The organism is Nitrincola iocasae (assembly GCF_008727795.1).
GTDB lineage: Bacteria > Pseudomonadota > Gammaproteobacteria > Pseudomonadales > Balneatricaceae > Nitrincola > Nitrincola iocasae.
In genome coordinates this window covers 2,417,094-2,474,764 of the sequence record NZ_CP044222.1, presented here as the reverse complement: position 1 = coordinate 2,474,764, position 57,671 = coordinate 2,417,094, and the positions used below count along the sequence as shown (strand labels likewise).

Below are 57,671 nucleotides of genomic sequence, written 5' to 3'. Positions count from 1 at the left end.
TGCTTCGAGCACGCCAGGCTACGCGAGAGGATTTTGAACAGTTTGATTATGTATTGGCGATGGATGCGGATAATCTGACAGACTTACGGGTGCTGGAACCCGCCCACTATAAGGGCGTGCTTTCGTTGTTTCTGGAGTATGCCTTTCCGGGGGCGTCGCGTGGGGTACCTGACCCTTACTACTCACAGGGTGATGCGGGTTTTCATGAAGTGGTTGATCTGATAGAAGCTGCATCAGACGGACTGATTAAGGTATTAAAAGAACGCCTGTAGCCATTATAAACTCTCGAGTTTATCGAATTCAGCTAGAATTTAAATGATTTCGACAAACTGCAAATACGGAGTCCTGATGCTTTATCTGTTTGAGGTGCATATTAAACCTGGCTACACCGCCGAAGATTATGCTGATGCCTGGGTACGGGCCAGTGAGTTGATACAGCAGGCACCTGGAGCACGTGGTACGCGTCTGCATCGTAAGCTGGATGATCCTAAAGTACTGATTGCCATTGCTGAGTGGGACACTAAAGCTGATCGTGATGCCATGGAGCGTCAGCATAGTCCTGAGATTGCCGCGATTATTCGCAGTGCGGTACCCTTTTGCGAGATTCGTACAATTGGAGAATTCGACGAGGCCGAGTGGGTGGTTTTACCCCCCGGTGCCGAACAGTAATTATTTTCGATGTATTCAAAAAATCGCTTTCGGTCCTCTTGAAAGCGACTCCTCACGCCCTTATTCAAACTACTGAAAGGGCGAGACACCTGTCTGCCCTGATTCGTGTGAAACAGGAGGACTCAGATCATGGCTATTACCCGTTATGAACCCTGGAGCTTGCTTAGACAGTTGCAAAAAGAACTGGAGTTGAATCGCGATGATAATACCGAGGAAAGCTCCATAGCGACTGCCGAATGGGCACCCACCGTCGATATTAAAGAAGAGAGTGACAAGTTTGTCATTTTTGCCGATATTCCTGGCGTTATGCCGGAAGATATTGAGGTTAGCATGGAGGCAGGTGTGCTGACTGTTAAGGGACAAAAAGAGTCGGAAAGCAAAACCGAAAAAGATGGTTACAAGCGTGTTGAACGCAGTTTTGGTTCTTTCCATCGACGCTTTAGTTTGCCTGATTCGGCAGATGGTGATGCAATTCATGCCAAATGTAAACATGGCGTACTGGAGATCACTATTCCCAAGCGTGAAGCAGTGCAGCCAAAGCGCATTCAGGTTGCGTCAGAAGAGTAGTCATTCTATATTGAAAGAGTGAAGAAAAATGCTTAATAAACGGGTAGTTATTAAAATACTGCCCGTTTTTTTCCTGTCGATTCCGGTGGTGAAAATAGTTTCCGCAATGCAGCGCCCTGTTTTTTCCCGTATGATAACAAGCAGCACTATTGAGTAATATTGTCGACATATTCCACCATAGGTGAATGGTTTGTGTTGCTGGAGGCTTTATAATTCCAGCTTTCTTATTGGGTAAGGGTGAGGATAGAAATGACCGCAAGAACAGCCGATGTTTTGCTTGTCGGGGCAGGTGCAATGAGCTCCACCCTGGGTGTGATGCTTAAGCAGTTGGATCCGTCTATCAAAATAATAATGGTTGAGCGACTGGATCATGTTGCTCAGGAAAGCACCGATGGCTGGAATAATGCGGGCACTGGCCATGCCGCCTATTGCGAGTTGAACTACACACCGAAAAAGCCCGACGGCTCTATTGATGCCACCAAAGCATTCAATATCAATGCGGCGTTTGAACAAAGCCTGCAGTTCTGGTCCTATCTCGTTGAGCAGAAGGCCCTACCCGATCCAAGCCAATTTATCAATACGGCCCCCCATTGTAGCTTTGTTTGGGGTGAGGAAAACGTTGCCTTTTTACGCCAACGTCACCAGTTGCTTTCTGCCCATCCAATGTTTGAAGACATGAAGTACAGTGAAGATCCGGATGTGATTCGCAACTGGATGCCGCTGGTGATGCAGAATCGAAAGGATGGTGAGCCAGTGGCAGCGACTCGCGTTCCTTATGGTACAGACGTCAATTTTGGTGACCTGAGTCGCTTAATGGTTGATTATTTGGGGCATCAGCCGGATTTTGATCTGCTGGTTGCCCATAACGTCAACTCTCTGGTCAAGCAACCAGATGGGCGCTGGTTAGTACAGGCACAGAATAAAGCTGATGGGCATGTCACACCGATTACAGCTGATTTTGTATTTTTGGGTGCTGGCGGTGGAGCGCTGCCGCTATTACAGAAGACAGGGATTGACGAAGGCCATGGTTATGGTGGTTTCCCCGTGAGTGGCCAGTGGCTGGTCTGTACCAAGCCTGAAATTGTTGAGCAGCATCACGCCAAGGTGTATGGCAAAGCACCGTTGGGCGCACCACCCATGTCGGTTCCACACCTGGATACCCGGATCATGAATGGTAAAAAATCCCTGTTGTTCGGACCATTTGCTGGTTTTACTACCAAGTTCCTCAAATACGGCTCATATATGGACCTGATCAAGTCTATTAAGCCTAGCAATATCGGCCCGATCATGTCGGTCGGTATGAAAAATATGGATCTGACCCGTTATTTGATCAGTGAGTCGCTGCAGTCGCACGAATCACGCGTTGAAGCCTTAAAGAATTTCTTTCCCGATGTTAGTGCGGATGATTGGGAGTTATCGATTGCCGGGCAGCGGGTGCAGATAATCAAGAAGGACCCAGCCGGCGGTGGAAAGCTGGAATTTGGTACCGAAGTCATCGTATCAGCAGACGGCAGCATGACAGCTTTGCTGGGTGCGTCACCTGGGGCGTCTACTGCGGTTCAGGCGATGCTGACCATTTTGGAGCGCAGTTTCGGCGACAAGCTAAAAACGCCGGAGTGGCAGGCTAAGTTGAAAGAGATGATCCCGTCTTATGGTGAATCTTTGATCGATAATACCGAATTACTCAAAAGCGTGCGTCAGCGTACCTTGAGCATTTTACAGCTGAATCGTCAATCCTGACATTTTTGATTCATCCCAGAGGTTGCTGTCAGGCAACCTCTGTCACCTTGATTATATTAGAATTCCTGAATTCAACTATTAACTGCAACACCCGCTCATATTCTGTCGCAATTGCTCTTTAAAAATTACGTCTGGTTGAATGAATCCCAGTATTTTCCTGGGACGCAGATTTAGCCTTACTTGAACCTTTGCAATCAGGGCTTGGGTTACAGTCCGCAAATCCGTGCCCTTGGGTATGTATTGACGCAATAGTCCATTTGCATTTTCGTTTGCGCCACGCTGATAAGACGCATAGGGATCTGCAAAGTAAACATCAGTATCCAGTTCACGAGCAATGCGTTTATGATCAGCGAATTCTAAGCCGTTGTCGGCGGTAATGCTGTGAACCAAAGCTTTAAAAGGCTGTAGCATATCTATCGTTGCTGCAGCCACCGCATCAGCACGTTTACTAGTCACTTTCCTAACTAAATAAAAGCGGCTTTTTCGCTCTAAAATAGTCACGATAGCCCCCGTTCCTTGTTTGCCAATGACCGTGTCTATTTCCCAGTCACCATAGCGGCCTCGATCATCAATAATCCGAGGTCTATCGTGTATTGAGCGCCTACCCAGGATACGGCCCCGCTGCTTGTGAAGCCGCTTTTTATAACGTTTTAACCGATGTCTCAGATGGGTAAACAAAGCGCCACCCTCATTGAAATCAGCCAGTACATAGCTATAGATCCACTCGTGACTGACGGTGTAGCCAATCCTAATGCAAATAGCCGATATCTGTTCAGGACTCCAGTCAAGTTCGAGCATGAAATCAACGGCATTCTTTGTGTTCTCACATATTCGCTTAGCTTTTGGCTTTAAACGGCGAAATAATGAGTACTGTTGAGCTCTATCGGGGTCATATTGACCTGCTTCATCTCTGTTACGTCGCAACTCTCGATTAACGGTCGAAGGTGCAATGTTTAGTTTTCTTGCAATCTCTCGCTGTGAAAAATCTTGTGAGAGAAACGACGAAATCTGGTATCGTTGTCCCTCGGTCAGCTGCCGATAACTCATGTGTAGATCTCATTTTTTTTGGTCGAAAAATAAGGCTACCACATTTCGGTAGCTGGCCTCTCTCCGACCTGGCCCATTACATGAGTGTTGCGGTTATTATCTGAATTCAGGATTTATTAATATAATCTGAGAGTTGTATATTCTTTACTTTGTTCTAAATTAATAATAACACCATGCATCTAAGGGAGTTGTTTTAATTAATACCCCTTTGCAACGGAACACACACCATGAATACAAGTACTGCCAGTGGTGGGAAAGAGCGCACCTTTTCCGAAGATCAGCAACTCATCTCTTCTACTGACACCGAAAGCACCATCTGTGACTGTAATGACAACTTTGTTGCTATTAGTGGCTTCTCTCGAGATGAGCTGATTGGTCAGTCGCATAATATTGTACGCCATCCTGATATGCCTGCAGAGGCATTTAAAGGCTTGTGGGATTTTATTCGCCGTGGCAAGCCCTGGATGGGTGTGGTCAAGAACCGCTGCAAGAATGGGGATTACTACTGGGTAGATGCCTACATCACACCAATATTCAATCAGGGTAAAATTACCGGTTTTGAGTCTGTGCGTCGTAAGCCGTGCCGGGAAAATATAGCGCGTGCGGAAAAACTTTATACACGTCTCAAGGCAGGTAAAGGCGTGCCGAAGTACCGGCGTGTACGCAAGCGGGAAGTGAGTATCTTGCTGGCTTCCCTGGCGGGAGCTGTTTTGCTCGGAGCCGTATTACAAGCAGCCGGTCTGAATCAGCTTTGGTTAACGGCGGCTCTCGGCGCACTGCTTGGTTATGCCGGTATCTGGTTTAATAGCCGTCGGGATATGAAAAACCTGCTGTCATTAATGCCCCAAGCTTTTCGGGATGAGGCTGCAATGCTCAGTTACACCGATGACTCGGGTTTGTATGGCCAGCTTAAAATGTCCATTCTTAGCGATGCGGCTCACCTGAATACGGTGATTACACGCCTGGAACATGGAGCCCAGGATGTTGCAGTGCAAGCATCGGAAGCCCATGTTTTATCCACTCAGGCAACACAAGGGGTCAGGGATCAGCAAACGGAAACTGAACAGGTTGCAACGGCCATGCATGAAATGGCGGCGACCATTGCCGAGGTTTCCGGTCATGTTCAGGAAACGGCTACACAAGCTGATCATGTCGATCAGATGGCCAAACAGGGCCAACAAGTGGCTGAAGGTACGCAAGCCTCGGTCGTGCAATTACAGCAAAAAGTACATGAAATTGCAGGGGCCGTGACGGCCTTGTCTGAAGCATCGCAACAAATTGCCGGTACAACCGATCTGATTGAAAAAATTGCCGAGCAGACCAATCTATTGGCACTGAATGCGGCGATTGAGGCCGCTCGTGCAGGGGATCAAGGGCGTGGTTTTTCGGTGGTTGCAGATGAGGTGCGTCAATTGGCATTTCGTACACGTGAGTCTACCGGTCAGATTCAGTCTACTATCAATGAACTGCAGCAGAAGGCTAAAGCTGCTCAGGTGTTGGCCAGTGAAGGTGAACAGGACGCTGAATCAGCCGCCACAGAAATGGATCGGACGCAGGAAACCCTGACAGATATATCGGCCTCGGTGTCCTCTATCGCCGGCATGACGGTACAGATGGCCGCCGCCATTGAAGAGCAAGCCAGCGTGGCAGAGAGCATTAACCAGCAGGTGGTGAATATCAACGATCTGGCCGCGCATAGTATGGAAAAGGGCACGGCCGCCTCCGAGCGCAGCAAGTCGCTGGAAATTACGGCCGAGAAGCTTTATGAGCTGGTGGAGCGCTTTAAGCGCTGAGGTGTGAGAGACATCACCCGCAGGCGGTTGGCGTTGCTGACCACCGTGACGGATGACAAGGCCATAGCGGCGGCCGCGTAAGCCGGGTTCATCAGCCAGCCAGTAATGGGGAAGAGGATCCCGGCTGCCAGGGGAATGCCCAGACTGTTATAGACAAACGCACCGAACAGATTTTGATAGATATTTCGCAGTGTAGCCCGAGAGATGCTCATGGCATCGGCTACTCCTTCGAGTGAACCACGCATCAGGGTTATGTCAGCACTCTCAATGGCTACGTCTGTACCTGTACCTATGGCAAAGCCCACATTGGCTTGCGCCAGTGCTGGCGCATCATTAATACCATCACCCACCATGCCTACGCGCAAGCCTTCAGCCTGAAGCTCACGCACCTTGTCGGCTTTCTGATCCGGCATGACTTCAGCAATAACTTCATCTATGCCGACCTGTCTGGCGACAGCCTGGGCTGTACGTTCACTATCACCGGTCAGCATGATGACTCGAATACCCGCGTCCCGCAGGCGGCTGATAGCCCTGCTACTGTCTTCTTTGATCGGATCAGCAATGCCCAACAGGGCAGTTAACTGACCATCGATAGCCAGCATCACCAAGGTATTGCCCTGATCCGACAGGGTTTGAATGCGTTGATCTGCCGATGCACTGATGGTAACGCCTTCCGCTTGCATGAGCTTCAGGTTACCAATGGCCCAGCGTTGATTGTGCAGTTGCTCGGAGATCCCCTGTCCCGGATGTATGTCCGGTGAACCGCTATCAGGGAGTCGTATAGCACGAGCTTCAGCGGCGGCTACCAAAGCGTGCGCCAGAGGGTGTTCAGAGGCGCGTTCGATACCTGCTACCTGTTGAAGCAGATAGTCTTCTACTGACAGGGTCTGATCCGTGTTGTTAATCTGGCTGTTTTCCGCATCCATCAGCTCTATACAGGTCAGGGATGGTTTGCCTTCCGTTACGGTGCCGGTTTTATCGAGGACTACAGCATCCAGTTTTGATGCTTCTTGTAAGGCATCACCCTTGCGTATCAAAATACCTTTGCCAGCAGCGCGGCCTACGCCGACGGTAATCGACATGGGGGTTGCCAGGCCCAGCGCACAGGGGCAAGCGATCACCAGTACGGTCATGGCGGTAATAAAGGCGTAAGCACTGGAAGGTTCAGGTCCGAAGTGCCACCAGATAACGGCGGTGAGCAGGGCAACGAGAATTACCACAGGTACAAAAACGCCGCTGATTTTATCGGCGAGTCGTCCGATGGCCGGTTTGCTGTTCTGGGCCTGACGTACCTGGGTAATGATCTGCGCCAGTGCGGTGTCTTCACCTACTTTACGTACCCGCAGTTTGATGCTGCCAGATAGATTAACCGTTCCGGCTGAGAGCCAGTCTCCTTTGTGCTTGAGAATAGGCAGTGGCTCACCGGTCAGCATGGACTCATCGACTCGGGTTTCACCACCGGCTAGTTGTCCATCAACCGGGATGCGCTCGCCAGGCTTCACCCGTAACAGGTCACTAGGTTGAATCGAGGACAGGCGCATGGTTGTTTCTTCGCCGCCAGGCAGAATCAGGGTGGCGCTGTCGGGTTGCAGCTGCATCAGTGCTCGTATGGCTTGAGAGGCCTGACCGCGTGCACGTGTTTCCAATACATGGCCCAGGTTAACCAGGCCGATAATAAACGCAGCGGCTTCATAATAAACATGTCGTCCTTCAACGGGTAGTAAGTCTGGCCAGACGATGACCAGCGTTGAGTAGATCCAGGCGCTGCCGGTACCCATGGCAATCAGGGTATCCATGGTGGCGTGACGGTTTTTCAGGGCCTTCCAGGCACCACTGAAAAAATGACCGCCAGAGTAAACCATCATCGCCAGCGTCAGCAGGCCGATCACCGCCCAAATCAGCCTGCCTTCATCCGGCATCGGCAGGAGACCGGTCATCATGAACAGCATTTGCGGAGCACCCAGTAACAAGGCCACCCAGGTGCGGCGTTTAGCCTGTACCAGTTGTTGTGCCTCTTCAGCCTGACGTTCAGTCTCACCGTAATCAGCATTCATTGGTGTGGCATTGAATCCGGCCTGATCAACGGCCTTAAGCAGTTGTTCAACCTTGGCATGACCCTGGATATCAGCACTGCGATCAGCCAGATTGACGCTGACCGACTGCACCCCATCCACCTTATTGAGCGCGTCTTCAATACTACTGACACAAGCGGCGCAACGCATACCGCGCAGCGCGAGTCGGGTGCTATCGGTCATAATGTTTCCTATTCTAGGTATTACCTGTCTGAAAGTTTGGAACTATCAGGCTGCAGTCGCTTCAAATCCAGCATTTTCAATAGTTTCGATCAGCGTATCCAGATCTACTGAGCCATTGATAATGGCCGAGTCTTGTGTAACTTCGAAGGATTCGATACCGTCGAGCTGTTCCAGAGCTTGTTTAACGACTTTTACACAGCCACCACAAGTAAGACCATCGAGTTTCAGTTTATGTTCCACCATACTATCTCCTGTTTTAGGCAAACTGTTTTGTTAGGTACTTAGTGTACACTGTAGCGAGATTCTGGGTTATCTGTACAGGGTTATTGAGTAGGGTCTTATGCGTAAAAAAATTAAACGCTGGTTGCGAAAATTGCTGTTTTGGCTGTTGCTGCTGAGCGTTTTATTTCTGCTTATGCTGTGGCTCATGCGCTGGATAACACCTCCTACCACAGCCTTTATGTTGCAGCACAATGTTAGCGCATTATTTAGCGAAGAGCGCCACTTTGCCCGCAACCATTGGGTACCTCTGGAACAGATTCCAGCCGCAATGCAACTGGCTGTGATGGCATCGGAGGATCAAAAGTTTCCGCATCACTTTGGGATAGACATAGAAGCAACCTGGGCCGCTATCATGGCGTACCGCAGTGGTCAGCAAGCCGGCGGCGGCAGCACCATTACCCAGCAGGTGGCCAAAAATATGTTTCTCTGGGGAGGGCGCAGCCGGTTTCGTAAAGCTCTGGAATGGGGGCTGTCTGTGTTACTGGAACTTTTTTGGGGTAAGGAGCGTATTCTGGAGGTCTATTTAAACATTGCGCAGTTTGGCAAACAGGATTACGGCGTGGGTGCTGCCAGTCAATACTTGCTGCAGAAGCCGGTAGAAAATATCAGTTGGGAGGACGCGGCACTACTCGCCAGTGCCTTGCCGTCACCTGCTCGTTTTGATGTGACCCGGCCCAGTCAATACATGCGTGCACGTCAGGCTTTTATCCTCAGACAGATGCACAATCTGGGCGGGGAAGCCTACCTACAGAAAATATCGGCCAGATCCGAGATTACTAGTCCTCGTGATGCAGCTTTTTTAGTTGCTGTAATAGAGTTTTCGGAAGGTTGCGAATCCTCAGCACTTCCTGCTGAGGATCAAATTCCACTTCTTTCCCCAGGCTGGTGCTGGCAAAACTGATCGACAGGTCGTTGTTCTTACCCGTAAAGCGTAGATAATTGCGCAGCTGTTTACGATCTGGTATCAGCTCATCTTTGGGGGTCTCCTGATGCTTACGCACATAACGCTCCAGACCTGGATCGACCGTTTCTGAGAGTTCATTGAACACCACCGCTTCTCCGGCTTTGTCCTGATCCATGCAGTAGTCGATCACTTTTTCGCGCAAGGGCTGGCTTTCTTCTTCAGGCAGGTCGTTACAGTAGGTATCTACCAGGGCGAGAAAGTGTTCAGTCTCAGCACGTTTATCGACGGTGTCTATATAACTCAGCCATTCGCACACCACCGGCTTGATCCCACGGTCGCCCCGTCCGAAACTCAGGGTAAGGCATTTATCGGCCTGGTCTGCAAAGCTTTGCAGGTCGATACTGACACCGAAGCCTGTTTCACTAAACTCGATATAATCGGTTTCCAGTAATTCCAGGGATTGATTCAGCGTCAGGGCGGCGGTTTGGCGTAGATGAAAGATAAACAGCCGGTCTCCTCGTTCCAGAGTTTCGGCAAGAAAACACAGGTAACCCTGAAATAACTCTTCATGCGCATCAAGTTGCAGACCGAGTTGGCGGGTGACCTGTTGGGCAAAGCGGGCAAAGGGGATCTGACCTTCACGCCATTGCATCAATAAGGCTTTAAAACCTGGATGTTCAGGGCCGAAGGTGCCGTACTGACGCCCGGCGCGACTCCCCTGAATACGCTTGAATTCACTGATGATTGAATGGGCATATTGCTCAGTGGAAAACTCGGCGTCTTTTTGTGTGACTTCACTGGCTTGCTGAGTATCGGTTTTACTGATTTGTTGAATGGTAAAATGAGTAACAGGCATTTAGGTTAATCCCCGGTCGAGTTGGCTCTGCCAGCGTGCAAACATCATTGCACCGGTAAACAGGGTGCTCAGCAGCAGTGATTCTGCCAGACCTAGCCAGCGGGTGGGTGGCATGAGCGTGGCGAGTACAGCGCCAAGAAAATAAAACAACAATAGGAAACACAACCAGGCATGGCCGCGAGCATCGCCACGAATAATCACCCGGATAAAGGCAATCAGCGGCAGAAAATGCACCAGCCAGATCACCCAGGGGTTTTCACCCTTGGCAGGTGCTATGACCAGGTACCAGGCCGTCAGCAACAGCAGTAGCGCTGTGTAGCTGACCAGAGTGACAACACGGCTGTAGCGAGCTTTCTGAGCTAGGGTCATACAGGTCTCCGAAGAAGTTTCAGGGCGAGTTCACCAAGACGTTTTCCCTGGGCTTGGCAGAGGTTCAGTTCATCCGCATCGGGTGCGCGTTGGTTGTCGCTACCAGCGACATGCGTGGCGCCGTAGGGTGTACCACCGGTCTGCGTGGTCATTAAAGCCGACTCACTGTAAGGCAGTCCGGTGATGATCATGCCGTGATGCAGTAGTGGTAGCATCATGGTCAGCAGGGTTGTTTCCTGTCCGCCATGCAAGCTGGAAGTGGAACTGAACACCCCGGCGGGTTTGTTGATCAGTGCGCCGGATAACCACAAGCTACTGGTCGAGTCGATAAAATACTTCATCGGGGCCGCCATATTGCCAAAACGTGTGGGACTACCCAGTGCCAGGCCTGCACAGTGTTGCAGATCGTCATGGGTACAGTAAGGCGCGCCTGAATCAGGGACGGCAGGTGCCGTGGCTTCGCAGTCAGCGGAAACTGGAGGCACACTGCGCAGGCGTGCGGCAATGCCGGCCTGTTCCACGCCTCTGGCGATATGCCGGGCGAGCGTGGCTGTTGCGCCATGGCGGCTATAATAGAGTACCAACAGGTAGGGAGGCTGCATCAGAAAATCTCCAGCACCTGTTCTGGAGGACGGCCAATGCGGGCTTGACCCTGATGCACGACGATCGGACGTTCAATCAATTTAGGGTAACGAGCCATGGCTTCGATAATGGCTGCATCGCTGATCGTCTGATTCTCTAGGCCAGCTTCCTGATAGTCAGCTTCTGTGGTGCGTAACAAGGCGCGCGGAGCTATATTAAGCAGGCTCAAAAGCTGCTTGAGTTCGTCAGTCGAGAGCGGTTGCTTAAGGTATTCACGAACTTCCGGTTCAATACCTCGCTCCTGGAGTAATTGCAGGGTCTGGCGCGACTTTGAACAGCGTGGATTGTGGTAAATAAGGGTATCAGACATGGCTCTCTCCGTGGTTCCTGTTTGAGTTTACAGGCAGGGTATTGTATATCTCCGGGTAAGAGTTACCAACCAGCGAGAGCTATTCGTGAATATAAAATCAATTACCGGGTCGTCAATACTGCTGTTTATCCGTGACCTGATACGCCAGTTCTTCATTAATCAGGGTATTTTGAATGCATCGGCACTGACCTATACCACACTATTTGCCGTGGTGCCTTTGGTCACGGTCTCCTATTCTATGCTGGCCGCTATCCCGACTTTTCAGGGGGCGGGTGATATCATCCAACAATGGGTTTTCGAAAATTTTGTGCCAGCGACCGGGCAGGTTGTACATGAGTACCTGAGTGATTTCACCACGCAGGCTCGCCGGTTAACGGCGGTGGGTGTGGTGTTTTTGGTCATCACCTCCATCATGATGATGAAAAATATTGAGGCGGCGCTGAATCGTATCTGGCGGGTGAGTGAGCCGCGCAAAGGCGTTTCCAGTTTTCTGCTCTACTGGGCCGTACTGAGTCTGGGTCCGTTCCTGGTTGGGTTGGGGTTATTGGTTACCTCGTATATCACCGCGTTACCAGCTTTTAGCACGGCCTCCGAAGTGGTTGGACAGGGACGAATGCTGGCACTGGTGCCAGTGGTTTTTTCTGCAGTGGCATTTATGCTGTTATATGCGGCTGTACCTAACTGCCAGGTACCACTGAAAAATGCTTTTATTGGCGGGGTTGCAGCGGCGTTAAGCTTTGAAGCGGCAAAACGAGGATTTGCCTTTTTTGTCACGCAGTTTCCGTCCTATGAATTGATATACGGTGCCTTTGCTGCTGTCCCTATGTTCCTGGCCTGGGTATTTGTCTGCTGGGTCATCATTCTAATGGGTGCAGAATTAAGCCGGGCACTGACCATCTATCAGATTACCCAGCGTAATCGAAGCGAACCACATCTCTATACTGTGTTGGGTGTGTTGAACCGGCTTTGGTACGCACAACAACAGGGGCGGGCGCTGAGTGATACGGAGTTGTTGCAACAAACTCCTGGGTTGGATCAGGGGCGTTGGGACGGCTATGTGCAGTTGCTGCTGGAAGCTGATGTGATCCGACGCACCGATTCGGGCAGCTATCTGCTGGCACGGGATCTTAACCGCTTTTCCCTGGAGCAACTGCGAGCGCTGATGCCCTGGCCTATACCGGATGCAGTGGACAATCCCGAGGCCAGACCCTGGGAGTTGCAGTTGAGTGAACGTCTGGCTGAACTATCCCGCACCCGTACAGAGCTGCTGGAGATAGATCTGGCAACTTTGTTTTCGGTACAGGACACCAAGTCTTAGTCACTACTTCAACAGTGATCCCAACACACCGCGGATCAGTCGGCGCCCCAGGCCACTGCCAATACTGCGAGCGAGACTTTTTAGCATAGCTTCACTGGCTGATTCGCGGGTTCTGCTGGTGCGGCGGGTTGGGCTGTCAGCACGGGTTTTGGCCGCTTCAGTGGCCGCCTGTTCTTCGGCCAGCCGCTGTCGACTTTTTTGCAGTCGCGCCTCGATTTCTTCATGGGCTGAGTGGGGATCGTAAGCTTCTTTGTAGCGGCGTAGTAATGGGTCTGCGGTCAGTTGCGCTTGACGCGTTTCTTCATCCGCAGGTCCGATGCGCGATCTGGGTGGACAGATCAAGACCCGTTCAACCTGAGTAGGTACGCCCTTGTCACCGAGAACAGACACCAGTGCCTCACCCACACCCAGATTAGAAATCACCTCGACCGTGTCCAGCTCAGGGTTGCTGCGAAAAGACTGTGCAGCTACATTCACCGCTTTACGCTCTTTGGGGGTGTAAGCACGTAGCGCATGCTGAATACGGTTGCCCAACTGGGCCAGTACGGTGTCAGGCAGATCAGCCGGGCTTTGGGTGACAAAATAAACCCCGACACCTTTTGAACGAATCAGGCGTACCAGTTGTTCAATTTTGTTGACTAGTACGCGGGGTGCCGAGTTAAACAGCAGATGGGCTTCATCAAAGAAAAATACCAGTTCCGGTTGATCCGGGTCGCCGATTTCCGGCAGGGTTTCGAAAAGGTCTGACAATAGCCAAAGCAAAAAAGTGGCATAAACGCGCGGGGAGTGAATCAGTTTCTCCGCGCTGAGAATATTGATCATGCCGCGGCCGTTGCGGTCACAGCGAATAAAATCTTGCAGTGCCAGCGCCGGTTCACCGAAAAAATGCCGGCCACCTTCACGTTCAATCATCAGCATTCTGCGTAAAATCGCATTGACTGATGCCTTGGATACCGCCAGATGACTGCCGAGCTCACGGCCATGTTCTGCAACATAGTTAAGGGTGGTACGCAGGTCGTTAAAATCAACCAGCAGCATGCCTTCATCATCGGCATACTGAAAAATCAGGGTCAGTATACTTTCCTGGGTTTCATTCAACTCCATCAGGCTGGCAAGCAACTGCGGACCCATCTCGGACACGCTGGTTCTGACCGGTATGCCACGTTCACCGAACAGATCCCAGAAAGCGACCGGAAAAGAGTCTGGCTGGTAATCCGTCATGCCAATAGCCGCAATACGCTGATCAATTTTGGGATGGGGTGTGGCGGTACAGCAAAGCCCGGATAGATCACCTTTCACATCGGCCATAAACACCGGCACACCGATATTGGAGAAGGCTTCAGCCAGTACTTGTAGCGTCACGGTTTTACCTGTGCCTGTGGCACCGGCGATCAGTCCATGGCGATTGGCATAGCGGGGATTCAGGTGGATTTGCTGGGCGTTACCACCGATTAGAAGTCCTGGGTTCATCTATGCGTCCTGTGTGGCTGAGAGGCGATTTCTGCAGTGTAAGATATTTTTACTCTGTGGCGTAGATTTTATTTGGTGATGGCTATGGGGGGCTGGTTTGTGCTGGTGCCATGCTGGGGTGGTGGTATCGCTTTGGTGTGACGCGTTAGGTAGGTGCCTCGTTGGGGTGGTGGCATCACTTTGGTGTGACACGCTTTTCGTCATCCCTGACCGCTCCGCTGCCGCCGTCCGGGCGGCAGAGGGTCCCACCAAAGCGATACCACCACCCCGCCGAAACTCTGTGCCAAGTCAAATTGTAGACGGATTAGAATAAGACTGCAGGGACATCGTATATACCAATCTATGAAAGTGCATTTTCAGACATTATCTCTGCACCCAAGTTTGAGAGGGCTGATGGGGTCGGGTTTGGCTGACCATCTGCCGCCCGGATGGCGGCAGTTGAGCCCACAGGGATGTGTTTACGGCGTGTCAGACAAACTCGACCCCATTAGGCCTGAGCGCACTCGAGTTAACGAAATGTATTGATATTAGTAAATACTAATATATAATGCTGGTCATTGTGCAAAGCTCTACTCTGAGGTAAATGACTATGCTGCGCGACCGACTGGTATCGCTTTCCATCAATCACCCACGTTGGGTGTTTGTGACCTTTTTATTCCTGGCGGTGATCGCTGCGATACAGCTTCCCTCTATCCAGGTGGATACCGATCCGGAGAACATGCTGCCGCATGATCAGGTGGATCGTTTGTACCATGAAGAGGTCAAGCAGCGCTTTGGTATGCACGATATGATCGTGGTTGGGGTGGTGAATGATAGTCATCCTGCCGGGATCTACAATCCGGCTTCGCTGTCTGCCCTGCATAGTCTATCTGAATCGATTCTGACACTGGACGGGGTGATTCGTCAGGATCAGATGGCACTGAATCTGGTAGATGACATTTCTCAGGAAGGCGTGGGGTCTATCCGCTTTAACTGGATGATGCAGCAGCCGCCTGAAAGCCAGGCTGAAGCCGATGCCATACGCGATGCGGTAGAGCGTTTGCCGATGCTGCAAAATACGCTGGTATCTGGTGATAACCAGGCCGCAGGTATCTATGTGCCGATTACACATAAATCAGAAAGTTATCGGCTTTCAAATGAGATTCAGGCGATTATTGATACCCTCGACAGTGAGGATGAATTCTATATGGCTGGTCTGCCGATAGCGGAAGACACTTTCGGGGTGGAGATGTTCATCCAGATGGCGATCTCGGCGCCCTTGGCTGGCTTGATGATTTTTGTGTTGATGTGGGTATTTTTCCGCAGTTTCCTGTTAATTACTGCGCCGATGATTGTGGCTATGGGAGCGGTCATTATTACCATGGGGCTGCTGATCGGGCAGGGCTTCAGTGTGCATATCATGAGTTCCATGATCCCCATCTTTCTGATGCCAATTGCGGTGGTGGATTCGGTGCATATTCTGTCGGAATTTTCAGACCGATATAAACCGGGTGAAAATCCACGTGAGGCACTTAAAAATGTCATGGGGCATCTGTTTACACCGATGCTATTTACCTCGGTTACCTCGTCTATCGGCTTTGCCTCACTGGCTTTTACCCCGATACCACCTGTGCAGATTTTTGGTTTACATGTGGCGTTTGGCATCATGCTGGCATTTGTGCTGACAATTTTATTTGTACCGGCTTATATCATGAGCTTGTCAAATAAGCGCTTGGCACAGCTCAAAGACCACAATATTCAGCAAGATGACAACTCGTTACTGGGGCGGGTGTTGTCCTGGACCGGACGCTTTTCGGTCAAGGCTGCCAAACCCTTGCTGGCCGTGTTTATGGTGGTGATACTGATCAGTGCCTGGGGTGTGACTCAGATTCAAATCAACGATAATCCGGTGCGCTGGTTTAAATCAGATCATCAGTTGCGTATTGCTGATCGTGTGATGAATAACCATTTCTCTGGAACCTATGACGCCTTTTTGGTGCTGGAAAAAGCAGATGCCGTACCGCCACACCAGCAATTACAGCAGCAACTGGAAAGTGCGCTGGATCAGGCTAATATCGATCCAGCCTTGCGGGCGTCACTAGACGAAAAGCTCAGTGCCGCTGAAGATCAGGATTTTGACCGTTACACCAGTGAGTTGGGGGCTTTGCTGGATCGGGCCTCTTACCAGGACCGGGATAACGAAGACTTCTGGCTAGACCTGTTGGATCTGGTTGAAGCCGCCCAGATAGAGGCCAAATATTTCCTCAATCCGGATGTGCTCAAGTATATGGATCAGATGATGCTGACCCTGGAGCAGAGTGACGATATTGGCAAGATCAATGGATTGCCGACCCTGGTTAAAACGGTATTTCGTGAGCTGAACGGTGGCGATGAAGCGATGTATCGTCTGCCTGAGACGGCCCGGGGCACGGCGCAGACACTGCTCAGTTTCCAGTCTTCACATCGTCCGGATGATCTGTGGAAAATGGTTACGCCGGATTATCTGTCCAGCTTGCTGTGGTTTCAGCTCAGCAGTGGTGATAACCAGGATGTCAGTCGGGTGATGCAGCAGGTTGAGGACTACATCGCCGCCAACCCGCTACCTGAAGGTGTCAGCGCCAACTGGGCAGGCATGTCTTATATCAATGTTGTGTGGCAGGAAGAGATGGTTAATGGCATGCTCAATAGCCTGATGGGGGCCTTCGTCATGGTACTTATTATGATGGTAGTGCTGTTCCGCTCGGTGAAAATGGGTCTGCTGGCCATGCTGCCTTTGAGTATTACCATCCTGTTTATCTATGGGCTGATCGGCTGGGTGGGCAAGGATTACGATATGCCAATTGCTGTGTTGTCGGCACTCACTTTGGGCTTGTCAGTGGATTTTGCTATACACTTCCTTGAACGTGCTCGCGCCATATACCGTGAAACCGGAAGCTGGCCCGCGACGGTGGATGAGGTCTACAAAGGCCCCTCACGTGCGATAAGTCGCAACGCCATCGTAATCGCCATAGGTTTTACGCCGTTATTACTGGCGCCGCTGGTACCTTATATCACCGTCGGCTTTTTCCTGGCCACGATTATGGCGGTATCGGCTCTGGTCACGATCGTGGTGCTTCCAGCCGTTATTGAGCAGATTAAAAACAAAGACCGCCTGTTTGGCGGCAAACAGGAGGCATAAGATGAATAGCTTACTGCGCAAAATGGCCGCAACAACACTGAGTGCATTTTTCAGTTTGACAGCCTTGGCGGCTGATATGACGGATGTGGATGAGATTGTACGTCAGGCTAACCTTGCCAGCTACTATCAGGGGGATGATGGCCGCAGTGAAGTGCGTATGACGATCACGGATGGTCAGGGACGTGAACAGCAACGTCAGTTCACTATTTTACGGCTGAATGAAGAGCCGGGCGGACGTCAGCATTTTTACGTCGCCTTCAGCCGTCCGGCCGATGTGCGCGATACGGTGTTTATGGTGGCTAAAAATATAGATCGGGATGATGATCGTTGGCTGTATTTGCCCGGTCTTGATCTGGTACGACGTATTTCAGCCGGAGATAAACGCACCAGTTTTGTCGGTTCACATTTCTTCTATGAAGATATATCTGGACGGCAACCGACTGAAGACAATCATGTGCTGACCGACACCACCGCCGAGCACTATGTGGTCGATAGTACTCCAAAAGATGCCAGCACGGCCGATTTTGCCAGTTACCGTTTGTGGATTAACAAGACGCATTTGTTGCCGGAAAAAATTGAATATGCAGATGCGCAAGGAGAAGTCTATCGCCGAGTTGAAGTCCTTGCTGTGGAAGAGGTTCAGGGGTTTCCGACGGTTATGCACAGCCAGGTCAGCGACCTGCGCAGTGGCGGAAGTACGGTGATGGAGTTTGGTTTTGTGTCCTATAATATAGGCTTGCCCAAGGATCTGTTCAGTGAACGTTCTCTGCGACGTCAGCCGCGTGATTGGCTGCGGAGACCCCAGTGATGCGTGTCCGCCGACTGCCGGGGTTGGCAGTATTGCTTTTGCCACTGCTGTTGCTGCCTAGCCTTGTACAAGCGGAAGATTGGGATGATCCCTGGGCGGAAGAGGAGTCGACTCTGAGTCTACACGGGTTTTATGAACTGGGCGCTGGCGCACGCATCAACCGTGATCCGGTGTTAGGTCGGGATATGACGCTGGCTGAAGCGCGTGCCCGTTATGAACTGAGTGATTATCTCGGTGGACTGCACTGGAGTCTAAAAACAGATCTGTATGCCGATGGCGTTGAGGATAAACTGCGTATCGATCTGCGCGAAGCGATGGTCGATTTTAAGCTGGGAAATGATGTGGATATGCGCCTGGGACAGCAGGTGCTGACTTGGGGGACCGGCGATATGCTGTTCCTCAATGATCTGTTTGCTAAAGACTGGCAGTCTTATTTTTCCGGTCGTGATGATGAGTACCTGAAAGCCCCTTCGTTGAGTGCTAAGGCGAGTTACTTTACTTCAGTTGCCAATCTGGATCTGGTGTGGACGCCCGAATTTCAGTCAGACCAGTTTATCAACGGTGATAGATTCAGTTATTTTTCCGCCATGAGTGACTCGCAAATGGCCTCACCGGACGGGCGTATCCGACCACAGACACGTGATCGCTGGGGGCAGGAAAGCCAGTGGGCCGCGCGCCTATATGGCACAGCCGATGCCACCGAATGGGCATTATATGCGTATCGCGGCTACTGGACTCAGCCACTGGGAATGACATCGACCGGTGAGCCTTACTTTCCCCGTCTGGATGCCTATGGTGCCAGCGCGCGTGCTCCTCTCGCTGGCGGTATCGCCAATGCCGAGATTGCCTGGTATGAGGGCAGTGATACCCGAGGTGATAATGCCCGGATTCCTAACGACCAGCTACGGGTTTTGCTGGGGTATGATCGTGAGGTCATGACAAATTTTAATGCAGCTCTGCAGTATTATCTGGAGTGGACCCAGGACTATGCTGCATTGGAGCAAAGCTGGCCCCTGGCGGATGGGCGTTACCGCCCGGATGAGTACCGCCATTTGCTGACATTGCGTCTTACTCAGCGTTTACGTCAGGATAATTTAACCTTGTCGTTGTTTACCTATTGGTCACCCAGCGATAAAGACTACTTCGTGCGTCCAGCCGTGAATTATCGTTTTGATGATCATTGGCTACTCACTCTAGGCGGAAATCTGTTTGGTGGGCAAAAGCCGCATACCTTCTTTGGTCAGTTTGAGGATGCTTCCAGTCTGTATGCGCGGTTGCGTTACAGCTATTAGTTCATCATACGCTCATTGCACGGAAATAATTATTTTAAAAAACCTTTAAACATACATTCATGCATGTATAATAACCCGGTTGAATAATTAGGCCGCTCTGCCTCTGCTTGGCAGTGGTGATGGTTGGTTTAAATCGGGAGAATTAGTTAGTGATGCAATGGTTTAAGAGTGAGCGATTGTCTGCGAAGGGTTCTACCTTGCTTGGTATGGTACTACTCCTTGTCTTGGTGGGTTGTCAGGCAGACGATGATGTTGCTCAAGCGTCGAGTGCACCCTCTGCGGCACCCGTGCGTGTAGTGACAGTTAACCTGCGTGAAGTGACCCTGACAGAAGAGTATGCCGCACGTGTTCAAGGTTCACGCGAAATTGAAGTGCGGGCACGTGTTGCCGGTGTATTGGAAGAGCGCCTGTATGTTGAAGGTCAGGTTGTAGAGCAGGGCACGCCACTATTTCGCATTGATCCTGAAATCTATGAAATAGAGTTGCAGCGTGCCAGTGCAGAGCGAGCTAATGCGCGCGCTGAGCTGAATCAGACTAATCGTGAATGGCAGCGCATCAGTGCACTCTACCAACAAAATGCAGTCAGTCAGCGCGATCGGGATAATAGCATGTCGGCCAGAGAGCTTGCTGAGGCGCGTTTGGCACTAACTGAAGCGGGTGTAGCAGCGGCTGAACTTAACCTGAGTTACACGCAGGTAGAGGCACCTTTGTCGGGCATCACCGGCCTGGAAAGTTTGCCCGAAGGGAGTCTCATCGAACGGGGTACTCTGCTGACTCAGGTTACTCAGCAGGATCCAGTGCATGTGCGCTTCTCTCTGCCGGAACGCGATGCGGCGATTCAGCAAGCCGCACGCCGAGCTATGCGTGGCGAACCACTCAATGGAACACGTGAAGCCCGTTTGCAACTGCCTGATGGACAGATCTATGCACTGGTAGGCCGGATTGACTTTACCGATAGCAGTATTGACCCACGTACAGGTAGTGTCTCTGCCCGAGCCGTATTCCCTAATCCTGATGGTGAGTTAGTACCGGGGCAGTTTGTCCGTGTCCGTGTTGATATGCAAACACTGGGTTCGGCTTTTGTTATTCCGCCGGAATCAGTGGGTCAGGGACCACAGGGGCCGCAGGTGTTTGTTATTGAAAACGGCCAGGCACACTCACGCATTGTTGAACTGGGACCGGTGACAGCTGAGGGTCAGGTCATTCTTTCAGGCTTGCAAGCTGGAGATCTGTTGGTGATCAGTGGTCAGGTAATGTTAGGTGATGGTGCCCCTGTACGTGTGCTTGATGCTGATTCACGAGAGGGGGTGTAATGCTGAAATTTTTCATTGACCGACCCATTTTTGCGTCGGTGCTGTCGATTATTATCGTGCTTGCCGGCCTTGCTTCCTTGAGAGCACTTCCTATAGAACAGTATCCTGATGTGGTGCCGCCACAGGTGGTTGTGACAGCAAACTACCCGGGTGCCAGTGCCGAGGTACTGGTTGAAGCTGTAGCAGCACCTTTGGAGCAGGAGATCAACGGTGTTGATAATATGCTCTATATGGAATCCAGCTCTACCGATTCCGGTAGTCTTCAAATTACTATTTCATTCACTATGGGCACTGATCCTGATCAGGCGGCTATTAATGTGAATAACCGGGTCCAGGCTGCTTCCCCGCGTCTGCCGCAACAGGTACGAGATCAAGGGGTCAGTGTCGAAGCGCGCTCCACTAACCTGCTGATGGTGCCGGTACTGTTTTCACCGGATGGAAGTCAGAGTACCCTGTTTTTATCCAATTATGCGTTGCTGAATATCCTTGATGAATTAGTGCGAGTACCAGGTGTTGGTGATGCCTCGTTATTTGCTGTCGAGGATTATTCTATGCGTATCTGGCTCAGCCCAGATAAGTTAGCACAATATGAACTGACGCCTTCAGATGTGGCTGCTGCTATTCGTGAACAAAACGCACAGTTTGCTGCCGGTAGTCTAGGCGCAGAGCCTGTACCCGACGAACAAGCGTTTACTTTTACTGTAACCACCCGTGGTCAGATGTCTGAGCCGGAAGAGTTTGAACGAATCATTCTGCGTTCCGAGGTAGATGGCAGTACTTTGCGTTTGGGTGATGTTGCGCGTGCCGAGCTAGGATCGCAGAGCTATGCCTCATCTGCTACATATAATGGCCAAGCTGCCGTACCTTTGGGGATCTATCTGCAACCTGGAGCGAACGCGCTGCAAACCGGGCAGGCAGTGATTGCGGTGATGGATGATATATCCCAGCGCTTCCCTTCCGGCGTGGAGTACACGATTGCCTATGACACTACTGAGTTTATTGACATTTCTATTAACGAGGTGTTCGTCACCCTGCTGATGGCGGTGCTCTTGGTGGTACTGGTGACCTTCCTGTTTCTTCAGCATTTGCGAGCTACGCTGATTCCGGTGGTTGCTATACCCGTATCACTGATTGGTACCCTGACCGGTATGCTGTTGATGGGCTTCTCCATCAATATGCTGACTCTGTTTGGACTGGTACTGGCAATCGGTATTGTTGTGGATAATGCCATTATCGTGTTGGAAAACGTTGATCGTCTGATCCAGGAAAAGGGTATACCTGCTCGTGAAGCAACGATTGAAACCATGAAGCAAGTATCGGGTGCTGTGATCTCATCGACACTAGTATTGGTTGCCGTATTTGCTCCTGTGGCATTTCTGGGCGGACTCAGTGGCGAGCTCTATCGACAGTTTGCCGTTACGATAGCCGTTTCTGTTGTGGTGTCCGGTGTGGTAGCACTGACCTTGACCCCCGCCATGTGTGCATTGTTGTTGGATAAACAGTCGCATCGGGTAGCTAAGCCTTTTCAGTGGTTCAATACGGCGTTTGACCAGTTAACGGCTGGCTTTTCCTGGCTGGTTTCAAAATTGTTACGTCATGCGCTGATAGGTGTTTTACTGTTTACAGGTGTTATTGTGCTGGCAGTAAGTCTGATGGCTCGTTTGCCATCTGGCCTTGTACCTCAAGAAGATCAAGGTGTTGCTATGGTGGTATTCCAGTTGCCACCGGTATCAGCCCTATCGCGTACATCAGAAGTGCGTGACCAGTTATCTGTCGTCCTGCGGGAACTGGATGAGTTGCAGGCATTCACTGCGATTTCCGGATTTGACATCATCTCCGGTTCCTTGCGTACTAGTGCCGGTGTAGGTTTTGCCAACCTGACAGATTGGAAAGAACGTACCGGCGAAGGGCAGGATGCGCTGTCTCTTGCTGGTCGGATTATGGAGGTGGGTGCGCAGATTCCGGAGGGTGTGGTAGTGGCTTTTACACCGCCCTCTATCATGGGAATGTCATTGACAGGCGGTGTTGAGGGTTATCTTCAAGTCCGTGGTGATGCCACCACTGATGAAGTGGAAGCTCATGTGCGTCGACTGATGACAGCTGCGAATGAACGTCCTGAGTTAGTTAATGCACGTACCACGCTTGATACCCGGGTTCCGCGTTATTCGGCAGAAGTAGACCGGGAAAAAGCTAAAGCGGCTGGTGTGCCGATTAATTCAATCTTTGAGACAATGCAGAGCACGTTTGGATCGTTATATATAAACGACTTTACACTGTCTGGGCGTATCTGGCGGGTTAACTTACAGTCCGAAGCGGAGTTTCGCAGTCAGCCGGAAGATCTGAACAAAGTGTTTGTTCGTTCCGATCAGGGTGAGCTGATCCCGCTTAGCTCTCTGGTTACGCTGGAGCGCCAGACCGGGGCTGATATTCTAAATCGGTTTAATGTCTATTCGGCAGCGAAGTTCCTAGCTGATGCTGCTCCAGGCTATACCACCGGACAGGCCAAAGCAGCAATGGAAGCCGCTGCCGCTGATGTGTTGGATGATAATAATCTACTGATTGGCTGGATTGGTGAAGCCTACCAGTTAGATGTTGCGGCTGGTGCTGGCGGTATGGCATTTGCTATGGGAATGGTGATGGTCTTTCTGATCCTGTCTGCTCAGTATGAGCGTTGGTCATTGCCGCTGGCGGTAGCAACAGCAGTGCCTTTTGGTGTGCTTGGTGCTGCACTGGCATCACTGATGAAAGGTTTCCCCAACGATATCTACTTTCAGGTCGGGTTGCTGGTTTTGATTGGTCTGGCAGCGAAAAACGCTATTCTAATTGTTGAGTTTGCTGTTCAGAATCGCCGTGAAGGTATGAACTCAACTGATGCTGCAATGGCTGCTGCCCAACAGCGCTTTAGAGCGATTTTAATGACGGCTCTAACTTTTATCGTGGGTAACTTGCCATTGGTCTTTGCCAGTGGTGCTAGTGCGGTAAGCCGTCAGGAGATCGGTACCGTAGTGGTTGGCGGGATGCTAATGGCCAGTTCACTGGCACTAATATTTGTCCCCTTGGCCTATAAACTGGTAGAAGATTTTGCCAGTCGGCGACGTTCGCGTCATATGGTTGAGCCGTCCAAGGAGGTGATGGGTGAGTAACCTCGTGCGTTTACCTCTATTGGGTTTGGTGCTGATCTTGACTGGTTGTGCGCTGGGACCGGAATATCAGCGTCCGGCAACTAACCTGCCAGAGCAGTGGTCTGTATCTGAGGCAGATTCACGCATGCAGCATGAGGAGTGGCAGGATTGGTGGCAGAAATATCAGGATCCAAATCTGAATCGTCTGGTGGTTTTGGCGCTGGAAGATAATCTCGACTTGCGCTTGCAACTGGCACGCATTCGCGAAGCACGCGCTCGCCTGGGGTTCACTCAGGCTGATAAGCTCCCGTCCATTAGTACTCAGGCCGATGCAGCACGCGAGCACCAAGCGTCAGATATGACTACAGCTGATCGGTCAACACTTAATAACCAGTTTGCAGTGACAGGTATGCTGAATTACGAGCTTGATCTCTGGGGGCGTCTGGCGCGTGAGCAAGAAGCAGCACAGGCATTACTGGAGCAGAGCCACTTCGTGCATCATGCGTTGGAGTTGAATGTGATTGCAGATCTGGTGGCTACCTATTTTGATCTTCGTAATGCTGAAAATCAGCGTCGTATTACCGAGGCTACCATTGAGTCACGTGAGGAAACGCTTAGGTTGGAGCAGTTACGCTATCAGGCCGGACAGAGTGATGAACTGTCGTTACGTCAGGCTGAGTCTGAGCTTCAGTCTGCGCGAGCACAATACCCTGTGCAGCGTGAACGAATTCGCGTGCTTGAGGGAGCTCTTGCCGTGTTAACTGGTATGTCACCTGCAGAATTGATGGATACCCTCAGCTATGGTGATACCCATTTGGAGGCGATAAGGTTACCAAAGGTGGTGCCTGCACTGATGCCTGCTGAATTGTTGCAGCGTCGTCCGGATATCCGGGCAGTTGAAGCGGTACTGATGGCAGCCAATGCCTCCATAGGTGTGGCCGAAGCCAATCGCTTCCCTCGTTTTAATCTTTCTGCATTACTGAGTAGTAGCAGTTTGGATGCTGCAGATCTGTTCACTAGTGGTGCAGCTGGTTGGGGCCTTTCGGCAGGTCTGGTTGGGCCGTTGATTGATTTTGGTCGGAACCGTTCGCTAGTGGCATCCGCTGAAGCTCAGGCGGAACAGGCTGAAATTCAGTATTTATCCAGCGTACAATTGGCTTTCAATGAAGTGCGAGATGCGCTGGTAATTTATCAGACCAGTGCTGAGCGAACGACAGCTATCAGGCTTCAAGAAGAAGCTTATCAGCGAACCCTGCAACTGGCTGAAATACGATATCGTGAGGGGTTGATTGGATTCATTGAAGTACTGGATGCGCAGCGAGTATTGATGTCGGTGCAGCAGGCGCATTCAGAAGCTATCCGCAATGAGCTGATTGCCAGTGCGACGTTATTCAAAACCTTGGGGGGTGGTTGGGAAGGCTGACCCTTCGACTCAGGACACCTTTACTGTACAGATTAAACGCAGTAATGTGTCCACCATTTCCATGCCGCGCTCTTGAATCGAGTAATCTTGCGGGTATCGGAGCCAGTCGTGAAAGATACCACTCAGCATGGACTGCAGCATACGGGCAGCGGTTTGCGGAGACATATCTGCCCGTAGCTGCCCCTGCTGATCTACAGCATTAAAGTAGGTGGTCAGCATGTCGAAAGCTTCATTGGTGATCTCTTTTTGCATGGCCAGCGAGTCCAACTCAGCCAATCCCCCACTGTGATAGACCAGAATGCTGTGTACTCGATGGTAGCGCGGTTGTTCCAGTCGTCTCAGGCCTTCTATGCAGGCCAGTCGTATCGCTCGTGCAGGGTTCTCTTTCCGGTCAGGTTCATCAAGTTCTTCAATGAACTCTTCGAAGGGTAAACGTACCCGGTCCAGCATTGCACGGAAAACCTCGGCCTTATTCTTAAAGTGCCAATAGACTGCTCCACGTGTTAACCCAGCCTCTTTAGCAATCTGTTCCAGTGTTGCATTAGCTACACCTCGGGCAAGAAAGACATTTTCGGCAGCATCCAGTAATTTTTCACGTGTGGCAGCAGCTTCGGCTTTGGTACGTCGGGCCATTGAGTCTCCAATAAAAGCAGAAAGGAAAGTGCATTATTGTAACCTGACCCCGCTAGTTTTTCATGTTAAAGCGTTTATTTAGATATTATGTGTTTTATTGAGCACTATGGGTAATATCCCTAATACTTTAGTTGTTAATCAAGACTAAAGTCGTTCCCTTGTGTATCGACTTCTCTCTCTATAAGGGTATACCTTTACGACTCCCCGTGAAGTGCGCTGGATTCGCACTTCAATCCGTATTTTAAGGCATAAAACAGAGAGAGCATTATGTTATATCAGCGTAAGCATGGTGAGGAACACCCTTACTGGCCTGCCGGCCCGTTTAAGATTCGGTTGCCGTTTATTCATTATCGCTGGGAAGTGGCGGAAACGATCCAGGCTTTGGTCATGTTTGTGGTCGCTATGGGGATGATCCCCCTGCTTGAGCGCTATCTTGGCCTGCCTTATGACGTTGCTTTAGCGTATGTAGTGATTTGTGGTATCGGCTTTATGCTCCCCAACCTGTTGGGGGTGCCTTTTGTACCTGGGTGGATTACACCGGCGATACCGGTGGTGCTGCTGTTTATCGGTGGTTTTGAGCCGGGTCCAGATGCCATCAGGGCGCTGGTTGCGCTTCAGTTAGTGGTAACCTTTATCTTCCTGTTTATGGGAATAACGCGGTTGGGCTCCAAGCTGGTTAATAACATTCCCAACTCCATCAAGGCCGGGATTTTGCTGGGTGCGGGTATTGCAGCGATTAGTGGTGAAATCAGTGAAGGTGGCCGTTTGTATAATACGCCTATTTCACTCGGTATCGGTGGCTTGATTACCGTGTATGTACTTTTTTCTTTGTCGTTTCGTGACTGGGTGGAGAAGCATCGCTGGGCCAAAATTATTGCCGGTTACGGTATGGTACCGGGTATGCTGATTACCATGGTGATAGGTTGGACTGTGTCCGAGTATCCGCTTCCGGCAGTAGAGTGGGGAGTTGAATTGCCGGCATTTGGTCAGATCTGGAACTACCTGCCGTTTACTATAGGCTTTCCATCTATGTCACTGATTCTGGCCGCTATACCCACGGCGATTATTGCCTATATTATTGCCTTCGGTGATATTATTGTCGGGCAGAGCCTGCTTAAGCGTGTCGATCACCTGCGTCCGGATGAAAAAATTGAAGTTAACGTTGACCGTGTTCATCTGGTCACCGGTATCCGTAACCTGATGCACTCCTTTTTTGCACCTTACCCAGGGCTTGCTGGTCCATTGTTTACCGGTGTAATGGCGACAATTGCTGAGCGCTATCGCTATGGTCGTGGAGCTATGGATACGATTTATTCGGGTGCGGGTGTTTTCTGGATTGTGGGCTTCATTGCACTGTTTCTTTTGCCGCTGGTCACACTCTTCCGTCCGGTATTACCGATCGCCTTGTCTATTACCTTGCTGATAACCGGCTACCTGTGTATTGCTGTTGCTGTTGAGCAGATAGATAATGCCACCTCTATGGGTGTGGCTGGCATTATGGGCGTGGTTCTGGCAACTCATGGTGCGGCCTGGGGGCTTGGGATAGGTTTTGTACTATGGTTATTGATTGAGCTGCGTAGCAAGCAGTCCTTGAAAGAGCACGCCGGGGAGGAGCCGGAGGAACCGATTCATATTGAAGAGGAGCCCGATCCTCTGGTTGTTGCCGAGGGTCAGCAACCACACTAACGGCTGAGATAAACTCATAAAAGCCGCACTGAGCTTGCCAGTGCGGCTTTTATCTATGAGGGGTGCGAATCAGCTGGCAATAGGTTATATTCTTGGTATGAATAAACTTCCTCAAATACAGTTGGTTATAGTCGCACTTCTGCTGTTGGTTCTGGTATCCGGTTGTGCTTCATCACCGCCGCCAGCCAGGGCACAGGATAATATCTGTGACATTATTTCACATGATCCTTCCTGGTATCATGCGGCTAAAAAATCCGAATCCCGCTGGGGCACGTCAGTATCAACCCAGATTGCATTTGTACGCCAGGAATCTGCGTTTCAACATAATGCCAGGCCTCCCAGACCTTATCTGTTTGGTTTGATTCCGATGCCCAGAAAATCATCAGCCTATGGTTATGCACAAGCACAGGATGGCACCTGGAGTGATTACCAGCGAGCCACAGGCAATCGATTGGCTCGGCGTAGCAGCATCGAAGACACACTGGATTTTATCGGTTGGTATAATCGTGTCTCATTTCAGCGTAATGGTGTCGCATTACGTGATACATACAATCTTTATCTTAATTATCATGAAGGCCATACAGGTTTTAAAAACGCCAGCTACAATGCCAAGCCCTGGCTGATCAATGTAGCCCGCCAAGTTCAAAGCCGGGCGCAGTTGTATGAAAGCCAGTTACCGGGTTGTCGTTTGCCCACAGGCTTGTGTCTCTGGCCATTTTGCTGAGCCTGGTCAGCAATAGTGCGCTGAAACTCAGCTAAAATTAAGATAAATAAGTGCAGCAAGGAGTGGCATCATGACTAAAATTTCAAAGCTATTGGTTAATCTTACCACTGACGAGAATACCGAGGGTCTGTTGGAGAAAGCCGTACGCATCGGTCAGTCAACGGGTGCGGGTATCGAACTGTTCAAATGTGGCTATCAGTCTTATCCCAGCAGTATGAATATGGTGGGGCCGACTCTACTTGAGAACCTTCAACACCAGCAATTACGGTTGTTGGAAGAGGAGCTTGATCGTATCGCGGCTTCTTTTCGGCGTTTACAACCTGGCATTACCACAGATGTCGCCTGGGCCAGAGATATTTCCGATGGTGTTTTGACTAAAGTAAAACGTTACCAGCCTGATTTGCTATTACATGAGGTTGCTGAGCATCCGCACCTGTTGCACCGCATACTGGTACCGCAGGACTGGGAATTGCTGCGTGAAGTCAAAGTGCCGCTGTTGTTGTGTAAAGAACGGCCTTGGCCGGATCGTATGCGTTTGGTGGCGGCGATAGATCCCTTTCATCTACATGACAAAGCGGCTTCTATGGACCATGAAATTCTGGAGCAGGCGCGTTTGCTAGCGGAAAGCTTGGGGGCTGAATTGCATATTCTACATACCTATGCATCGGTCCCTCAATCGGCTATTTTTGATGACAGTGTCATTGGTGATTTTGAATCCATGCAAGCGCGCATTAAAGAAGAGCATGAAAACCGGTTAGTCCAGGTAGTGCAAGACTTTGATCCGGATTTTGATCTGTCACTCTTGCATGTTATTGAAGGTGAGATCCACCAGAAACTGCCCGAATTTGTTCGCGATCAGGGCATGAATCTGGTGGTGATGGGCTCGCTTGCCAGAGGCATGTTGGATCGGCTGTTGCTGGGTAGTAGTGTGGAAAGGGTACTGGATGTCGTACCCTGTGATGTACTGGTGTTAAAACCGGATGCTGCTTAGTAATCAAACTCCGACCAGACAGGGGCATGATCAGAGGGTTTGATCATGCCACGCACGTCATAATCTATATCGCTTGCGATACACGTTTGAGTTAAAACTGGTGTGGTGAGGATAGCATCAATGCGCAGACCACGTTTGGGATCATCTTCAAAGCCTTTACTACGGTAATCAAACCAGCTGAATTTGTCGTCTTTGTGTGGATGGACCTTACGGTAGCTGTCCTGAAGACCCCACTGATGCAGTTTAGATAACCATTCACGCTCTTCCGGCTGAAAGCTGGTCTTGCCGGTCTTGAGCCAGCGTAGGCGGTTAGGTTCACCTATGCCGATGTCGATATCTTCAGCCGAAATATTCAGATCTCCCATCACCACCAGCGCTTGATCAGTCGAGTATTGAGTCTGTAGCAGGCTGAGCAGATCAGCATAAAACTTACGCTTAGCGGGAAACTTAATTGCGTGGGCAATGTTTTCTCCCTGTGGGAAATAGCCGTTAATGACCGTGTAGGTTTTTCCGGAAGCACTGATAAAATCACCGGTTATCAAGCGTTTTTGAGCTGTGTCATCGTCACTTGGGAAGCCTTTCTCTATCCGCAAAGCTGGTTGCCGCGATAGCAGGCACACACCGTAATGGGTTTTTTGACCATGGAAATAGGCGTGGTAACCCAGCGCTTCAATTTCAGCCAGTGGGAAGGCTTCGTCGGTGACTTTAGTTTCCTGTATGCCGATAACATCTGGCTGATGGGCCTCAATTAGTGCTTCCAGTTGATGTATGCGCATACGGATACTATTGGTATTGAACGAAACCAGTTTCATAAAGCTCACTCTTGGATTGTCATAAGAGGCATTATTCTAAAAGGCTTCAGCCAATCCGGCAAACTGATTGAGGAGTTTTATTGATAGTTAATATTAATAAGTTTTTTAGCTTAACTAGATTGGTCAGTATCTGGCTACAGCGTGTATCCTAATCACTATTCTGAAAACCTGAGGAGTCAGTCGTGAGTCAGTTTGATTTTGATCTGTTTGTTATCGGTGCAGGGTCGGGTGGTGTGAGAGCAGCACGTATGGCCGCATCCATGGGTGTGCGGGTGGCGATCGCCGAAGAGCGTTATCTGGGTGGTACCTGTGTCAACGTTGGCTGTGTGCCGAAAAAGCTCTATGTCTATGCTTCACACTATGCTGAAGGTTTTCATGAAGCGGCTGGCTTTGGTCTTCAGACCGAGTCACTAAGCTTTGACTGGCCGACACTCAGAGACAATAAAATCCGGGAAATCAGTCGATTGAATGGTATCTATGAAAAGATGCTGTTGAACGCTGGCTGTACACTGATTCAGGAGCGCGCCACAGTAGTCGGCCCCCACGAGGTTAAAGTGGGAGATAAAACCTACAGCGCTGAACGTATTCTGGTTGCTGTAGGTGGCTGGCCGTTTGTGCCAGATATTCCTGGAGCTGAACACATTATTAGCTCCAATGAAGTGTTTGATCTGGATCGTTTTCCTGACAAAGTCATCGTTGTTGGCGGCGGCTATATCGCTGTCGAGTTCGCCGGTATTTTTGCCGGGTTGGGAGCAGAAACGCATCTGGTACATCGCGGTGAGCTGTTTCTGAAAGGCTTTGATCAGGAGGTGCGTGAGTTTACTGCCCGTGAAGTCGCTAAAAAAGGGGTGCAGTTGCACTTCAATACAAACCTGACAGGGATAGAAAAAACGCCTGAGGGTAAACTGATTGCACAGTTCGATGATGGCCACCAGGAAATAGCTGATCAGATCATGTATGCAACCGGTCGTGTACCCAAGACTCAGGGGTTGGGGCTGGAGCAGGTTGGCGTTAAGCTCAGTGGTAAGGGTGCTGTAGTGGTGAACGATCAGTTCCAGACGGTTGTGCCTTCGATTTATGCCGTTGGGGATGTGATTGACCGGGTACAATTGACACCCGTGGCTTTAGCGGAAGGGATGGCGTTGGTTCGCTCGCTTTATGCGCAGGGAAATCCGGCGGTGGACTATGAATTGATTCCAACGGCGGTGTTCTGCCAACCCAACATCGGTACCGTGGGATTGACTGAAGAGCAAGCGTGTGAACGCTATTCGAAGGTGGATGTGTATCGTTCAGAGTTCCGGGCGATGAAGCATACACTGAGTGGCAGTGATGAGCGTACCTTGATGAAGCTGCTGGTCGACCGTGAAACAGATAAAGTGCTGGGTGTGCATATGGTCGGTGCCGAAGCAGGGGAGATCATTCAGGGGATTGCTGTAGCGCTGAAGGCAGGCGCAACCAAAGCGGTATTCGATGCCACCATTGGCATACATCCTACCGCGGCTGAGGAGTTTGTTACGATGCGTGAACCTTCAAGCCCTTTTACCGGTTGAGTTAGACTTGGCTGTCGTTAACCGGCAGCCAGATACGAATATTACGGAACCAGTTTAGGCTTTCCAGCTCTTCTTGCAGATTGGTTTCCAGTGTTTGTCCAGCCAGTCCGGTATTTTCCAGCAATGCATAGATCTCGTGGCTAAACTTGATTTCGAGTTCGATGAACTTGGGTGCATAGTAGATGGTCAGTTCATAGGCTGGACAATCACCTAATAGTCGACTGACAGCGGCGTTCAGGTGGTTTTCCACCTCATTGCGTGAAGGCATCAGTGGTTGCGTGAGATCGGGTATTAACTCATCGTCATAAGTGTCGATGTGGTAGATGATGTAACCTATGTCATCAAAACGGTCTTTAAGTTTGGCGCAAACGATATCACCAATAAAGTGTCCTTCAGACGCGCTCATGTGAGCAGGTATCTGCAGATGCATCTCCAGCAGACCCTGCCCTCCCATCATACGGGTTCTGAAGTTGTGTACATCGATCACACCGTCAACTGACAGCGCCGTTTCACGCAGCTGGTTGACCCGTTCCTGTGGCAGCCCGGTATCAACCAGTTCAGCCAGACTTTTAAGTAGCAGGTCGATACCTATCTTGGCGATTAACAGCGCAACCAGCACGGCCGCGAGTGCATCCAGCCACCAGACACCCAGAATAGCTCCGGCTATAGCTATCAGGACAACAATCGATGATAGAGAATCTGTTCGATGATGCCATGCATTGGCAATGATCAGATTGGAATGGTTTGCTTTACCCACTTTCAGGGTATAGAAAAACAGCACTTCATTAGCCAGAATCGAAATGGCAGCGATGATCAGCGCTGGCCAGGATGGTGGTGAAGGGATTTCGCCCGCAAAGAGTAACTTGAGGCTGTCCCAAGTCATGAAACCAGCAACTGAAAGCAGAATGACTGCCAGAAATACGGTGCCTAGTGTTTCAAATCGACCATGCCCCCAAGGGTGCTCTTTGTCCGGTTTTTTGTGAGAAATGCCCAGCAGAAATATGACCATCATGTCGGTGGCCATGTCAGATAACGAGTGCAGCCCGTCAGCAATTAGTGCGGTGGAGCCGGTCAAAACACCACCGATTACCTTCAGCGCGCTTAAGAGTGCATTGACGATGGCGCCAATGATGCTGATTCGTTGAGCTGCCGCCTGTCGCTGATCGGATGTGTCGCGCATCTGTAAAAAACCGCATGAATAAAAAATCACTATCTTACCCTGTGTCAGCTTGAGCTGCCATCATGAATAGTTAGAAATAAAAGCGACACGGGAATGAAATAAAATGTGAATAACATTCGATAAAAGGGTTGACAGGCGAAAGATCTTCACAAAAACGGAAAAAACAAAATCCAATCCGGAAATTCTTGATAAGTCGTCAAAAAATACCATAACTATTTGATTTTTATATATAAAAATAAGTGATTAATTTTTGATCAATCTGTGTTGGGGCGTGTGGAAACGGGGTTAAAAAACACTTATTGTCGTTCTTTGCACAGGGTTATCCACAGAAGTTGTGAGTAGGCTTATACAGCCTATGTATACTGCGGGGTTCAGCGTTTTGGACAGGCCTTTCGGCCAGGCTTGAAAGGCTAAAAAGTTTTTTGCAATGCAGCATTTAGCCTGTGCTTCTGCTAAAATTTTTGCATCATTCAGAAAAGTCAAAAGCGGGTTGATTTTATGCAAGCGACACTGGTTAGTCAGATCTTTCTGCCTTTTGCTTTGTTCATTATTATGCTCAGTGTCGGCATGTCACTTAAACTGTCGGATTTTATGCGTGTCGCCCGACAGCCTGTTCCGGTTTTTCTGGGTATCCTGACGCAGTTATTAATGCTACCTGTACTCGGTTGGATTGTAGTACAGCTGTTTAATCTGCCGCCATTGCTTGCTGCAGGACTGATGATATTAACGTTTGCTCCCGGTGGCGCCACGTCGAATGCGATTACCTTGCTGGCCAGGGGGGATGCAGCGCTGTCAGTGTCGTTGACCGCCATTAATAGCCTGATTATTCCGTTTACTCTGCCGCTACTGACAGCCTTGATTCTGAGCTGGCTATCATTGGAAGCCACGCTAATCCGTTTTCCGGTAGCTCAGGCAATCGGTCAGATGATATTGATTACTTTGTTACCGGTGATATTAGGCATGTTGTTTAGTCAGTATTGTTCGGAACTGAATCGTAAACTTCGCGCTCTGTTTCGTTCATTAGCGCTGATCCTGATGTTAATGACCGTTATTTTGCTGGTAGTCAGCAGTTGGGATCGTTTGACAGTATTACTGCCTCAGCTTGCGCTGCCAGTTTTGGTTTTGGTATTAGCCGCTATGAGCCTGGGTTATGTACTTGCCAGACTGGTGGGGCTGGATGAGCCGCAGCAGATTACATTGCTGGTGGAAGTGGGGCTGCAGAATGCCGGAACTGCGTTATTGGTGACCAGCACCCTGTTGCAGAGTCCGGAGATGTCGGCCAGTGCATTGGTTTATGGTGTGTTGATGCAATTGCCTGCGCTGCTGTTGATTGCCTGGCGTAACCGTTTTTGGTTGTTTGGCATCCTGAAGCAACTGTCGGTGGGTAATTAATCTATGCCAATCAGTTTGTGGGTTTGCAGGCTGAGTTTCCAGCGTGGATGGGCTTTACAATAGTCAATGCAAGCAACCAGTGATGCTGCTTGAGCTGGGCCATCCATGGGTTGCAGATAAAAGTGGTCGAACTGCAACTGCTCAAAGCGCTCAGGTAAAGCCTGAGTCTGGGGATAAACCAGTTTTAGCTCATTACCTCCTTGCAGATATAAGGGCGTATCTGCTTTGGGGCTGACACAGATCCAGTCGATGCCGTCAGGCAGCGGTTTGGTGCCATTGGTTTCTACGGCAATAATAAATCCTTCCTGGTGCAAAGCGTCCACCAATGTTTGATCCAGCTGCAGAGCAGGCTCACCACCGGTGCAAACCAGATATGGGGGCTGTGTAGTGGTGAGTGGCCAAAAGCACTTCAGGTGAGCCACCAGCGCCTCTGCAGAAGCAAACTTGCCACCGTTCTGTCCATCGGTACCGACAAAGTCTGTATCACAAAAATTACATACCGCTGAGGCACGGTCCTGTTCACGACCAGACCAGAGGTTGCAGCCGGTAAAGCGACAGAAAATAGCCGGGCGACCCGCATGTGCACCTTCTCCCTGCAGGGTGTAGAAGCTTTCTTTTACGCTGTACATGACGGTACTCTGTTTGGCGCTGAGTTAAAAAACGAATTTCCCGGCAGATTAATCGCTGACAGGTTCGCCACCGAAGCTGTTTGCCAGTGCCGGTAGCAGGCGAGTCATTTCCAGTCCCATACGGGTAACCGCGGCATCAAAGTCTGCCACTTCGTCTTCCGGACGGTCGTGTTCCAGTTGCTCATTATACTGGTCCGTCAATTTGAGGCGGTGAAGGGTCAGATCGGCATGCAATACAAAGCTAAGTTGCTCTTCCCAGGTAACCGCAAGACGAGTGACCTGCATGTCAGTATCCAGATGCGCACGTATTTCATCACTGAATAATGGTTGCCCCTTGATACGAATGACGCCCCCCTCGGCAGAGGTGTCGCGTAGCTCACATTCATCATCTACTTCAAAGCCACTGCTGACCTGGTGGATATCCTGTAACCACTGTGTCATCACACTGGCTGGAGCCTGATTAACATTCAGGGGTTTTACTTTGAGTGAGCCAAGGGCCTCGCGTAATGCATTCAGTAACAGCTCACCCCGGTTGAAACTGCCAGAGTCGATCAGCAACCAGCCTTGCTCCGGCATTAGCAGGGCACGGCAACTCTGGCGCTTGGAGAAAGCGCGTGGTAACAGTTCCAGCACGACTTCATCTTTAAGTTGGTCTTTCTCTTTTTTGTAGACTTTGCGTGCGTCAGCGGCCTCTATACGACTGACTCGTTCCTGCACCTCATCACGAATGACACTGGCTGGCAGAATACGCTCTTCCCGCAACAGGGTGATCAGCATAAAACCGCTGCTGGTGAACACTAAAGAATCAGCAAAAGGGCAGGGAGCTACCCAGCCACTGCGCTGTAATTCATGGCGTCCACAGGGGGTGAAAGGGTGTTCTGACAGCGCTTTTTCAAGAATTTCCGGTGACAGGGTTGAATCAGGTTCAAAGCGGTAGCAAAGCAAATTTTTAAAACTGTTCATGATTGTTACAGGCCCTCATAAGCCAGCAGGCTAAATACGGCGACATTACTGTCCTGGATTTTTTGAGAACCCATCAGGTCGGGCAAATCAATCAGTGAGGCGACTTCATGAACCTTGCCACCGAGCTTGTTGATCAGGGATAAAGCGGCCATGACCGTGCCACCGGTAGCAATCAGATCGTCAAATACCAGCACGTTAGCTTCAGCTACTGGCTGTAGCGCATCTGTCTGCATTTCGATGGCAGCGGTACCATATTCTAAATTGTATTCCTGAGACAGAGTGTCGCCGGGCAATTTACCTTTTTTTCGAATCAGTACCATCGGCAGATTTAACTGATAAGCAACCACTGATCCAAGAATAAAACCCCGGGCATCAATGCAGGCTATGTGGGTTATATCCGTGTTCATGTAGCGCTGGATAAACGCATCACAAACCATGCGCATAGCCTTGGGATCTTTAAAAACAGGAGTCACATCACGAAAAATGACACCGGGTTCCGGCCAGTCAGGGATCGAGCGGATCACCGACTTGATATAGAGTTCGTCGTAGGACATTTATGTCTCCGAAGGCAAGGGATTCAGCTTGTGGATGCGCTGATTAGCGGCCGCTCTTGCAGGCATTATCAGTAGATTGAGCTTCGCCTGAGTGCTCGTTGAGCTTTTCACTGTCCAGGATTTCAACTTCTTTTCCATCTACATGGATCAGTCCCAGCGTCTGAAAACGGGTAAATATACGGCTGATGGTTTCAACGGCGAGTCCCAGATAGTTGCCTATCTCGTTACGTGACATGGATAACCGGAAGAAGCTGGCTGAATAGCCGCGTTCATGAAATCGCTGCGATAGCTTCAGCAGGAAGCTGGCTACGCGTTGTTCGGCATTTTTCTTCGATAACAGCATCATCATCTGTTGGTCGTTACAGATTTCCTTGCTCATGGTACGCAGTAACTGACGTCTGAGTTCTGGCATGTGTCCGGAAAGTTCATCCAGGCGTTCAAAGGGAATTTCGCACACCGTAGTGGTTTCCAGCACTTTAACTGATACTGGGTAGGTCGATGTATCGTAAGCACTTAAACCGACCAGTTCACCGGGGAAAAAGAAGCCAGTGATCTGCTCTTCACCGTCATCGGTAATACTGTAGCTTTTTACCGAGCCAGCACGAATGGCATAAACGCTGCCAAAGGTATCACCTTGGCGAAATAGGTGCTCACCCTTTTTTAAGGGTCGACTTTTGTCGATGATCGTATCCAGCCGTTCCATTTCTGTCATGTTGAGTGACACCGGCAGGCAAAGAGAACTCAAACTGCAGGTACTGCAATGCACCTGATTCAGGCTGTGGAGCTTACCCGTTGCTTTTTTATTTTCCATTTGCTTACTTTCCCGTGAACTCATAGTTATAGGCACCATTATGTAACATTTCTGCGGCAGGGTGAAGGCTGCACCAGAATAGTTCAGCCTATTCTGCTAGCGCCGATGTTAAATAATGCGTGAATAACCCCGTGTCGGCTGTTGTTTGGGTATGTAAGCGTCGAATGCCATACAAATACGGCGGATGAGCAGACGACCCGAAGGGGTAACACTGATATGGCGTCCTTGACGCTGAATCAGACCATCGTCTTCAAACTGAGCCAGTTCTGCTAACTCTGCAGCAAAGTATTGATCAAAGTTTAGATTGAAACGTTTTTCGATTGCAGCAGGATTCAATTCAAAGTGGCAAATCAGCTGGTTAATCACCGCTCCTCGGATAAGGTCATCATCAGTCAGACAGACCCCGCGTTTGATGGCGTGCTGCTGTTGTGTCACCGCTTGCGTGTAGGCTGCCAGGTCGTGTTCATTCTGGTAATAAACCCGGCCTATCTGGCTGATTGCTGAAACGCCCATGGCCACCAGATCACATTCAGCATGCGTTGTGTAGCCCTGAAAGTTTCGATGCAGTTGACCTGCCGCCTGAGCCAGTGCCAAGCTATCATCGGGTTTGGCAAAATGGTCCATGCCGATATAGACATAACCTGCGTCCAGCAGTTTATCAATAGTGTTTTGTAGTATCGCCAGCTTGGTTTCCGGCGAGGGCAGTTCATCTGAATTGATATGTTTTTGAGAGCGAAAACGGTCCGGGAGGTGGGCGTAGTTAAACACTGACAGGCGATCAGGATTCATGCCGATGACTACGTCCAGGGTCGCATCAAAACTTTGCTCAGTCTGATGCGGCAGACCATAAATCAGGTCCATGTTGATGGATGAAAAGCCCAATTGTCGCGATTTATCCAGAACTGCCTGGGTTTGTTCCAATGGTTGTACGCGATTGACGGCACTCTGCACCTTAGGGTCCAGATCCTGCACCCCTAAGCTGATGCGGTTAAAGCCTGTTTTGCGCAACACCTCCAGTGTTTCCGGGCTGGCTTCGCGTGGATCGATTTCAATCGAATAATCCCCTTTGTCATCATCACGCAGATTAAATTGACTGCGCAAAGCAGACATAAGCTCATGCATTTGCTGGTCGCTGATAAATGTCGGTGTACCACCGCCCCAGTGCAACTGATCCACGATCCGGTCATCACTGTACCATTGTGACAGCTGCTTCATTTCGCGATAAACAGTTTCGAGGTAAGGTTGAGCCCGGTCACGATTGCGGGTGATAACCTTGTTGCAGGCACAGTAATAACAAACATGGGCACAAAAAGGGATATGAACATAGAGTGACAAGGGGGCAGACTTGTCAGCTGAAGCTTGCCCCTGGGTAATCAGCGATTCAGGTGAAAGTGCCGGATCAAACTGCACTGCTGTCGGGTAGGAAGTATAGCGTGGGCCTGACAGATCATAGCGTTTAATCAGATCCATATTCCATACAATGCGGCTATCGTTTATCACCAAAAATACCTCAATTTAATCAATCTTTAAAACTTTGTCGGTGTCAGTCTGCTGATTCTACAGGTTGAACAGACTGTTGAGTGGCAAAGTGTAAATACCAAAGCCAATAATCAGTGCGCCTGCTATCTGGCGCGTCAGGCGTTTCTGCATCAGACTACGTACCTGGCGGGCGAGCAGTCCAGTGGTAAACATGGCTGGCAAGGTACCCAGACCAAATGCGGCCATTAGCAAGGCGCTCTGTTGCCAACTTCCTGCGGCCGAAGACCAGAGCAGTGTGCTATACACCAAACCACAGGGGAGCCAGCCCCAGAGTATACCTAATAACACCGCTTGGTGTGGATTACGAACAGGCAAAATTTTGGCCGCATGAGGCTGGATATGCCGCCATAGATGACCACCCAAGGTTTCCAGCCGGGTAATGCCAAACCACCATTGACCAACATAAAGTCCCATAGCTATCAGTAATATGCCTGCAAAGGTTTGCAGTATCAGACCTGTGATGCCTGTTGCAACCATGGCGCCTGCAATGCCTATTAGAGCACCTGCAAGGGTATAGCTACTGATGCGGCCGAGGTTATACCCCAGTAGTATCAGCCAAGCCGGGTATCTGCCACCCTGAGTATTCAAACCAACGCTGGCCGCAATGCCCCCACACATGCCGATGCAGTGGGTGCTACCGAGTAGTCCGATCAGGAAGGCTGTGGTCAGCAGCAGGGGTTCAGTCATCCAGTTTCCGGTTACTCTTTGGGTCTACTTTAGCATCATCAGGGATCATGTCGTCATCATCGTCATAGAGAATGCTGTGAGCGGGTGAATCTAGGTCCTCGAACTGACCGCTGTTAACGCTCCAGAAAAAAGCCCAGAAGGCTATTCCAGTTAAAATCAGAGCGATTGGAATCAAAATAATGATAACTTCCATCAGGTACCTGCCTTGGCTTTAGCTGACTCAGGCCGTGGAGCTGTCTGAGTAGTTTGTGGGTTTTTGGCACGACGTGCCAGGCGCATGGCATTACCGGTTACTATGAGTGAACTGGCAGTCATGCCGATGGCCGCAATATAGGGGGGAACTAGGCCCAGGGCAGCGGCCGGGAGGGCGATAATATTGTAGAACAAAGAAAGGCTCAGGTTTTCTTTAATGATCGTTCGGGTCTTGCGTGACAGACGGATGCCTACGGCCAGTGTTTGCAGGTTGTTATTGGTTAATACGGCATCGGCATTGGTTTTTGCCAGGTCAGTCGCGGCGCCCATGGAGACTGATGTCTGAGCACCAACCAGCACCGGTATGTCGTTAATACCATCGCCCACCATAATGGTTTGCTTGCCCTCAGCCTGGAGTTTACGGATGTGTTCCAGTTTTTGCTCCGGACTCATGCCACTGTTGATCTGATCTATTCCGAGCTTTTCAGCAATGCGCTGTACCGCCGGTGATGTATCCCCCGTGAGTATCTCAATACTCAGCCCCAACGTCCTGAGCTCATGGATCGCCTGGCGGGTCTCGCGACGGATCTGATCGTCCAGTGCAAACCAGCAAAGAGCCTGAGATTCATCCGCCAAGAGTATCCACTGGCGTTGCAGATCGGGCATTACAGGCAAGGGTTGCCCCGATAGCTGCATAACATAGTCAGGTTTGCCGATACGGTAGCGCTTATCTTCAATACGGCCTTCTATACCTTGACCAACAGTCACTTGAATGGCTTCTGCAGCGCGGGTGTACCAGGGGGTAAAAGCTCGTCCTATAGGGTGCTCAGACAAAGACTCAAGTGCAGCGCCCCAGTTAAGAGCATCTGCAGACGATATACCATTCAGGGGGTGCGTTTCCTGAATAGCCAAACGTCCTTCAGTAAGTGTGCCGGTCTTATCGAAAATGATATGTGTGGCTTTACTGAAAGACTCTAATACATGACCTCGGGTGATCAGCAAGCCCTGTTGACGGAGGGTTCCTGTTGCAGCAGTCAGTGCCGTGGGCGTAGCGAGTGACAGGGCACAGGGGCAGGTTACAACCAGAACGGATAAGGTGATCCAAAAGGCATTGGCAGGATCAACGATGTACCAGATCGTAGAAACGCAGGCGGCCACGATCAACGTAGCGCCGACAAAATAACGCGCAATCTGGTCGGCTACACGAGCCACATAGGGCTTTTCACTTTGAGCACGTTCCAGCAGTCTGACAATGGAGGAAATACGACTTTTTTCACCCACCGCACTGACCTGCATCTCTATCGGGTTTTCGATATTGATAGTCCCGCCTACCAGTGAATCCTGAAGCTTTTTTGAGATCGGCATATATTCACCGGTCAGGGCGGATTCATCAACTGATGAAAAGCCACGGGTGATGAAGCCGTCAGCGGGGATAGTTTGTCCTGGCTTGATACGAATCAGGTCCCCAGGGTGCAATGAGCTGGCAGCAACCAGCTGTTCTTCGCCTTCAGCGTTAATGCGTAAAGCACTTGCCGGAATAAGGTTAAGCAATGCATTTCCCGCGCGGCCTGTTCGTTGCCTGGCTTTCATTTCCATAAAGCGACCAATGAGCAGGAAAAAAGCAAACATGGTCACCGATTCGAAATAGATATCACCGGTATTGAATAGTGTGGCCCAGGCACTGGCAATATAGCCTCCCCAGATGGCAATGGAGACTGGGATGTCCATGGTTAGATGTCTGGTCTTAAGGTCGCGAAAAGCATTTTTCAGAAAAGGCAGTGCCGCATAAAGTACCACAGGGGTTGCAACCACCAGACTGGCCCAGCGCAGCAGCATGACATATTTTTCCTCCATGCCGGTGCCGGCGATGTCGGCAGCATAAATGGCGACTGCAAACATCATCGCCTGCATGGCACCAATACCTGCCACACCCAGTCGTATCACGGAGCGCTTACTTTCCTGGGCGAGTAATTGCTCCTCTTTGTCAGGGTGGTAAGGATGTGCTTTGTAACCGATACGAATGATTTCAGCTAATAGTTGGCTGAGTTTGATATCGTCCGGATGCCAGACCAGACGGGCCCGATGGTTAGCCAGATTAACGCTGAACTTGATCACCCCGGGTTGCTTGGACAGGTGATGTTCAAGTAGCCAGACACAGGCCGCACAACTAATGCCTTCGATAACCAGCGTTGCTGTATGTGTATCGGTATTTTGACCTGAAACGAACGCTTGTTGAATCTCATGATTATCGTAGAGAGCCAGCTCTTTGGTCAGTGACGCTATTTCGGAAAGGTCGGCTGTTGCCGGACTGAGTTCATCACCACGATGCTGGTAAAAGTTGTCCAGTCCTCCTGCGACGATTGTCTGTGCCACCGCCTGGCAGCCGGGGCAGCACATACGTTTGTCTTCTTCATTGATGCGTGTGAAGTAGTTGCTGGCTGGAGGAATGTCAGAGCCACAGTGAAAGCACTGCTCAGGCTCTGTGTTTAGATTGACTGCTTGCATCAGTTACTTCCAATCGGTCCTGCTAGGGTATAAATGCCAGAACCTTATCTTCAAAGGGGGGGCGGGCAACCTGCATGATTTTCCATTCATTTTCTGGTGACATCAGAATAAAGGTCGAACGCGCTGTAATGGGGTGCGTCAGACGGCCATTGAACTGGTGTAGATCACCCAGACGATGGAGTATTATGACATGATCGCGTTCCTGGTTGGCGCCCACTTTAACAAGTAATTCCAGTGTGGCAAGCTCAGCAGGCAGATCACCCTTCATGGTTAACACGGCTTCGCCGGTTTGGGTATCCAGCCTCAGGTCGGCACTTAATCCCAGCGCTCTGGCGTTTTCAATCATCGACTCATCTATAGAATAACCGCGGCCATCCCGGACAAATTCTTTATTCAGTGGTGGATCTATGCGCTGTTGAGAAATGGAAACCGACAGCATAATAAAGCCTACAGTCATGGCGGCCAGTATGGGCGTTAAAATAAACCACAGCCAAGGCTGTTTGTACCAGGGTATTATGTGAACAGTGTTTCGACTCATCTAGAGACCTCAAGAGAATAGGCGGCAAATAAATTGCCGCCTATTATACTGAAAAACAGTTAGTAGTTTTACCTTTAGCGAATTGGTGCAGGTCCCATGAAGCGACTCTCAACCGTTGCGCTGACTTTAGGTTCATCGACTGTTTCGACAGTGAAAACAATCGGTGAGTTCGCTGTACTGAGTTTATTTTTTTCTATCTGAACCCGGATCGGGTAATCCAGTAGTTCACCGGCACTGACATTAAACACAGGATCATTGACTAAATTAAGTCCCTCAATGCCTTCTACCGTGATCTGGTAACGCCTGTCGACCTGCTCTTTGTTGGCGACTTTCAGAGTGTAGACGTTCTGAATCAGAGTACCTCTGACTTCATTAAACAGTGCACCGCGATCACGTATGGCTTCAAACTCAATTGGGACGCGGTTTGACAGCACATAGACAAATGCAGAGCACATAATCACAACCGCTGTCAGGTAGCCCATCAGGCGTGGACGTAAAAGCTTGGTAGGTTTTCCATTAAGGGAGTGCTCAGTGGTATAGCGAACCAGGCCGGGCTCATAGCCCATTTTGTCCATAATCTCGTTGCATGCGTCAATACATGCACCGCAAGCTACACATTCATACTGCAAACCATCACGAATATCGATGCCAACAGGACAGACGTTAACGCAAGCGTAGCAGTCGATACAGTCACCCAGGCCCTCGGCTTTGTAATCAGTACCTTTTCTGCGCTTGCCACGCTTTTCACCGCGTGCCTCATCATAAGAAATGATCAGGGTGTCCTGATCAAACATAACACTCTGGAAGCGGGCATAAGGGCACATGTAAATGCACACCTGTTCGCGTAACCAGCCAGCATTACCGTAGGTGGCAACAGTCAGGAAGCCCAGCCACCAGAGTTCCCAGGGCCCTAAATCGGCACTGAGAATACTGGGTATCAGCTCACGAATCGGACTGAAGTAACCAACAAAAGCTGTTGCGGTAGCCGCTGCAATGATCAGCCATAAGATGTGCTTGGCTGTCTTTCGCAGAAATTTTTCGCGGTTCATGGACTCTTTGTCCAGGCGCATGCGTTTGTTTCGGTCACCTTCGGTGATACGCTCAGCCCAGATGAAAAACCAGGTCCAGACAAACTGAGGGCAGGCATAGCCACACCATAGACGTCCTGCAAATACAGTAACAAAAAACAGGATGAAGGCCAGGATGATCAGTAACCAGGAGAGCAGCATGAAATCCTGAGGCCAGAAGGTCATACCAAATATATGAAACTGGCGGTTAGGCAAGTCAAAAAGAACGGCTTGGCGGCCATCGTACTGCAACCATGAAAAAGTAAAAAACATCACCAGCATAAAAAAGCCAGCGGCAGTGCGCAAATTTTTGAAAAAGCCTTTGTAGTATTTGACGTAAATATGCTCTCGTTTGGCATATAAGTCGTAGGATTGACTGTTGTTGTCTTTTCCTGGGGTTACATCTTTGACGGGTATCTGGTTCATGGTCTGCCTGCCATCGTTTAACAAGTGTGGTTGTTATTCGATTGATTGAATAAGTAAACGCTTAAGTAATGATATTATGCCAAAAAAAAAGGTGATATGACCTATATCATATCACCTTTATTTAGATTACATGCAATCAGTCGTTACTAAGACTCATGACATACGCTGTAACCAGATGTCTCTGGTCATCAGTCAGAAGAGCGCTGAATGAAGGCATTACACCAAAGCGGCCCTGACGCAGAGTTTGTGCGATCTGCTCGAAGCTACCGCCATACAGCCAGGTATCATCGGTCAGATTCGGCGCACCCAGAGCTTGCATACCAGTACCTTCTGCGGTATGGCAGGCTGCACAAAGGGAGGCGAACTGAGGTTCAGCACGTGCTGCAGATTCAGCATCGTGCTCACGATCGCTGAGACTTAGAACGTAATGAGCCATGTCGCGCACACCATCTTCACCCAGAACCGCACCCCATGCAGGCATGGCGCCGTTTCGACCCTGATGCAGGGTGGTTTTGATGGTTTCTGCAGACCCGCCCCATAACCAGTCACCGTCAGTCAGGTTAGGGAAGCCGTAAAAACCGACACCCCCGACACCGTGGCAGACTGAGCAGTTGTTGGCGAACAGGCGCTGACCAATACGTAATCCTTCGGCGTTTTCTGGCTGCTGAAGCTCTTCAACAGACAGAGTAGCGAAGCGTTCGAAGATTGGGGCGTAATGCTCTTCAGCATATGCCATTTCTTCTTCCCACTGACCTGTTGAGGTCCAGCCAAGCAGACCTTTGAAATTACCCAGACCTGGGTAAAGTAACAGGTAAACCAGACCGAAAACCACGGTGGCGACAAACATCTGAAACCACCATTTTGGCAGCGGGTTGTCCAGCTCTTCGATACCATCGAAAGAGTGGCCAACCGTTTCTTCAGTTTGTTCCTGATGTGGCTGACTTCTTCTGGTTGAAAGTAACAACCAAGTACAACCCAAGATAACCACTAAAGTGATTACCGAAATCCATGCGCTCCAGAAAGCACTCATTTCTCATCTCTCCCGTTATGGGCGCGTTCATTGTCATTTTTCTGCACCTCATCCTCGTCTTCATCAGCGAAGGGAAGGTTGGCAGCATCATCGAAAGGCTTTTTGTTCTGGGGCAATAGCACCCAGATAAACAAACCGATGAACGTGATCAGCATGATCAATGGAATGAACGGGCCATAGACTTCATAACTCACAATGGATTACCGCACATCATAGTTTGAGTGGGTTTTACCGAGTGCCTGCAGGTAAGCTACCAGTGCATCAATCTCGAGAATACCCTCTACGTCTGTTTTGGCGTTGGCAATCTGCTCATCAGTAAAGGGAACGCCCAGAGTTCTCAGGACTTCCATTTTGCTGGCAGTATTGTCACCGCTGACCTGACGTTCAAACAACCATGGATAAGATGGCATTTTTGATGTCGGTACAACGTCACGCGGGTTATAAAGGTGCGCACGTTGCCAGTCATCAGAGTAACGCTCACCTACGCGGGCCAGATCAGGACCGGTACGCTTAGAGCCCCACAGGAACGGATGCTCCCATACGTGCTCATTGGCAGTAGAGAAGTGACCATAGCGCTCAGTTTCGGCACGGAATGGACGGATCATCTGCGTGTGGCAGACATGACAGCCTTCACGAATATAGATGTCACGGCCTTCCAGCTCAGCAGCTGTATAGGTGCGCATATCCTGAATAGGCTGAGTCGTAGAGTCTTTGAAGAACAAAGGCACAATCTCAGCCAAGCCGCCGGCACTGATCACGATGATGATCAGCATTGCCATTAAACCGGCATTCTTTTCAATAGTTTCATGTTTAATCATTGCTATATGCTCCTCGCCCGAATCATGCAGTCTGCGCAGATGTTTCAGCGTCGGCTGCTTCTACGGAGCTGCCGCCACGGACTGTCTGCCAGACGTTGTAAGCCATGATTAACATACCCAGCAGGAAGATAGCGCCACCGATCATGCGTACAAGGTAACCTGGATGGCTGGCTTCCAGCGCTTCAACAAAGCTGTAAGTCAGTGTGCCGTCCTGGTTGACTGCGCGCCACATCAGGCCCTGCAGAATACCGTTAACCCACATAGACACGATATAGAGCACGGTGCCTATTGTAGCGAGCCAGAAATGTACGTTGATCAAGCCAACGCTATGCATTTTAAGCTTGCCGAACAATTTCGGAACCATATGGTATACCGCACCGATGGAGATCATTGCTACCCAACCCAGTGCACCGGAGTGAACGTGACCGACTGTCCAGTCAGTATTGTGGGATAGCGCGTTGACTGTCTTGATCGACATCATCGGACCTTCGAAGGTAGACATGCCATAGAATGACAGAGAAACCACCAGGAAGCGCAGGATAGGGTCAGTACGCAGTTTATGCCAGGCACCAGACAGCGTCATCATACCGTTGATCATACCACCCCAGGATGGAGCCAGTAGAATCAGAGACATGACCATGCTTACAGACTGGGTCCAGTCTGGCAGAGCTGAATAGTGAAGGTGGTGGCCACCGGCCCACATGTATGTGGCAATCAGTGCCCAAAAGTGCACAATTGACAGGCGGTAAGAATATACCGGACGGTTAGCTTGCTTCGGTACGAAGTAGTACATCATGCCGAGGAAGCCCGCTGTCAGGAAGAAGCCTACAGCGTTATGACCATACCACCACTGAACCATGGCATCGATAGTGCCAGGGTAAGCCGAGTAGGATTTGATCATGGTAACTGGCATAGCCGCACTGTTTACTACGTGCAGCACAGCAATAACCAGGATAAATGCCATGTAGAACCAGTTAGCTACGTAGATATGAGCTGTCTTGCGCTTGAAGACAGTACCCATAAACACGATCGCATAAGCTACCCAGACCACAGTGATCAGGAGATCGATTGGCCATTCCAGTTCCGCGTACTCTTTAGCTGAGGTTAACCCCAGTGGCAGCGTAATGGCGGCTGAAAGAATAACCAGTTGCCATCCCCAGAAGGTAAATGCAGCCAGTCCGTCAGAGATCAAGCGAGTCTGACAGGTACGCTGCACCACGTAGTAAGAGGTAGCAAACAGGGCGGAGCCACCAAATGCGAAAATTACCGCATTGGTGTGTAACGGACGTAAACGTCCGTAGGATAACCAGGCTGTGTCAAAGTTCAGTGCTGGCCAGACCAGCTGGGATGCTATCAGTACACCTACGGTCATACCGACAATACCCCAGACTACGGTCATGATGGTGAATTGACGCACCACCTTGTAGTTGTAGGTTGAATGATCAGTTGCAATGCTCATATCAGGCTCTCATCAACAAGCTGTTAATAGTAAGAAGAGTTCCACTGGCGATTATCAGTGAATTACCCCTTCATTTCAATGTGATCCAGGGTTTATCTGCGACAGCTTGTCGCGGGTCATGAATGATTTTTTTGTAAGTTATGTTCGGTTTTGTTTTGTTTTTTGATTTGTGTAATATATTGAAATTTATGAATTAATCAGATAAAAATTCATGTATTTTAGACTTTTCTTATATGTTTTTTTGTTTGAATTACGCTTGTGGATGCTACTTTAGACGGGTTGGGAGCGGCTGTTTTTTTATGTTTACTTGATATGGATCAAAAGTATTTTGCAGTAATTATTCAGGTTATGCTGTCTTCCCCAGGTTAAAGGTCGAGTTGATATGTCATTTACATCCATTTTATTGCAGTGTCGAGCCGGATTTGAATCAGAATGCGCGGCTGAATTCTCTGAACAAGCTCTTGGGGCAGGGCATACGGGTTATGTTCGCTTTGAACGGAATGCAGGATATGTACGCTTTATGTTGCAAACTGACGCGCTTGCACTGTTGCAACAAGTATCGTTTCGGTCTTTGGTGTTTACGCGTCAATGGTGTGCTTGTCTGGAGCCCTTTGATCAGTTGCCAGCAACCGACAGACTGAGTGTGTTGCTTGGACCGGTGGCAACCCTGCCTGCCTGTGCGGAGTTACTGGCCGAAGTGCCGGATACTACTGAAGGTCGGGAGTTACTTCCCTTTGCCGGAAAACTCAGCTCAGCGATGGCGCAGACGCTGCGTCAACAGGCTATTATGTTGCCGCGTAAAGCGCGCACCGATTGGCGGATGCATCTGTTTGCGTTATCTGGCCGTCATCTGCTGATGGGTGTCAGTCCGGTGAACAATGGAACTAAATTGGCTATGGGTATACGACGGCTGAAATTTCCGGCACAAGCACCGAGCCGCTCAACCCTGAAGCTTGAAGAAGCCTGGCACTGGTTTGTTCCTCGTCACCAGTGGGGCGAACGCCTGGGTGGCGGTAAAACTGCCGTGGATCTGGGTGCCGCACCTGGTGGCTGGACCTGGCAACTGGTGCAGCAAGGCATGTTCGTGACAGCGGTAGATAACGGTCCTATGTCTGAAGATTTGATGGATTCAGGCCAGGTTGTCCATAGCCGGGAAGATGCATTTTATTATCAGCCGCCAAAACCGGTTGACTGGATGGTGTGTGATGTCGCGGATAAACCGGCACGTGTTACGGCCAGAATGCTGGAGTGGGCACTGCGAGGCTGGTGTCGTGAGATGATTTTTAATCTGAAATTGCCGATGAAAAAGCGTCACCTGGAGGTGCAGCAATGTCTGGATATGATCCGTACGGGTCTGGAACAGGCTGATATTTCCTATAGTCTCTCGGCGCGACATCTGTATCATGATCGGGAAGAGGTGACCTGTTATCTGGATTTACGGCGGTAATAATGCCTGTAAACCTGTTATGAATGCGTTTAGCTGGTTTCTAAGGCACAAAAATTCTGAGACAATGTATCTCTTTTTCTAGAAGCTGGCAGTAGCGGATGAACCAACCTGTATCAGACATGACACTGGATACTTCTGGGTTACTATGTCCGGAACCTGTGATGTTGCTGCACAAAAAAGTTCGAGAGCTGACGCCCGGGCAGGTGTTGTTTGTTAAAGCAACTGACCCGTCTACTCAGCGTGATATTCCCCGGTTCTGTGCCTTTCTGGGGTATGAGTTGATTGAGCAGCTTCAGCAGGAAGATGGTTATGAGTACTATATTCGAAAAGGTGCTGAGTGAGGCAGAGCAGGCCGCCCTCCGCACGGAGAAGTTACTGCGTGAATGTGAACAGATTCTTGAGCAGGCCGAATACAAACGACAGCGAGTTGAGAGCAAAAAAGTGAGCGATTCAGTAAACAGTGAAAACTCAGGGTCTGCAGTGGCAGGCGGCAAACGCAACAAAAATCGTGCTGCGAATATGGCTGCCGTACAATTGCTGATGGATGCTTATCCTGAGGTTTTTTCACGCGACAAGGTACGGCCTTTAAAAATTGGTATTCAGGAAGATCTGGTTGCTGATGACAAGGTGTCGCGTACGAAAATCAAGCGCGCGCTTGCTTCTTATGTGCGCTCTCCTCAATATCTGCGCAGCTTTCAGGAAGGTGCTGAACGTATTGGCCTGGATGGCCAGCCTGCCGGCACGGTCACGGCTGAAGAGGCCGGGCATGCCAAGGGTAAGCTTCAGGCCATGCAGGATGCGCGTCGTGAACGTATTAAAGAGCAAGCCCGTGAAGCTAAACAAAAAGAGAAAGAAGAACGCTTGAGCAGTAAGCTGGATCAGTTGCTGACATTGAATAATCGCAATTAACCCCTGTGAGTGTCATAAGGTCTGGCCGACACTGAGCCCGCAATGTGTGAGCAGTGTCTGCCAGGCTTCAGTATGCTTTTTCCTTGCCTGATCAAATCTGTGTAGAACGCTGCCTGCCATCTCACTATCAAACAGTTGCGAAAAATAAGCCTCAGAACTGGCTGGCAAGGGTAAGTGTTGCAGAATGGACTGATGACTGGCTTGCCAGTACTGGCCATACTGATCTGTCAGTGCCAGATAAGGCTGAAACTCTCCCGCATAATAATTTCTGAATACATTTTGAATAATGACCGAGCGGTTGTTGGGCTGCTGATTGAAGCAGATCGGACGTCTTTCCAGACGTGCTTCTATGCCTTGAGCGACCTGTTCCATCGTGTAACTGAGTAGAAATACACTGCGCAGCCACTGCTGACCTGACTGCAGGCGGTAGAGTTGCTCGTAATGAGTTTCCATCTCGTCGATAAAATGCATGTCAGGCCAGGTGGCGTCCGTTGTGGCCAGATGGCTGATCAGAACAAAGGCATCCAATGTATTTCTGGCCTGATTGATCAGGCCTCGAGCCTCTAAAGGTAAAGGCTCAACTGAACGAGAAAACTGCTGTTCCATCTCTTCGCTGGTATAAATGCTGTTCCAGATTGTCCGAGGAAGCATTTGCTGTTTATGTGACAGAATTTGTCGTACTTTGTGTAGCAAGGGTAGCAGAGACGCCTCTGTTGTAACGCGGCGGGTCAAGTCTTGCTCGCAGGCCTTCACCGCAGGTAAAAAGCGTAGCTCATACTTCAGTTTCTGGGAGGGTGGCATAACGCGGCCAAGATTGCTATTGCGCTCAGCAATCAAGGGCAGCAGGTCGCAGTGACGCAGCTGCAAAACTTCAATCAGGCCTTCGCGCAGGTCTTCAACAGGTAGTAGACGTTCTCTGCGTGGTGGCAGTACTGGAAAAGGTGAGTTGCCGGGTGCAAACTCAATCGGTTCATCCAGTGCATTGCTAACCCGGCGGGTATAATCCTGCAGCATTGTTTCCGCATCAGTTTGGCTGCAACCATAAAGCAGGCTGAGTAGCAGTAGCAGGCTAAGTGGTCTCCACATGTCGTGATACTCTATTCAGGCGTGTCATCAGCATTACGGCCCCTGCGCTCAGTCCGATCAGTAGTCCATACCAGAAGCCTGCAGCTCCCATCGCCGGAACCAGCCAGTCAGTCAGCCCTAAAAGGTAGCCAGCAGGCAGGCCGATCAGCCAGAAGGATACAAATACCAGTAATAAAGGAATGAACGTATCTTTATAGCCCCTTAGCGCGCCTGCAGCACTGACCTGAAGTGCATCGGAAAACTGGAACAGCGCCGCGATGGTTAACAATAGGATAGCCAGTGTCGCAATCTCTGTGTCAGGTGTATAGAGCCTTGCGATCTGTGAGGCTAGCAGCATCGTCAGCAGGGTGGTAACAAGCGCAACGACCAAGGTGAATTGAATGCCGGTAAAAGCAGCCAGGCGTGCCTGGGCCTGATTTCCGGCTCCTTTAAGTTGACCTACACGAATTGTCAGAGCCATGGCGATACTTAATGGAACCATGAAGATCATGCCGGTATAGCTAAGGGTAATCTGATGTGCGGCTAATACCACTTCACCATAAGGGGCCAGTAGCAGCGCAATCACACTGAACATACTGGCTTCGATAAGCAGAGCAATGCCGATAGGCATACCCAGACGCAAAAATTGCGCTATGGTTTTCAGGTGAGGTCTGTGCCATGGATGCCACAAGGGCAGTTGGCTGAATTGCTGGCTACGTCGGGTATAAATAACCCCGGCACTCAACATGACCCACATTACAATGGCGCTGGCCCAGCCGCAACCCACACCCCCGAGTTCAGGTAACCCGAACTTACCAAAAATCAATATATAGTTCAGGGGAATGTTACAGAGCAATGCCAGTAAAGCAATTTTCATAATAGCGCTGGTTTTGCCATAGCCCTCACTAAAACCACGAATGTTCTGATAAACCATCAAGGCTGGAAAGCCCCAGGATATTGCTTCAAGATATCCCCGGGTTTTATCTTCCAGTGATGGTTCTAATGACAGTAGCGACAACAGGGGTTGCGTACTCTGCAACAGCCAGAGGGACATTAGGCCGAGTAACAGGGCTACCCAGACACCTTGATGAAATATTTGCGGTGTTTCGTTATCCTTTCTGCCACCAACTAAATGGGCAACCAAAGGTGTAATCGCCATTAAAATACCAGAAAATGCCAGGTAAATAGGTATCCATAGGCTGGTACCCAGTGCGATGGCGGCCAGGTCTTCACTGCCAGCACGGGCGGACATGAGAGTATCAACAAAACCCATGGTATTTTGAGCCAGTTGCGCAATCATAATTGGCCAGGCCAGCAATATCAGGGTTTTTATTTCGGCTTTTTTGATGGCGAAATAAGAGGGGCTAAGAGATGTGTTCATTAATTATATATTATGCCATCAGAGCCAGGCTTCCGATGCCGTTAGTTACTGACAGTTAATTGAAAAAAACAAAGGGCGCTGATCAGCGCCCTCTGGTGTTATCCGTGGATTGCGATGTTATCAGTCCAGACGAACTTTAACATAACTACCCGGGGCAGCTTCAATCGGTTTGTGTGTAGCGTTGCCGTAATCCTTGGGTGCATCAACTTTTTTACCAGCACGTCGTTTCAACCATTCAGACCAATGTGGCCACCAGGACCCTTCCTGCTTCTCAGCTGTTTCCAACCAGTGATCAGGTCCTTTGCCAGTTTCACCCTTAATCCAGTAGTGGCGACGGTTTTTTGATGCCGGGTTGATAACACCGGCAACATGTCCGCTGGCACCCAGTACAAATTCCAGCGGTCCTTTGAAGGTTTCCGTAGCTGAAAAAGTGCTTTTCCAGGGCGCGATATGATCTTCAATGGCAGAGAAGAAATAGCAGGGTGTTTTTATCTTGCCCAGATCTATAGCTTCACCACAAATGGTTAAGCCATTAGGTTCAACCAGTTTATTTTCCAGATACATTTTATTTAGGTAGAAAGTGTACATTCTGGCTGGCAGGTTAGTTGGATCGCTGTTCCAGAACAAAATATCGAAGGGTGGGGGGGTCTGTCCCTTCAGGTAGTTGTTCACCACATAGGACCAGATCAGGTCATTTGAGCGCAGCATGTTGAACGATGTGGACAGTTCACGTCCATGCAGTATGCCTTCTTTGTTGACCTTCTCTTCCAGTGTCTTGACCTGGTATTCGTCAATAAAGACTTTCATATCACCGGGATCGCGGAAGTCGGTCAGCGTCGTCAGGAAAGTCGCCGAGGTCACGCTGGTGTCCTTGCGATTTGCCATCACTGCTAGAGCGGTGGCCATCAGTGTACCGCCAACACACCAGGCAACGGCATTGACCTTATCGGACTCTGCAATGTCTTTGGTAACCTCAATAGCTTTTAATACACCGCGTTCTACATAGTCATCCCAACTGAGAGTGCTCATCTCTTTAGTCGGATTGACCCAGGCAACCAGAAAGACATTGTAGCCCTGCTCAACACAATATTTGACGTAAGAGTTGTGTGGTTGCAGATCCAGGATATAAAACTTATTGATACTGGGTGGTACTATCAATAACGGTTTCTCAAAAACCTGTTCGACTTCAGGTTTGTAATGCAGTAACTGGAAAAGATCGTTCTGAAATACCACAGCACCTTCAGTGGTAGCCAGATTCTCGCCCAGCACGAAGGCATTTTCATCGGTCATGGTGATATGACCTTTATCAATATCGGACAGCAGGTTTTTTAAACCTTCGATCAGGCTTTGGCCGTTTGTTTCCAGAGCCTGATTCAGGACTTCCGGATTGGTCATAGCAAAGTTGGTGGGTGATAGCGCATCAACATATTGTTGCGTATAAAATTCCAGCTTTTTCTGCTCTTTCTCAGACAGGTTGGCATTGGCTGCCATTTCTGTCAGCATTTTTGACGACAACAGGTAAGATTGTTTGATGTAGTCGAAAATCGGATTTTTCGACCATTCTTCGTTTTGGAAGCGGCGATCACCAGCTGAAGGTTTAGCGACTTGTTCGCTACTGCCGCTCCAGATGTTTTGCCACAAATTGAGTTGCGCTTGCTGGTAATCTGCAATCGCTTTGATCCAGACAGTAGGGTCTTCCAGCGAACGGGTAGCCAGTTCCGTCCAGGACGTGGTGAACTGACGAAAGATGTCATCTCCCCCAGTAGCTGAATACATCTCCAGAAGCTTGGAGGTTTCTTCACTGACGTGGTTGATAAACTCTTGCGGGTCGTTGGTAAAGCTGTCTTTTTTATCCATAGGTGCTGCCTGTTATGCGTCCGGTTAGCTGATCAGGATATCCATCAGTAAACTGTATAGTATCTGAGTTGTCTATCACATTAGCACTTAGGTGGGTTTGAGTCGAATACTTAGGAGAGGATTATGTGCACTGCGGAAGAACCGCTGGCGGTTTGTAAGTTGGAATTGATGACAACCCAGGGTTGTCATCTCTGTGACCAGGCTATCGAGGTCATGCTGCAGGTATTGGATGCGGATAGGTTTTGCGTGGATTTGGTGGATATCGCATTTGATGATCGGTTAATGGGCCGCTACGCAACCCGCATTCCGGTGTTGGTCGTTCCGGCTTCAGGTGCTGAGCTGAACTGGCCGTTTGGCGCAGAACAGCTGCGTAGCTTTAGCGATCAGGCATTATCAGCGCGATGTGCTCCAGGCGAGCATTGAGCGTTCTTGCTCACTGAAAACGCGTGCTGGTTTCCCCGCCATAGTATTATAGATGACACCAAAAGCGAGGACGTTCAGCACATAGCTACGGGTTTCATCAAAAGGAATGGTCTCTATCCAGATATCCAGCGGCAGGTGGCCGCGGGCAGACAGCCATTGTCTGACGCGTCCGGGGCCAGCGTTGTAAGCCGCTGTTGCATGAACCCGATTACCTTCGAATTGCGATTGCATTTGCGCTAGGTAGGCTGAGCCCAGGCGCACATTGACATCCGCATCGTTAAGTCGACCCAGGTCTATTAACGGAATCTCGGCTCGTCGAGCCGTTTCTCTGGCAGTGGCTGGCATGAGTTGCATCAGTCCCCGGGCACCTGCACCTGATCGGGCCACTTCCAGAAAGGCGCTTTCCTGACGGGTAACCGACAAAGCCCAGGAAGGCTCAATAGCGAACTCTTGTGAGGCTTTGTCAAACAAATCCCGATAAGGGGCGGGGAAACGCAATGCCAGATCATCCCAATTATCGCTGATAATCGCACCGCGAATGCCTTGGAAATACCAGCCCCAGTTCTGGATTACATGGGAGGCCGCATGGATTTGTTCGGGTGATAAGGTGGCTAGCATCAGGTTCCATTCCTGGGTAGCTTCGCGTATTTGCTCCAGGCGATAAAGCTCGTGAATACGCTGCATGGGTGCAAGTTCAGTGATCTGAAGCAATTGTTCCTGGTTGAATTTGGCTGGCTTGTCATTCAGAGCAAAAGGGCGCCGAGTCAGTTCGGCGGCTTTGAATCCGTAATAGCTTCGCTCTGCGGTGAGTTGCTCCAATAACAGTGGGTCAGGTGACTGGCCTTGTTGCAGATCGGCAACAAGTCTCCAGTACAGCCAGCGTCCCTGCTGACGAATTTCATCAGGCAGGCGTGTAATTAGTTGCCGGGTAGCTGGCCAGTCCTGTTCAGTGAGGGCAAGCCGGATACGCCATTCAGTGAGTTCAGGAAAAGAGTAGTCGGGGTCGATCCTGGCCAGCAGGCTTGCTGCATCTGGGTGAAAGCGTTTGGCGTAAAGTACACCCAGGCGGTTGATTAATTTGGCCTGATCGTCAATGGGTATTTGCAGACGCTGCGCTTGCTCACTGAACGTCAGCAAGGCAAGTCGCAGATCATTGCTGGCTAAGCGGTTGGTGGCAAGCAGTGCCAGGCGTATGGCATCCGGGGTGCTGCCATTCAGTAAGGCTGGGTCAGCGGCGAGGGCTTCCGGTTGGTTAAAAATCTGCCAGATTAAAGCCAAATGTTGTTGTGCTGCCGGTGTAGTAATGAAGCGTTCAGCATAGTGTGCAATGCTGGTGTTACCCGCTTCCAGTGCCAACAATACCCGTTCCAGTCCCGCGTCAGAATCAATTGATCCAGCTTGAATTAGCTGATCAAACAAGGGATCACAGGCATTGTGTTGAGAGTTGCCGGTTAGCCACAGGCGACGTCCATCTGTATAGGCTTGCTCGGTATTTTGTAGTGCCAATTCACCGCGAGTGGCCAGGCATTGTAACTGCGCACCTGGGGAGCGGATACGGGCATAATAATGGAAAAAATCCGGCCATTGTGCCTGTTCACCCAGATGTACTGACCAGGTTTTTAAAAAACGTTGGTAAAGTGGGGTGCCGTCAAGTTTTAACAGCAGTGCTTCTGCATCGTCTGGCGTCAGTATCTTGAGTTGCTGTATAGCTTGTTCGTAATGAATATAGGGCACTAACGGATAGTCATGCAGTGCGGATAATGCCTGGTTGACCTGTGATGCCTGACCTGATCGCGCCGCCTCCAATGTGTCCAGATACAGCTCACGCTGGGACTCCGGATGATTACTTGCCAGTAGCGAGGCTGAGAACAGCATGCATGAGGCAAAAAGAGTTAACGGTTTAAGCAGATTCACAGTGATACCTCCACACCTGGATAAGCCGTTTGTGGTCTCCAGTAACGGACAGTGTAGCGTCTGACGGGTTGCCTTGAGAAGGCCTCAGGGAAGGATTGTTTATAAATAGACACTAGGGATTAAATTATCCATCAATAAGTTGTACAAGCGGCTTTTCTGATAGAATGCCGCCCTGTTGAAAAGAGGATTAAACGGAAGAATTATGGCACTGATCAGAATAGATGCATTATCCCTGGCGTTCGGTAACCGCGTATTGCTGGATAATGCCGCGTTACAAATTGAAGCCGGTGAACGAATTGCGCTGGTGGGTTTGAATGGCGCGGGAAAATCAACCCTGCTGAAACTGATCAGTGGCGAAATACACCCGGATAACGGCACGCTGTGGCGCGCACCTGGCGCCCGAATCGCGCAATTACCTCAGTCGCTTCCGGCGGCGGACGAGCGCTTGATTCGTGATGTGATCAGTGCGGGCCTGGCTGATGTCGTCGCAATGCGAGAGGCCTATGAAACCCTGGCGCAGCGGCCGGATGATGCGGCTATGCGTCAATTGGAACAGCTACAGCAGCAGATAGAAGCGGTGGATGGCTGGGACCTGGAACGCAAGGTGGAGCGCGTCATGACGCGTTTGGGCTTGAATCCGGATCAAACCATGGCTGAGCTCTCAGGTGGCTGGCGACGACGTGCGGCGCTAGGTGCTGCGCTGGTTCAAGAGCCGGATTTGCTGTTGCTGGATGAGCCTACCAACCATCTGGATATCGAGGCTATTGAATGGATGGAGCAGATGCTGCTGGATTTCAAAGGCGGGTTGCTGTTTATTTCGCATGACCGGGCATTGGTTGAGCATCTGTCCACAGCAATCGTAGAGCTGGATCGCGGTATTTTGACCAAGTTTCCGGGTAATTACAGCCGTTTTCTGGAGCAGAAAGAGGCATTGCTGGAAGAGGAAGCCCGTCATCAGGCGGAGTTTGACAAGAAACTGGCTCAGGAAGAGCGTTGGATTCGCCAGGGTATCAAGGCACGTCGTACCCGTAATGAAGGGCGCGTGCGTGCTCTGGAACAGCTTCGCCGGGAACGCTCCCAGCGTCGTGATCGTCAAGGTAAGGCCAGCTTTTCGCTGGATGATGCCGAAAAATCCGGTAAGTTGGTGGCTGA

Annotated in this window: 51 protein-coding genes and 1 pseudogene (2 of these 52 cut by a window edge); 23 read left to right on the top strand and 29 right to left on the bottom strand. The window is 50.1% G+C overall.

Features of this window, described 5'->3' with window-relative positions; translation table 11 throughout:
* The 4 genes from F5I99_RS11415 to mqo all read left to right on the top strand — a co-directional run.
* Positions 1-272 carry the 3' portion of a low molecular weight protein-tyrosine-phosphatase gene (locus tag F5I99_RS11415; protein WP_151056112.1) on the top strand. 208 nt of this gene lie to the left of the window's left edge, so only the last 272 of its 480 coding nucleotides appear in the window; its start codon lies off the left edge, out of view; its stop codon occupies positions 270-272.
* Between the two features lie 76 nt (positions 273-348).
* Positions 349-669, top strand: a complete 321-nt coding sequence (locus tag F5I99_RS11410) for an antibiotic biosynthesis monooxygenase family protein (RefSeq protein ID WP_151056110.1) — start codon at positions 349-351, stop codon at positions 667-669.
* 129 nt (positions 670-798) lie between these two features.
* A complete protein-coding gene (locus F5I99_RS11405) occupies positions 799-1,236 on the top strand; it encodes an Hsp20/alpha crystallin family protein (protein WP_151056108.1) in 438 nt (145 codons plus the stop codon).
* Between the two features lie 249 nt (positions 1,237-1,485).
* The gene (gene mqo, locus F5I99_RS11400; RefSeq protein WP_151056106.1) at positions 1,486-2,976 is read left to right on the top strand and encodes a malate dehydrogenase (quinone); all 1,491 of its coding nucleotides are present in this window, start codon (positions 1,486-1,488) and stop codon (positions 2,974-2,976) included.
* A gap of 78 nt (positions 2,977-3,054) precedes the next feature.
* On the opposite strand, the gene F5I99_RS11395 is transcribed toward mqo, so the two are convergent.
* Positions 3,055-4,023: an IS30 family transposase gene (locus F5I99_RS11395; RefSeq protein WP_151054086.1), complete on the bottom strand. Its 969-nt coding sequence runs from the start codon at positions 4,021-4,023 to the stop codon at positions 3,055-3,057.
* 227 nt (positions 4,024-4,250) lie between these two features.
* Here F5I99_RS11395 and F5I99_RS11390 point away from each other — a divergent pair, with 227 nt between their 5' ends.
* Entirely contained in the window at positions 4,251-5,816 is a 1,566-nt protein-coding gene (locus F5I99_RS11390) for a methyl-accepting chemotaxis protein (RefSeq protein ID WP_151056104.1), read from the top strand.
* Here the strand turns inward: F5I99_RS11390 and F5I99_RS11385 are convergent.
* Positions 5,786-8,071, bottom strand: coding sequence for a heavy metal translocating P-type ATPase (locus F5I99_RS11385; protein WP_225307386.1), 2,286 nt, complete (start codon positions 8,069-8,071; stop codon positions 5,786-5,788). The genes F5I99_RS11390 and F5I99_RS11385 overlap by 31 nt on opposite strands.
* Before the next feature lie 45 nt (positions 8,072-8,116).
* Positions 8,117-8,314 (bottom strand): cation transporter, encoded by a 198-nt coding sequence (locus tag F5I99_RS19650; protein ID WP_225307385.1) that lies wholly within the window; start codon positions 8,312-8,314, stop codon positions 8,117-8,119.
* Positions 8,315-8,411: 97 nt separating this feature from the next.
* On the opposite strand from F5I99_RS19650, the pseudogene mtgA reads away from it, so the two are divergent.
* A pseudogene (mtgA, locus tag F5I99_RS11380) lies at positions 8,412-9,074 on the top strand (monofunctional biosynthetic peptidoglycan transglycosylase); the annotation flags it as partial.
* Positions 9,075-9,129: 55 nt separating this feature from the next.
* Here the strand turns inward: mtgA and F5I99_RS19645 are convergent.
* Genes F5I99_RS19645 through arsC form a run of 4 tightly spaced genes read right to left on the bottom strand, consistent with a single transcriptional unit; the run spans position 9,130 to position 11,434 of the window.
* Positions 9,130-10,113 (bottom strand): nucleoid-associated protein, encoded by a 984-nt coding sequence (locus tag F5I99_RS19645; RefSeq protein WP_151056100.1) that lies wholly within the window; start codon positions 10,111-10,113, stop codon positions 9,130-9,132.
* Entirely contained in the window at positions 10,114-10,482 is a 369-nt protein-coding gene (locus F5I99_RS11370; protein WP_151056098.1) for a DUF2069 domain-containing protein, read from the bottom strand.
* Positions 10,479-11,084 carry an NAD(P)H:quinone oxidoreductase gene (wrbA, locus tag F5I99_RS11365; protein ID WP_151056096.1) on the bottom strand — a complete coding sequence of 202 codons (606 nt, stop codon included), beginning with the start codon at positions 11,082-11,084 and terminating at the stop codon, positions 10,479-10,481. Before wrbA ends, F5I99_RS11370 begins: the two co-directional genes overlap by 4 nt.
* Positions 11,084-11,434: an arsenate reductase (glutaredoxin) gene (arsC, locus tag F5I99_RS11360; RefSeq protein ID WP_151056094.1), complete on the bottom strand. Its 351-nt coding sequence runs from the start codon at positions 11,432-11,434 to the stop codon at positions 11,084-11,086. Before arsC ends, wrbA begins: the two co-directional genes overlap by 1 nt.
* Positions 11,435-11,519: 85 nt before the next feature.
* Here arsC and F5I99_RS11355 point away from each other — a divergent pair, with 85 nt between their 5' ends.
* Positions 11,520-12,752 (top strand): YihY family inner membrane protein, encoded by a 1,233-nt coding sequence (locus tag F5I99_RS11355; RefSeq protein ID WP_325062990.1) that lies wholly within the window; start codon positions 11,520-11,522, stop codon positions 12,750-12,752.
* Between the two features lie 3 nt (positions 12,753-12,755).
* Here F5I99_RS11355 and F5I99_RS11350 read toward each other — a convergent pair whose 3' ends face one another.
* Positions 12,756-14,222, bottom strand: coding sequence for a helicase HerA-like domain-containing protein (locus F5I99_RS11350; protein ID WP_151056092.1), 1,467 nt, complete (start codon positions 14,220-14,222; stop codon positions 12,756-12,758).
* Between the two features lie 589 nt (positions 14,223-14,811).
* Here F5I99_RS11350 and F5I99_RS11345 point away from each other — a divergent pair.
* From F5I99_RS11345 to F5I99_RS11320, 6 genes are all read left to right on the top strand, one after another.
* The gene (locus F5I99_RS11345; protein ID WP_151056090.1) at positions 14,812-17,379 is read left to right on the top strand and encodes an efflux RND transporter permease subunit; all 2,568 of its coding nucleotides are present in this window, start codon (positions 14,812-14,814) and stop codon (positions 17,377-17,379) included.
* A 1-nt stretch (position 17,380) separates the two neighbouring features.
* Positions 17,381-18,187 carry an outer membrane lipoprotein-sorting protein gene (locus tag F5I99_RS11340; protein WP_191905840.1) on the top strand — a complete coding sequence of 269 codons (807 nt, stop codon included), beginning with the start codon at positions 17,381-17,383 and terminating at the stop codon, positions 18,185-18,187.
* Positions 18,187-19,479, top strand: coding sequence for a DUF1302 family protein (locus F5I99_RS11335; protein ID WP_151056088.1), 1,293 nt, complete (start codon positions 18,187-18,189; stop codon positions 19,477-19,479). Before F5I99_RS11340 ends, F5I99_RS11335 begins: the two co-directional genes overlap by 1 nt.
* A gap of 152 nt (positions 19,480-19,631) precedes the next feature.
* A complete protein-coding gene (locus F5I99_RS11330; protein WP_151056086.1) occupies positions 19,632-20,792 on the top strand; it encodes an efflux RND transporter periplasmic adaptor subunit in 1,161 nt (386 codons plus the stop codon).
* Positions 20,792-23,935 carry an efflux RND transporter permease subunit gene (locus F5I99_RS11325; protein WP_151056085.1) on the top strand — a complete coding sequence of 1,048 codons (3,144 nt, stop codon included), beginning with the start codon at positions 20,792-20,794 and terminating at the stop codon, positions 23,933-23,935. Before F5I99_RS11330 ends, F5I99_RS11325 begins: the two co-directional genes overlap by 1 nt.
* A complete protein-coding gene (locus tag F5I99_RS11320) occupies positions 23,928-25,337 on the top strand; it encodes an efflux transporter outer membrane subunit (protein WP_225307384.1) in 1,410 nt (469 codons plus the stop codon). Before F5I99_RS11325 ends, F5I99_RS11320 begins: the two co-directional genes overlap by 8 nt.
* Before the next feature lie 9 nt (positions 25,338-25,346).
* Here the strand turns inward: F5I99_RS11320 and F5I99_RS11315 are convergent, their stop codons facing one another.
* Complete coding sequence (locus F5I99_RS11315; RefSeq protein ID WP_151056083.1) at positions 25,347-25,970, bottom strand: TetR family transcriptional regulator; 624 nt, start codon at positions 25,968-25,970, stop codon at positions 25,347-25,349.
* 267 nt (positions 25,971-26,237) lie between these two features.
* Here F5I99_RS11315 and F5I99_RS11310 point away from each other — a divergent pair, with 267 nt between their 5' ends.
* From F5I99_RS11310 to F5I99_RS11300, 3 genes are all read left to right on the top strand, one after another.
* Complete coding sequence (locus F5I99_RS11310) at positions 26,238-27,656, top strand: solute carrier family 23 protein (protein WP_151056081.1); 1,419 nt, start codon at positions 26,238-26,240, stop codon at positions 27,654-27,656.
* Between the two features lie 97 nt (positions 27,657-27,753).
* The gene (locus tag F5I99_RS11305) at positions 27,754-28,380 is read left to right on the top strand and encodes a transglycosylase SLT domain-containing protein (RefSeq protein WP_151056079.1); all 627 of its coding nucleotides are present in this window, start codon (positions 27,754-27,756) and stop codon (positions 28,378-28,380) included.
* A gap of 70 nt (positions 28,381-28,450) precedes the next feature.
* A complete protein-coding gene (locus tag F5I99_RS11300) occupies positions 28,451-29,371 on the top strand; it encodes a universal stress protein (protein WP_151056077.1) in 921 nt (306 codons plus the stop codon).
* Here the strand turns inward: F5I99_RS11300 and xthA are convergent.
* Positions 29,368-30,183 (bottom strand): exodeoxyribonuclease III, encoded by an 816-nt coding sequence (gene xthA, locus F5I99_RS11295; RefSeq protein ID WP_151056075.1) that lies wholly within the window; start codon positions 30,181-30,183, stop codon positions 29,368-29,370. The genes F5I99_RS11300 and xthA overlap by 4 nt on opposite strands.
* Positions 30,184-30,365: 182 nt before the next feature.
* Between xthA and gorA the strand changes: the two genes are divergently transcribed.
* Positions 30,366-31,733: a glutathione-disulfide reductase gene (gene gorA / locus F5I99_RS11290; protein ID WP_151056073.1), complete on the top strand. Its 1,368-nt coding sequence runs from the start codon at positions 30,366-30,368 to the stop codon at positions 31,731-31,733.
* 1 nt (position 31,734) lies between these two features.
* Here gorA and F5I99_RS11285 read toward each other — a convergent pair whose 3' ends face one another.
* Complete coding sequence (locus F5I99_RS11285) at positions 31,735-32,913, bottom strand: cation diffusion facilitator family transporter (RefSeq protein ID WP_151056071.1); 1,179 nt, start codon at positions 32,911-32,913, stop codon at positions 31,735-31,737.
* A 498-nt stretch (positions 32,914-33,411) separates the two neighbouring features.
* On the opposite strand from F5I99_RS11285, the gene F5I99_RS11280 reads away from it, so the two are divergent.
* The gene (locus F5I99_RS11280; RefSeq protein ID WP_151056069.1) at positions 33,412-34,305 is read left to right on the top strand and encodes a bile acid:sodium symporter family protein; all 894 of its coding nucleotides are present in this window, start codon (positions 33,412-33,414) and stop codon (positions 34,303-34,305) included.
* Here F5I99_RS11280 and queE read toward each other — a convergent pair.
* From queE to ccoN, 14 genes are all read right to left on the bottom strand, one after another.
* On the bottom strand, positions 34,302-34,934 hold the full coding sequence (gene queE, locus F5I99_RS11275) for a 7-carboxy-7-deazaguanine synthase (protein WP_151056067.1): 633 nt from the start codon (positions 34,932-34,934) through the stop codon (positions 34,302-34,304). The two genes, F5I99_RS11280 and queE, sit on opposite strands and share 4 nt — an antisense overlap.
* A gap of 48 nt (positions 34,935-34,982) precedes the next feature.
* Positions 34,983-35,897 (bottom strand): recombination-associated protein RdgC, encoded by a 915-nt coding sequence (locus F5I99_RS11270; RefSeq protein ID WP_151056065.1) that lies wholly within the window; start codon positions 35,895-35,897, stop codon positions 34,983-34,985.
* Positions 35,898-35,902: 5 nt separating this feature from the next.
* Positions 35,903-36,451, bottom strand: coding sequence for an adenine phosphoribosyltransferase (locus F5I99_RS11265; protein ID WP_151056063.1), 549 nt, complete (start codon positions 36,449-36,451; stop codon positions 35,903-35,905).
* A gap of 43 nt (positions 36,452-36,494) precedes the next feature.
* A complete protein-coding gene (fnr, locus tag F5I99_RS11260) occupies positions 36,495-37,262 on the bottom strand; it encodes a fumarate/nitrate reduction transcriptional regulator Fnr (protein ID WP_151056061.1) in 768 nt (255 codons plus the stop codon).
* Positions 37,263-37,370: 108 nt separating this feature from the next.
* On the bottom strand, positions 37,371-38,759 hold the full coding sequence (gene hemN / locus F5I99_RS11255) for an oxygen-independent coproporphyrinogen III oxidase (RefSeq protein WP_225307655.1): 1,389 nt from the start codon (positions 38,757-38,759) through the stop codon (positions 37,371-37,373).
* A gap of 60 nt (positions 38,760-38,819) precedes the next feature.
* On the bottom strand, positions 38,820-39,488 hold the full coding sequence (locus F5I99_RS11250; RefSeq protein ID WP_151056059.1) for a sulfite exporter TauE/SafE family protein: 669 nt from the start codon (positions 39,486-39,488) through the stop codon (positions 38,820-38,822).
* Positions 39,481-39,681, bottom strand: a complete 201-nt coding sequence (gene ccoS / locus F5I99_RS11245) for a cbb3-type cytochrome oxidase assembly protein CcoS (protein ID WP_151056056.1) — start codon at positions 39,679-39,681, stop codon at positions 39,481-39,483. Before ccoS ends, F5I99_RS11250 begins: the two co-directional genes overlap by 8 nt.
* The gene (locus F5I99_RS11240; RefSeq protein WP_151056054.1) at positions 39,681-42,185 is read right to left on the bottom strand and encodes a heavy metal translocating P-type ATPase; all 2,505 of its coding nucleotides are present in this window, start codon (positions 42,183-42,185) and stop codon (positions 39,681-39,683) included. Before F5I99_RS11240 ends, ccoS begins: the two co-directional genes overlap by 1 nt.
* A 22-nt stretch (positions 42,186-42,207) precedes the next feature.
* Entirely contained in the window at positions 42,208-42,723 is a 516-nt protein-coding gene (locus F5I99_RS11235) for a FixH family protein (RefSeq protein WP_151056052.1), read from the bottom strand.
* 74 nt (positions 42,724-42,797) lie between these two features.
* Positions 42,798-44,216: a cytochrome c oxidase accessory protein CcoG gene (ccoG, locus tag F5I99_RS11230; protein ID WP_151056050.1), complete on the bottom strand. Its 1,419-nt coding sequence runs from the start codon at positions 44,214-44,216 to the stop codon at positions 42,798-42,800.
* A gap of 136 nt (positions 44,217-44,352) precedes the next feature.
* A complete protein-coding gene (gene ccoP, locus F5I99_RS11225) occupies positions 44,353-45,246 on the bottom strand; it encodes a cytochrome-c oxidase, cbb3-type subunit III (protein ID WP_151056049.1) in 894 nt (297 codons plus the stop codon).
* A complete protein-coding gene (locus F5I99_RS11220) occupies positions 45,243-45,440 on the bottom strand; it encodes a cbb3-type cytochrome oxidase subunit 3 (RefSeq protein WP_191905839.1) in 198 nt (65 codons plus the stop codon). The genes ccoP and F5I99_RS11220 overlap by 4 nt, the downstream gene beginning before the upstream one ends.
* 6 nt (positions 45,441-45,446) lie before the next feature.
* Positions 45,447-46,064 carry a cytochrome-c oxidase, cbb3-type subunit II gene (gene ccoO / locus F5I99_RS11215; protein WP_225307383.1) on the bottom strand — a complete coding sequence of 206 codons (618 nt, stop codon included), beginning with the start codon at positions 46,062-46,064 and terminating at the stop codon, positions 45,447-45,449.
* Between the two features lie 22 nt (positions 46,065-46,086).
* Positions 46,087-47,523, bottom strand: coding sequence for a cytochrome-c oxidase, cbb3-type subunit I (gene ccoN, locus F5I99_RS11210; protein WP_151056046.1), 1,437 nt, complete (start codon positions 47,521-47,523; stop codon positions 46,087-46,089).
* Between the two features lie 382 nt (positions 47,524-47,905).
* Between ccoN and rlmM the strand changes: the two genes are divergently transcribed.
* From rlmM to F5I99_RS11195, 3 genes are all read left to right on the top strand, one after another.
* Positions 47,906-48,970 carry a 23S rRNA (cytidine(2498)-2'-O)-methyltransferase RlmM gene (rlmM, locus tag F5I99_RS11205; protein ID WP_151056044.1) on the top strand — a complete coding sequence of 355 codons (1,065 nt, stop codon included), beginning with the start codon at positions 47,906-47,908 and terminating at the stop codon, positions 48,968-48,970.
* A gap of 98 nt (positions 48,971-49,068) precedes the next feature.
* The gene (tusA, locus tag F5I99_RS11200; RefSeq protein ID WP_151056043.1) at positions 49,069-49,311 is read left to right on the top strand and encodes a sulfurtransferase TusA; all 243 of its coding nucleotides are present in this window, start codon (positions 49,069-49,071) and stop codon (positions 49,309-49,311) included.
* Positions 49,280-49,879 (top strand): ProQ/FINO family protein, encoded by a 600-nt coding sequence (locus F5I99_RS11195; RefSeq protein ID WP_151056041.1) that lies wholly within the window; start codon positions 49,280-49,282, stop codon positions 49,877-49,879. Before tusA ends, F5I99_RS11195 begins: the two co-directional genes overlap by 32 nt.
* 12 nt (positions 49,880-49,891) lie before the next feature.
* Here F5I99_RS11195 and F5I99_RS11190 read toward each other — a convergent pair whose 3' ends face one another.
* From F5I99_RS11190 to F5I99_RS11180, 3 genes are all read right to left on the bottom strand, one after another.
* Complete coding sequence (locus F5I99_RS11190) at positions 49,892-50,965, bottom strand: DUF3080 family protein (protein ID WP_151056039.1); 1,074 nt, start codon at positions 50,963-50,965, stop codon at positions 49,892-49,894.
* A complete protein-coding gene (locus tag F5I99_RS11185; RefSeq protein ID WP_151056037.1) occupies positions 50,949-52,325 on the bottom strand; it encodes an MATE family efflux transporter in 1,377 nt (458 codons plus the stop codon). The genes F5I99_RS11190 and F5I99_RS11185 overlap by 17 nt, the downstream gene beginning before the upstream one ends.
* Before the next feature lie 120 nt (positions 52,326-52,445).
* A complete protein-coding gene (locus tag F5I99_RS11180; RefSeq protein ID WP_151056035.1) occupies positions 52,446-54,182 on the bottom strand; it encodes a PHA/PHB synthase family protein in 1,737 nt (578 codons plus the stop codon).
* Between the two features lie 123 nt (positions 54,183-54,305).
* On the opposite strand from F5I99_RS11180, the gene F5I99_RS11175 reads away from it, so the two are divergent.
* Positions 54,306-54,605: a glutaredoxin family protein gene (locus F5I99_RS11175; RefSeq protein WP_225307382.1), complete on the top strand. Its 300-nt coding sequence runs from the start codon at positions 54,306-54,308 to the stop codon at positions 54,603-54,605.
* Here F5I99_RS11175 and F5I99_RS11170 read toward each other — a convergent pair.
* Positions 54,576-56,519, bottom strand: coding sequence for a transglycosylase SLT domain-containing protein (locus F5I99_RS11170; RefSeq protein ID WP_151056033.1), 1,944 nt, complete (start codon positions 56,517-56,519; stop codon positions 54,576-54,578). The genes F5I99_RS11175 and F5I99_RS11170 overlap by 30 nt on opposite strands.
* A 202-nt stretch (positions 56,520-56,721) precedes the next feature.
* On the opposite strand from F5I99_RS11170, the gene F5I99_RS11165 reads away from it, so the two are divergent.
* Positions 56,722-57,671, top strand: partial view of an ATP-binding cassette domain-containing protein gene (locus tag F5I99_RS11165; protein WP_151056031.1) — the 5' portion only. 955 nt of this gene lie beyond the right edge of the window; 950 of the gene's 1,905 nt are visible here — the first part of the coding sequence; it begins with the start codon at positions 56,722-56,724; its stop codon lies off the right edge, out of view.

Coding starts and splice junctions, on each gene's coding strand:
- F5I99_RS11410 (WP_151056110.1), top strand. CDS start 349: ATGCTTTATCTGTTTGAGGTGCATATTAAACCTGGCTACACCGCCGAA.
- F5I99_RS11405 (WP_151056108.1), top strand. CDS start 799: ATGGCTATTACCCGTTATGAACCCTGGAGCTTGCTTAGACAGTTGCAA.
- mqo (WP_151056106.1), top strand. CDS start 1,486: ATGACCGCAAGAACAGCCGATGTTTTGCTTGTCGGGGCAGGTGCAATG.
- F5I99_RS11395 (WP_151054086.1), bottom strand. CDS start 4,023: ATGAGTTATCGGCAGCTGACCGAGGGACAACGATACCAGATTTCGTCG.
- F5I99_RS11390 (WP_151056104.1), top strand. CDS start 4,251: ATGAATACAAGTACTGCCAGTGGTGGGAAAGAGCGCACCTTTTCCGAA.
- F5I99_RS11385 (WP_225307386.1), bottom strand. CDS start 8,071: ATGACCGATAGCACCCGACTCGCGCTGCGCGGTATGCGTTGCGCCGCT.
- F5I99_RS19650 (WP_225307385.1), bottom strand. CDS start 8,314: ATGGTGGAACATAAACTGAAACTCGATGGTCTTACTTGTGGTGGCTGT.
- F5I99_RS19645 (WP_151056100.1), bottom strand. CDS start 10,113: ATGCCTGTTACTCATTTTACCATTCAACAAATCAGTAAAACCGATACT.
- F5I99_RS11370 (WP_151056098.1), bottom strand. CDS start 10,482: ATGACCCTAGCTCAGAAAGCTCGCTACAGCCGTGTTGTCACTCTGGTC.
- wrbA (WP_151056096.1), bottom strand. CDS start 11,084: ATGCAGCCTCCCTACCTGTTGGTACTCTATTATAGCCGCCATGGCGCA.
- arsC (WP_151056094.1), bottom strand. CDS start 11,434: ATGTCTGATACCCTTATTTACCACAATCCACGCTGTTCAAAGTCGCGC.
- F5I99_RS11350 (WP_151056092.1), bottom strand. CDS start 14,222: ATGAACCCAGGACTTCTAATCGGTGGTAACGCCCAGCAAATCCACCTG.
- F5I99_RS11345 (WP_151056090.1), top strand. CDS start 14,812: ATGCTGCGCGACCGACTGGTATCGCTTTCCATCAATCACCCACGTTGG.
- F5I99_RS11340 (WP_191905840.1), top strand. CDS start 17,381: ATGAATAGCTTACTGCGCAAAATGGCCGCAACAACACTGAGTGCATTT.
- F5I99_RS11335 (WP_151056088.1), top strand. CDS start 18,187: ATGCGTGTCCGCCGACTGCCGGGGTTGGCAGTATTGCTTTTGCCACTG.
- F5I99_RS11330 (WP_151056086.1), top strand. CDS start 19,632: ATGCAATGGTTTAAGAGTGAGCGATTGTCTGCGAAGGGTTCTACCTTG.
- F5I99_RS11325 (WP_151056085.1), top strand. CDS start 20,792: ATGCTGAAATTTTTCATTGACCGACCCATTTTTGCGTCGGTGCTGTCG.
- F5I99_RS11315 (WP_151056083.1), bottom strand. CDS start 25,970: ATGGCCCGACGTACCAAAGCCGAAGCTGCTGCCACACGTGAAAAATTA.
- F5I99_RS11310 (WP_151056081.1), top strand. CDS start 26,238: ATGTTATATCAGCGTAAGCATGGTGAGGAACACCCTTACTGGCCTGCC.
- F5I99_RS11305 (WP_151056079.1), top strand. CDS start 27,754: ATGAATAAACTTCCTCAAATACAGTTGGTTATAGTCGCACTTCTGCTG.
- F5I99_RS11300 (WP_151056077.1), top strand. CDS start 28,451: ATGACTAAAATTTCAAAGCTATTGGTTAATCTTACCACTGACGAGAAT.
- xthA (WP_151056075.1), bottom strand. CDS start 30,183: ATGAAACTGGTTTCGTTCAATACCAATAGTATCCGTATGCGCATACAT.
- F5I99_RS11285 (WP_151056071.1), bottom strand. CDS start 32,913: ATGCGCGACACATCCGATCAGCGACAGGCGGCAGCTCAACGAATCAGC.
- F5I99_RS11280 (WP_151056069.1), top strand. CDS start 33,412: ATGCAAGCGACACTGGTTAGTCAGATCTTTCTGCCTTTTGCTTTGTTC.
- queE (WP_151056067.1), bottom strand. CDS start 34,934: ATGTACAGCGTAAAAGAAAGCTTCTACACCCTGCAGGGAGAAGGTGCA.
- F5I99_RS11270 (WP_151056065.1), bottom strand. CDS start 35,897: ATGAACAGTTTTAAAAATTTGCTTTGCTACCGCTTTGAACCTGATTCA.
- F5I99_RS11265 (WP_151056063.1), bottom strand. CDS start 36,451: ATGTCCTACGACGAACTCTATATCAAGTCGGTGATCCGCTCGATCCCT.
- fnr (WP_151056061.1), bottom strand. CDS start 37,262: ATGGAAAATAAAAAAGCAACGGGTAAGCTCCACAGCCTGAATCAGGTG.
- F5I99_RS11250 (WP_151056059.1), bottom strand. CDS start 39,488: ATGACTGAACCCCTGCTGCTGACCACAGCCTTCCTGATCGGACTACTC.
- ccoS (WP_151056056.1), bottom strand. CDS start 39,681: ATGGAAGTTATCATTATTTTGATTCCAATCGCTCTGATTTTAACTGGA.
- F5I99_RS11240 (WP_151056054.1), bottom strand. CDS start 42,185: ATGCAAGCAGTCAATCTAAACACAGAGCCTGAGCAGTGCTTTCACTGT.
- F5I99_RS11235 (WP_151056052.1), bottom strand. CDS start 42,723: ATGAGTCGAAACACTGTTCACATAATACCCTGGTACAAACAGCCTTGG.
- ccoG (WP_151056050.1), bottom strand. CDS start 44,216: ATGAACCAGATACCCGTCAAAGATGTAACCCCAGGAAAAGACAACAAC.
- ccoP (WP_151056049.1), bottom strand. CDS start 45,246: ATGAGTGCTTTCTGGAGCGCATGGATTTCGGTAATCACTTTAGTGGTT.
- ccoO (WP_225307383.1), bottom strand. CDS start 46,064: ATGATTAAACATGAAACTATTGAAAAGAATGCCGGTTTAATGGCAATG.
- ccoN (WP_151056046.1), bottom strand. CDS start 47,523: ATGAGCATTGCAACTGATCATTCAACCTACAACTACAAGGTGGTGCGT.
- rlmM (WP_151056044.1), top strand. CDS start 47,906: ATGTCATTTACATCCATTTTATTGCAGTGTCGAGCCGGATTTGAATCA.
- tusA (WP_151056043.1), top strand. CDS start 49,069: ATGAACCAACCTGTATCAGACATGACACTGGATACTTCTGGGTTACTA.
- F5I99_RS11195 (WP_151056041.1), top strand. CDS start 49,280: ATGAGTACTATATTCGAAAAGGTGCTGAGTGAGGCAGAGCAGGCCGCC.
- F5I99_RS11190 (WP_151056039.1), bottom strand. CDS start 50,965: ATGTGGAGACCACTTAGCCTGCTACTGCTACTCAGCCTGCTTTATGGT.
- F5I99_RS11185 (WP_151056037.1), bottom strand. CDS start 52,325: ATGAACACATCTCTTAGCCCCTCTTATTTCGCCATCAAAAAAGCCGAA.
- F5I99_RS11180 (WP_151056035.1), bottom strand. CDS start 54,182: ATGGATAAAAAAGACAGCTTTACCAACGACCCGCAAGAGTTTATCAAC.
- F5I99_RS11175 (WP_225307382.1), top strand. CDS start 54,306: ATGTGCACTGCGGAAGAACCGCTGGCGGTTTGTAAGTTGGAATTGATG.